Source organism: Sutcliffiella horikoshii, assembly GCF_002157855.1.
Lineage (GTDB): Bacteria > Bacillota > Bacilli > Bacillales > Bacillaceae_I > Sutcliffiella_A > Sutcliffiella_A horikoshii_C.
The window spans coordinates 744,947-802,617 of record NZ_CP020880.1; the positions used below are offsets into that span (position 1 = coordinate 744,947).

General features: G+C 42.3%; 51 protein-coding genes (2 of these 51 running past the window's edge). 29 read left to right on the top strand and 22 right to left on the bottom strand.

Features of this window, described 5'->3' with window-relative positions; translation table 11 throughout:
- The 6 genes from B4U37_RS04015 to B4U37_RS04040 form a co-directional block, all read left to right on the top strand.
- Positions 1-223, top strand: partial view of a sterol desaturase family protein gene (locus B4U37_RS04015; protein WP_088017189.1) — the 3' end only. 389 nt of this gene lie to the left of the window's left edge; only the last 223 of its 612 coding nucleotides appear in the window; its start codon lies beyond the left edge, outside the window; it ends in the stop codon at positions 221-223.
- A gap of 230 nt (positions 224-453) precedes the next feature.
- A complete protein-coding gene (locus B4U37_RS04020) occupies positions 454-1,959 on the top strand; it encodes a glycine betaine uptake BCCT transporter (RefSeq protein WP_088020123.1) in 1,506 nt (501 codons plus the stop codon).
- Positions 1,960-2,314: 355 nt separating this feature from the next.
- On the top strand, positions 2,315-5,191 hold the full coding sequence (locus tag B4U37_RS04025) for a 2-oxoglutarate dehydrogenase E1 component (RefSeq protein ID WP_088017190.1): 2,877 nt from the start codon (positions 2,315-2,317) through the stop codon (positions 5,189-5,191).
- A complete protein-coding gene (gene odhB / locus B4U37_RS04030) occupies positions 5,188-6,456 on the top strand; it encodes a 2-oxoglutarate dehydrogenase complex dihydrolipoyllysine-residue succinyltransferase (RefSeq protein WP_088017191.1) in 1,269 nt (422 codons plus the stop codon). The genes B4U37_RS04025 and odhB overlap by 4 nt, the downstream gene beginning before the upstream one ends.
- 174 nt (positions 6,457-6,630) lie before the next feature.
- Positions 6,631-7,257 (top strand): hypothetical protein, encoded by a 627-nt coding sequence (locus B4U37_RS04035; RefSeq protein WP_088017192.1) that lies wholly within the window; start codon positions 6,631-6,633, stop codon positions 7,255-7,257.
- Positions 7,258-7,344: 87 nt separating this feature from the next.
- On the top strand, positions 7,345-8,349 hold the full coding sequence (locus B4U37_RS04040) for a Gfo/Idh/MocA family protein (RefSeq protein WP_088017193.1): 1,005 nt from the start codon (positions 7,345-7,347) through the stop codon (positions 8,347-8,349).
- Positions 8,350-8,399: 50 nt separating this feature from the next.
- Here B4U37_RS04040 and B4U37_RS04045 read toward each other — a convergent pair whose 3' ends face one another.
- From B4U37_RS04045 to rpsN, 3 genes are all read right to left on the bottom strand, one after another.
- Positions 8,400-8,795, bottom strand: a complete 396-nt coding sequence (locus B4U37_RS04045; protein WP_088017194.1) for an SET domain-containing protein — start codon at positions 8,793-8,795, stop codon at positions 8,400-8,402.
- Positions 8,796-8,926: 131 nt separating this feature from the next.
- A complete protein-coding gene (locus tag B4U37_RS04050; RefSeq protein WP_088017195.1) occupies positions 8,927-9,274 on the bottom strand; it encodes a hypothetical protein in 348 nt (115 codons plus the stop codon).
- A 69-nt stretch (positions 9,275-9,343) separates the two neighbouring features.
- Complete coding sequence (gene rpsN / locus B4U37_RS04055; RefSeq protein WP_088017196.1) at positions 9,344-9,613, bottom strand: 30S ribosomal protein S14; 270 nt, start codon at positions 9,611-9,613, stop codon at positions 9,344-9,346.
- Between the two features lie 268 nt (positions 9,614-9,881).
- Here rpsN and pssA point away from each other — a divergent pair, with 268 nt between their 5' ends.
- The 3 genes from pssA to B4U37_RS04070 all read left to right on the top strand — a co-directional run bounded on the left by pssA (position 9,882) and on the right by B4U37_RS04070 (position 12,796).
- The gene (pssA, locus tag B4U37_RS04060) at positions 9,882-10,595 is read left to right on the top strand and encodes a CDP-diacylglycerol--serine O-phosphatidyltransferase (RefSeq protein WP_010199147.1); all 714 of its coding nucleotides are present in this window, start codon (positions 9,882-9,884) and stop codon (positions 10,593-10,595) included.
- 124 nt (positions 10,596-10,719) lie between these two features.
- Entirely contained in the window at positions 10,720-11,097 is a 378-nt protein-coding gene (locus B4U37_RS04065; protein ID WP_088017197.1) for a MerR family transcriptional regulator, read from the top strand.
- Positions 11,090-12,796, top strand: a complete 1,707-nt coding sequence (locus B4U37_RS04070) for an acyl-CoA dehydrogenase family protein (protein ID WP_088017198.1) — start codon at positions 11,090-11,092, stop codon at positions 12,794-12,796. Before B4U37_RS04065 ends, B4U37_RS04070 begins: the two co-directional genes overlap by 8 nt.
- 43 nt (positions 12,797-12,839) lie before the next feature.
- Here the strand turns inward: B4U37_RS04070 and B4U37_RS04075 are convergent, their stop codons facing one another.
- Positions 12,840-14,276, bottom strand: coding sequence for a carbon starvation CstA family protein (locus B4U37_RS04075; protein ID WP_088017199.1), 1,437 nt, complete (start codon positions 14,274-14,276; stop codon positions 12,840-12,842).
- 239 nt (positions 14,277-14,515) lie between these two features.
- On the opposite strand from B4U37_RS04075, the gene B4U37_RS04080 reads away from it, so the two are divergent.
- The 4 genes from B4U37_RS04080 (at position 14,516) to B4U37_RS04095 (ending at position 19,458) form a co-directional block, all read left to right on the top strand.
- Positions 14,516-16,240 (top strand): two-component system sensor histidine kinase NtrB, encoded by a 1,725-nt coding sequence (locus B4U37_RS04080; RefSeq protein WP_088017200.1) that lies wholly within the window; start codon positions 14,516-14,518, stop codon positions 16,238-16,240.
- A 15-nt stretch (positions 16,241-16,255) separates the two neighbouring features.
- Positions 16,256-16,486, top strand: coding sequence for an excisionase family DNA-binding protein (locus B4U37_RS04085; RefSeq protein WP_088017201.1), 231 nt, complete (start codon positions 16,256-16,258; stop codon positions 16,484-16,486).
- A 189-nt stretch (positions 16,487-16,675) separates the two neighbouring features.
- Positions 16,676-18,052 (top strand): aldehyde dehydrogenase, encoded by a 1,377-nt coding sequence (locus tag B4U37_RS04090; RefSeq protein ID WP_088020125.1) that lies wholly within the window; start codon positions 16,676-16,678, stop codon positions 18,050-18,052.
- A gap of 197 nt (positions 18,053-18,249) precedes the next feature.
- Positions 18,250-19,458 carry an MFS transporter gene (locus B4U37_RS04095; protein ID WP_088017202.1) on the top strand — a complete coding sequence of 403 codons (1,209 nt, stop codon included), beginning with the start codon at positions 18,250-18,252 and terminating at the stop codon, positions 19,456-19,458.
- Between the two features lie 113 nt (positions 19,459-19,571).
- On the opposite strand, the gene B4U37_RS04100 is transcribed toward B4U37_RS04095, so the two are convergent.
- From B4U37_RS04100 to hpaB, 3 genes are all read right to left on the bottom strand, one after another.
- A complete protein-coding gene (locus B4U37_RS04100; RefSeq protein WP_088017203.1) occupies positions 19,572-19,769 on the bottom strand; it encodes a YwbE family protein in 198 nt (65 codons plus the stop codon).
- 67 nt (positions 19,770-19,836) lie between these two features.
- Positions 19,837-20,787: a glycerophosphodiester phosphodiesterase family protein gene (locus B4U37_RS04105; RefSeq protein WP_088017204.1), complete on the bottom strand. Its 951-nt coding sequence runs from the start codon at positions 20,785-20,787 to the stop codon at positions 19,837-19,839.
- Between the two features lie 104 nt (positions 20,788-20,891).
- Positions 20,892-22,337: a 4-hydroxyphenylacetate 3-monooxygenase, oxygenase component gene (gene hpaB / locus B4U37_RS04110; RefSeq protein ID WP_088017205.1), complete on the bottom strand. Its 1,446-nt coding sequence runs from the start codon at positions 22,335-22,337 to the stop codon at positions 20,892-20,894.
- A 138-nt stretch (positions 22,338-22,475) separates the two neighbouring features.
- Between hpaB and B4U37_RS04115 the strand changes: the two genes are divergently transcribed.
- Positions 22,476-23,585 carry a D-TA family PLP-dependent enzyme gene (locus B4U37_RS04115; protein ID WP_245840055.1) on the top strand — a complete coding sequence of 370 codons (1,110 nt, stop codon included), beginning with the start codon at positions 22,476-22,478 and terminating at the stop codon, positions 23,583-23,585.
- A 341-nt stretch (positions 23,586-23,926) separates the two neighbouring features.
- Here B4U37_RS04115 and B4U37_RS04120 read toward each other — a convergent pair whose 3' ends face one another.
- The gene (locus B4U37_RS04120; protein WP_088017206.1) at positions 23,927-25,315 is read right to left on the bottom strand and encodes a dipeptidase; all 1,389 of its coding nucleotides are present in this window, start codon (positions 25,313-25,315) and stop codon (positions 23,927-23,929) included.
- On the bottom strand, positions 25,312-26,802 hold the full coding sequence (locus B4U37_RS04125; RefSeq protein ID WP_088017207.1) for an amidase family protein: 1,491 nt from the start codon (positions 26,800-26,802) through the stop codon (positions 25,312-25,314). Before B4U37_RS04125 ends, B4U37_RS04120 begins: the two co-directional genes overlap by 4 nt.
- 237 nt (positions 26,803-27,039) lie before the next feature.
- On the opposite strand from B4U37_RS04125, the gene B4U37_RS04130 reads away from it, so the two are divergent.
- The 3 genes from B4U37_RS04130 (at position 27,040) to B4U37_RS04140 (ending at position 32,297) form a co-directional block, all read left to right on the top strand.
- Entirely contained in the window at positions 27,040-28,782 is a 1,743-nt protein-coding gene (locus B4U37_RS04130) for an ABC transporter ATP-binding protein (RefSeq protein WP_088017208.1), read from the top strand.
- On the top strand, positions 28,763-30,571 hold the full coding sequence (locus B4U37_RS04135; protein ID WP_088017209.1) for an ABC transporter ATP-binding protein: 1,809 nt from the start codon (positions 28,763-28,765) through the stop codon (positions 30,569-30,571). The genes B4U37_RS04130 and B4U37_RS04135 overlap by 20 nt, the downstream gene beginning before the upstream one ends.
- 310 nt (positions 30,572-30,881) lie before the next feature.
- The gene (locus B4U37_RS04140; RefSeq protein WP_088020128.1) at positions 30,882-32,297 is read left to right on the top strand and encodes an alanine/glycine:cation symporter family protein; all 1,416 of its coding nucleotides are present in this window, start codon (positions 30,882-30,884) and stop codon (positions 32,295-32,297) included.
- Positions 32,298-32,355: 58 nt separating this feature from the next.
- Here the strand turns inward: B4U37_RS04140 and B4U37_RS04145 are convergent, their stop codons facing one another.
- Entirely contained in the window at positions 32,356-33,324 is a 969-nt protein-coding gene (locus B4U37_RS04145) for an EAL domain-containing protein (RefSeq protein WP_244951547.1), read from the bottom strand.
- A gap of 212 nt (positions 33,325-33,536) precedes the next feature.
- On the opposite strand from B4U37_RS04145, the gene B4U37_RS04150 reads away from it, so the two are divergent.
- Positions 33,537-34,823, top strand: a complete 1,287-nt coding sequence (locus B4U37_RS04150; protein WP_088017210.1) for an ATP-binding protein — start codon at positions 33,537-33,539, stop codon at positions 34,821-34,823.
- Positions 34,824-34,886: 63 nt separating this feature from the next.
- Here B4U37_RS04150 and B4U37_RS04155 read toward each other — a convergent pair whose 3' ends face one another.
- The gene (locus B4U37_RS04155; protein ID WP_088017211.1) at positions 34,887-36,413 is read right to left on the bottom strand and encodes an FAD-dependent oxidoreductase; all 1,527 of its coding nucleotides are present in this window, start codon (positions 36,411-36,413) and stop codon (positions 34,887-34,889) included.
- A 172-nt stretch (positions 36,414-36,585) separates the two neighbouring features.
- Here B4U37_RS04155 and B4U37_RS04160 point away from each other — a divergent pair, with 172 nt between their 5' ends.
- Positions 36,586-37,929, top strand: a complete 1,344-nt coding sequence (locus B4U37_RS04160; RefSeq protein WP_088020131.1) for a DEAD/DEAH box helicase — start codon at positions 36,586-36,588, stop codon at positions 37,927-37,929.
- Positions 37,930-38,035: 106 nt separating this feature from the next.
- On the opposite strand, the gene B4U37_RS04165 is transcribed toward B4U37_RS04160, so the two are convergent.
- Positions 38,036-39,247: a cytochrome P450 gene (locus tag B4U37_RS04165; protein WP_088017212.1), complete on the bottom strand. Its 1,212-nt coding sequence runs from the start codon at positions 39,245-39,247 to the stop codon at positions 38,036-38,038.
- Positions 39,248-39,454: 207 nt separating this feature from the next.
- Between B4U37_RS04165 and B4U37_RS04170 the strand changes: the two genes are divergently transcribed.
- Positions 39,455-40,636 carry an FxLYD domain-containing protein gene (locus B4U37_RS04170; protein WP_088017213.1) on the top strand — a complete coding sequence of 394 codons (1,182 nt, stop codon included), beginning with the start codon at positions 39,455-39,457 and terminating at the stop codon, positions 40,634-40,636.
- A 40-nt stretch (positions 40,637-40,676) separates the two neighbouring features.
- A complete protein-coding gene (locus B4U37_RS04175; RefSeq protein WP_088017214.1) occupies positions 40,677-41,807 on the top strand; it encodes a S1C family serine protease in 1,131 nt (376 codons plus the stop codon).
- A 192-nt stretch (positions 41,808-41,999) separates the two neighbouring features.
- Here B4U37_RS04175 and B4U37_RS04180 read toward each other — a convergent pair whose 3' ends face one another.
- Complete coding sequence (locus B4U37_RS04180; RefSeq protein WP_088017215.1) at positions 42,000-42,419, bottom strand: C40 family peptidase; 420 nt, start codon at positions 42,417-42,419, stop codon at positions 42,000-42,002.
- Positions 42,420-42,517: 98 nt separating this feature from the next.
- Here B4U37_RS04180 and B4U37_RS04185 point away from each other — a divergent pair, with 98 nt between their 5' ends.
- Positions 42,518-43,282 (top strand): arylamine N-acetyltransferase, encoded by a 765-nt coding sequence (locus B4U37_RS04185; protein ID WP_088017216.1) that lies wholly within the window; start codon positions 42,518-42,520, stop codon positions 43,280-43,282.
- Positions 43,283-43,596: 314 nt separating this feature from the next.
- Here the strand turns inward: B4U37_RS04185 and B4U37_RS04190 are convergent, their stop codons facing one another.
- Entirely contained in the window at positions 43,597-44,325 is a 729-nt protein-coding gene (locus B4U37_RS04190; protein WP_088017217.1) for a TspO/MBR family protein, read from the bottom strand.
- Positions 44,326-44,515: 190 nt separating this feature from the next.
- Here B4U37_RS04190 and B4U37_RS04195 point away from each other — a divergent pair, with 190 nt between their 5' ends.
- The 3 genes from B4U37_RS04195 (at position 44,516) to B4U37_RS04205 (ending at position 48,073) form a co-directional block, all read left to right on the top strand.
- Positions 44,516-45,844 carry a polysaccharide biosynthesis protein gene (locus B4U37_RS04195; protein WP_088017218.1) on the top strand — a complete coding sequence of 443 codons (1,329 nt, stop codon included), beginning with the start codon at positions 44,516-44,518 and terminating at the stop codon, positions 45,842-45,844.
- Between the two features lie 147 nt (positions 45,845-45,991).
- Complete coding sequence (locus tag B4U37_RS04200) at positions 45,992-46,846, top strand: YitT family protein (protein ID WP_088017219.1); 855 nt, start codon at positions 45,992-45,994, stop codon at positions 46,844-46,846.
- A 135-nt stretch (positions 46,847-46,981) separates the two neighbouring features.
- The gene (locus B4U37_RS04205; RefSeq protein WP_213084098.1) at positions 46,982-48,073 is read left to right on the top strand and encodes a nitric oxide synthase oxygenase; all 1,092 of its coding nucleotides are present in this window, start codon (positions 46,982-46,984) and stop codon (positions 48,071-48,073) included.
- A gap of 484 nt (positions 48,074-48,557) precedes the next feature.
- Here B4U37_RS04205 and mreBH read toward each other — a convergent pair whose 3' ends face one another.
- Positions 48,558-49,565 (bottom strand): rod-share determining protein MreBH, encoded by a 1,008-nt coding sequence (mreBH, locus tag B4U37_RS04210; protein ID WP_088017220.1) that lies wholly within the window; start codon positions 49,563-49,565, stop codon positions 48,558-48,560.
- Positions 49,566-49,779: 214 nt separating this feature from the next.
- Here mreBH and B4U37_RS04215 point away from each other — a divergent pair, with 214 nt between their 5' ends.
- A complete protein-coding gene (locus B4U37_RS04215; RefSeq protein WP_088017221.1) occupies positions 49,780-50,352 on the top strand; it encodes a hypothetical protein in 573 nt (190 codons plus the stop codon).
- A 33-nt stretch (positions 50,353-50,385) separates the two neighbouring features.
- Here the strand turns inward: B4U37_RS04215 and B4U37_RS04220 are convergent, their stop codons facing one another.
- Both B4U37_RS04220 and B4U37_RS04225 read right to left on the bottom strand, forming a co-directional pair.
- Positions 50,386-51,057, bottom strand: a complete 672-nt coding sequence (locus tag B4U37_RS04220; protein ID WP_088017222.1) for a class F sortase — start codon at positions 51,055-51,057, stop codon at positions 50,386-50,388.
- Positions 51,041-51,841, bottom strand: a complete 801-nt coding sequence (locus B4U37_RS04225) for a DUF4397 domain-containing protein (RefSeq protein WP_088017223.1) — start codon at positions 51,839-51,841, stop codon at positions 51,041-51,043. The genes B4U37_RS04220 and B4U37_RS04225 overlap by 17 nt, the downstream gene beginning before the upstream one ends.
- Before the next feature lie 329 nt (positions 51,842-52,170).
- On the opposite strand from B4U37_RS04225, the gene B4U37_RS04230 reads away from it, so the two are divergent.
- A complete protein-coding gene (locus B4U37_RS04230; RefSeq protein WP_088017224.1) occupies positions 52,171-52,488 on the top strand; it encodes a hypothetical protein in 318 nt (105 codons plus the stop codon).
- A 186-nt stretch (positions 52,489-52,674) separates the two neighbouring features.
- Positions 52,675-53,121 carry an NUDIX domain-containing protein gene (locus tag B4U37_RS04235; RefSeq protein ID WP_088017225.1) on the top strand — a complete coding sequence of 149 codons (447 nt, stop codon included), beginning with the start codon at positions 52,675-52,677 and terminating at the stop codon, positions 53,119-53,121.
- 137 nt (positions 53,122-53,258) lie between these two features.
- Here B4U37_RS04235 and B4U37_RS04240 read toward each other — a convergent pair whose 3' ends face one another.
- Positions 53,259-54,554, bottom strand: coding sequence for an NCS2 family permease (locus B4U37_RS04240; RefSeq protein ID WP_088017226.1), 1,296 nt, complete (start codon positions 54,552-54,554; stop codon positions 53,259-53,261).
- Between the two features lie 195 nt (positions 54,555-54,749).
- Here B4U37_RS04240 and B4U37_RS04245 point away from each other — a divergent pair, with 195 nt between their 5' ends.
- A complete protein-coding gene (locus tag B4U37_RS04245) occupies positions 54,750-55,118 on the top strand; it encodes a DnaJ family domain-containing protein (protein ID WP_088020135.1) in 369 nt (122 codons plus the stop codon).
- 101 nt (positions 55,119-55,219) lie between these two features.
- Here B4U37_RS04245 and chbG read toward each other — a convergent pair whose 3' ends face one another.
- The 4 genes in view from chbG to B4U37_RS04265 are tightly spaced (at most 21 nt apart) and all read right to left on the bottom strand, a layout consistent with a single transcriptional unit that may run on beyond the window.
- Positions 55,220-55,936, bottom strand: a complete 717-nt coding sequence (gene chbG, locus B4U37_RS04250) for a chitin disaccharide deacetylase (protein WP_088017227.1) — start codon at positions 55,934-55,936, stop codon at positions 55,220-55,222.
- A complete protein-coding gene (locus B4U37_RS04255) occupies positions 55,933-57,267 on the bottom strand; it encodes a 6-phospho-beta-glucosidase (protein WP_088017228.1) in 1,335 nt (444 codons plus the stop codon). The genes chbG and B4U37_RS04255 overlap by 4 nt, the downstream gene beginning before the upstream one ends.
- Before the next feature lie 15 nt (positions 57,268-57,282).
- Positions 57,283-57,597: a PTS sugar transporter subunit IIA gene (locus B4U37_RS04260; protein ID WP_088017229.1), complete on the bottom strand. Its 315-nt coding sequence runs from the start codon at positions 57,595-57,597 to the stop codon at positions 57,283-57,285.
- A gap of 21 nt (positions 57,598-57,618) precedes the next feature.
- A protein-coding gene (locus tag B4U37_RS04265; protein WP_088017230.1) for a PTS sugar transporter subunit IIC crosses the window boundary here: on the bottom strand, positions 57,619-57,671 show its 3' end. The gene runs 1,255 nt beyond the window's last position; 53 of the gene's 1,308 nt are visible here — the last part of the coding sequence; the start codon falls outside the window, past its right edge; its stop codon occupies positions 57,619-57,621.

The window sequence follows — 57,671 nt, forward strand, 5'->3', positions numbered from 1 at the left end:
CTTTCTCTATGAGTGGAAGCACTACGTTGCGCACCGACCAATCAAGCCTCGTACGAAATTTGGGAAATGGGTGAAAAAGACGCATATTCTTCATCACTTTAAAAACGAAAACTTTTGGTATGGGGTATCGACGCCATTTGTGGATGTACTGTTTGGCACGCTGAAAAATGAAAAAGACGTGGAAACAAGTAAGACTGCCAAGGACTTAGAGAAGCGAGTGTGAGGGGGATACCCATCTCTTTACTATAGTAAAGTCCGGAAATGGAAGCATCTTTAACTATTCTGTCGCAATCCTTCCTATGAGAAAGGTAATTGCGTCTTGGAAGAATATATTGCGAAATATACTGGAATATCATTCCTCCTCCCTTTTTCCAATCTGCTAGTATTATGGTTTAATTAATAGGCATTGTAGGGAATAGAATAAAAAAATGTGAAAAAGGGATGTTGATGCTTATGGACAGGTCAGTTTTTAAAATTTCAGTGGGAATCGCAGCGTTATTTGTATTAATAGGCGTATTAATTCCAGAGCAACTTGGAAATGCGATGGGAGTTGCGCAAGCTTTTGTTTTGGAAACGTTTGGTTGGTTCTATCAATTAGTTGCCACGTTCTTCCTCTTATTTGCCGCATTCATGATCTTCAGTAAATATGGAAAAATTAAACTCGGAAAAAAAGATGATAAGCCTGAATACAATCGCCCCACGTGGTTTGCGATGCTTTTTTCTGCCGGGATGGGGATAGGGCTGCTTTTCTATGGCGTATCAGAGCCGATTTCTCATTTCTCTGCACCGCCACTTGGTGAAGGAAGCACGGAACAGTCAGCCATTTTAGGGATGAGATACACGTGGTTGCATTGGGGGCTTCATGCATGGGCTATCTATGCAATAGTAGCGCTGGCACTTGCCTATCAAAAATTCAAAAATAATGCACCAGGTTTAATGAGTGCCACACTTCGCCCTGTACTTGGTGAAAAGGTGAAAGGCCCTATCGGAAAAACGGTTGATGTTGTTGCAGTATTTGCTACATTGTTCGGTGTAGCGGCATCATTGGGACTAGGTTCGCAACAAATCAATGCCGGACTGGAGTATTTAGTCGGCATTCCCAATAATTTTACAGTACAGTTCATTATCATGGCTGTGATCACCGTACTTTTCATCGTTTCAGCAACTACAGGAATTTCAAAGGGAATCAAATACTTAAGTAACATTAATATGTCACTTGCTGTTATTTTGTTCTTTGCGTTACTTATCCTTGGGCCTACGCTCTTCCTATTAAATATGTTTACTACTACTCTAGGAAGCTATGTGCAGAATGTTGCATTGATGGGATTGCGCCTGTCACCTTTTGATGCCACAGAAGCTGCATGGACACAGGGGTGGACCGTATTCTACTGGGCTTGGTGGATTTCTTGGACACCATTTGTCGGTATGTTCATTGCTCGTGTATCCAAGGGGAGAACAATTAGGGAATTTATTATCGCAGTACTACTTGTCCCAAGCCTGGTTTGTGCACTTTGGTTTACAGTCTTCGGGGGAACTGGGATACACTTAGAGTTTGTTCAAGGTCTAAATGTGTCAGAACAAAGTCTAGAGACCGCACTATTTTATGTATATGAGCAACTGCCGTTTGGAGCGTTTTTATCCGTACTGACGGTCGCTTTAATTACTACATTCTTCGTCACTTCTGCTGATTCGGCAACATTTGTCCTAGGAATGCAGACAACTGGTGGAAAATTAAACCCACCAAACAGGGTGAAGATCATCTGGGGAATCATTCTTGTCGCAGCAACGTTGGTGTTGATGGCGTCAGGTGGATTGGCTGGTTTACAAACCGCAATCATTGTCAGTGCCTTGCCTTTAACGTTTATCGTTTTAATTATGTGTTATGGATTGGTAAAAGAGCTAAATAAAGAGTGGAAGCTAGAACATGATAAAGAAAAAACAGTTAAAAAAGCAAGTTAATAGTTAGGTCTGCCTAGGATTTAGGCAGGCCTTTTGCTTATTTTAGTACGCGGTACAAACGTATAGCCTCCTCACTTACTATAATATTTTCAACTTCACACGAACCCCATACATAGTCCTATTTATTTATAATATTCTGAAAAAACCTTTATTTCCAATAGAAAAGAAAATTTGTCCAAAATATGAAAACGTTTTTATGGTAAATAGAAAGTTTTTTCTGTATAATTTAGGTGTGAAAGAAATAGGTGAGGGTATAGGATTTGTAAATGAGTCAATTAAGTACCGGAACCTTTATATAATAACTATTTCAGAGGCATTTTAAAAACGTCACAGCCTAAGATGGGGGCATGTAATAATGAGTAAGGTCGAAGTTGAACAAATTTGGGAGCGCTTTTATGGCCCGAATATGGGTTATGTGTATGACATGTATGAAAAGTACCAACAAGATCCGGAATCAGTAGACGGATCTATTCGTGCGCTTTTTGAGGAACTAGGTCCACCTCCTGGAATGGATTCCATTTCCATTTCTAATGCAAAAGAAGCAGAGGGTGGAAGCAATCCTCAAGCTGTACCGCAAATGGCGATTAAAAAAGTAATCTCCGCTAACAAGCTATTACGCAATATTCGTGAGCTTGGACATCTTGCGGCAAATATTAATCCCCTGCACAAGGAACCACAAGATGATGTTGGATTCCTTGACGTGGAGACATACGGATTAAGCAAACAAGACCTTGTACAAATTCCGGTTGACCTTGTATGGGAAGCTGCACCTGAGGCGATTTCTAATGCGTGGGAGGCGTACGAGCATCTTAAGCGCATTTATACAGCGACGATTGCGTACGAGTTCGGACATATTCATGATGAGGAAGAGCAAACGTGGCTAAACTCCTATATTGAAAATACAAGAATTGAGCGACCGTTCACTAAAGAACAGCGGATAGAATTACTGGAAAGATTGATTTCTGTTGATGGCTTCGAAAAGTTTTTACATAAAACATTCGTTGGCCAGAAGCGTTTCTCCATAGAAGGGTTGGATATGCTTGTTCCGATGTTTGACAAGCTGATTCAGTCTGGATGCGAGGATGGAACAAAGAATATTAGCATCGGGATGGCCCACCGCGGTCGTTTGAATGTACTTGCGCATGTTCTTGGCAAGCCATACGAGTTGATTTTCTCTGAATTCCACCACTCTCCGAACAAAGAACTGGTTCCTTCTGAAGGTTCTCGCGGCATTAACTTTGGTTGGTCAGGGGATGTAAAGTACCATATGGGTGCTGACCGTCAAGTAACGGGTGAAAAGGAACAAGTAGTGCGCATCAATCTTGCTCACAACCCGAGTCACTTGGAATTTGTGAACCCTGTCGTTCAAGGGGTGGCACGTGCTTCCCAGGAAGACCGTTCAGAAAAAGGGTATCCGAAACAGAACAAGCAGTCCTCCTTCAGTGTCCTTGTACATGGAGATGCAGCGTTCCCTGGTGAAGGGGTGGTTGCGGAAACGTTGAACCTGACAAAGCTAAAAGGTTACGCAACAGGTGGTACAATCCATATCATTGCAAACAACCTGCTTGGATTCACTACAAACTTCGGTGATTCCCGTTCAACTAAGTATGCAAGTGACCTTGCAAAAGGTTATGAGATCCCGGTTATCCATGTGAATGCGGACGATCCGGAAAGCTGTTTAGCTGTTATGGTGTTTGCTTATGAATACCGTAAGAAATTCAAAAAAGATATCGTGATTGATCTTATTGGGTACCGTCGTTTCGGTCACAACGAAATGGATGACGCCAATGTGACACAACCACTTTTATATGAAAAAATTAACAACCATCCCGTAATTGCCGAAAAGTATGGGAAAGAGCTTGTTAACAGAGGCATCCTTTCTGAAGAAGAATTTACTGGTAAGAAAACGGAATTTATGCAAAAGCTGCAAGGTATTTTCGATGAGCTACGTAAAGAGGACGAAGGCAATGTGAAAATTAAGCAGGTGCCAAAACCGATCAGTGATCAAGTTCCAGAGCTTGAAACGGCAGTCCAGGAGGACGTGTTGAAAACCATTAACAGCAACCTGGTGAAATTCCCGGAAACTTTCACTGTGTATCCTAAACTAGGCCGTATTTTGAAAAAGCGTGAAAGCCTACTTGCTAATGACAATAAAGTGGATTGGTCCATAGGGGAGACACTTGCCTTTGCATCGATTCTTGCTGATGGCACGCCGATTCGATTAACAGGTCAAGACAGTGAGCGTGGAACGTTCTCACATCGTCATCTTGTGTTACACGATAATAAAACGGGTGAGCGTTTCATTCCGTTGCATGAACTTCCGGAAGCAAAAGCTTCTCTTTCCCTTTATAACAGTCCTTTATCTGAGACGGCAGTTCTTGGTTTTGATTATGGATACAGCGTACAATCGCCAGAATCCCTTGTCATTTGGGAAGCTCAGTTTGGGGATTTCGTAAACGTTGCCCAAGTAATCATCGACCAGTTCATCGCATCCGGACGAGCGAAGTGGGGCCAGAAATCAAGTCTAGTCATGCTTCTGCCACACGGTTATGAAGGACAAGGACCGGAGCATTCCAGCGGTCGCGTAGAGCGATTCTTGAACTCTGCTGCGGAAAATAACTGGATTGTTGCGAACGTAACAAGTGCGGCGCAATACTTCCACCTTTTAAGAAGACAGGCAAAGCTGACGACAAAAGAGGATGCAAGACCGCTTATCGTTATGACACCGAAAAGCTTGCTGCGTAACTCGATGACTGTTTCTGATCTGTCGGAGTTGACAGAAGGCAGATTCAAACTGCTGGTTGAAGAAAAACGTACAGGTCAAAACAAGGATAAAGTAAAACGTCTTGCATTATGTACAGGTAAAGTTGCCATTGACCTTGCTTCCAAAGTGGATGAGATGAGTAGTGAGGAAGTGGATTCCTTACACATTGCCCGTGTCGAGCAACTATATCCTTTCCCGCATAAGGAAGTAGAAGAGCTTGCTGCACAATTCCCTAATCTAGAAGAAATCGTTTGGGTTCAGGAAGAGCCAAAGAACATGGGAGCATGGCCGGTTGTGAAAGCGAACCTTCATGAAATTGCAACAGACGGTATCTCTGTGGATTATATCGGGCGTCCGAAGCGCTCAAGTCCAGCAACAGGTGAGCCGCATATTCATAAACAAGAACAAGCATGGATCGTGGAAGATACAGTGAACGTACACAAAGGGCATGGAGGGGAAAACAAATGATCGAAATTAAAGTGCCAGAACTAGCAGAATCAATCACAGAAGGTACGATAGCAGAATGGACAGTAAAAACAGGTGACGCGATTGAAAAGGGAGAAACAATCGCAGAGCTTGAAACAGATAAGGTGAACGTAGAAATTAAAAGCGACTTCAGCGGGGTAATCCAGGAGCTTTTAGCAGAACCAGGTGACAATGTTGTCGTTGGACAAGTTATTGCAAAGCTTGGGGAAGAAGGAGCAAGCGCTGCTTCTGACGCTGCGCCAAAAGAAGAAGCACCGAAAGCGGAAGAGGCTCCTAAAGCTGAGCCTGCTAAAGAAGCAACACCAGCACCAGAAGAGAAGAAAGTAAGCAAATCAAGAACAGTAGCTTCTCCGGCAGCACGCAAAAAAGCAAGAGAGCTAGGCATCGATCTTGATGATGTTTCCTACCGTGATCCAATGGGACGCGTTCGTGTAGAAGATGTGGAAGCACACAACCAAGCTAAAAATGCACCAAAGGCTGAAGCTCCATCCAAACCGGCAGCTCCAACTAAACCAGCTGCAGCAGCACCTGCTCAAGATGATGCACGCGTAGAACGCATTAAAATGAGCAGAAGACGTCAAACAATCGCAAAACGCCTAGTGGAAGCCCAGCACACAGCGGCAATGCTTACAACGTTTAACGAAGTTGATATGACTGCTGTTATGGACGTCCGTAACCGTCGCAAAGATGCTTTCTTTAAAAAGAATGGCGTCAAACTAGGTTTCATGTCTTTCTTCACAAAAGCGGTAATCGGCGCGCTTAAATCTTTCCCATTATTAAATGCGGAAATCCAAGGCGACGAAATCCTATTGAAGAAGTTCTATGACATCGGAGTTGCTGTATCCACAGAAGAAGGTCTAGTTGTTCCAGTTGTTCGTGACGCTGACAAACTAAGCTTTGCCGGTATCGAAAAAGAAATCGGTGATCTTGGTAAAAAAGCTCGTGACAACTCCTTAGGACTAAAAGATCTTCAAGGTGGTACGTTCACCATAACAAACGGTGGAATTTTCGGTTCTCTTTACTCCACTCCAATCTTGAACACACCACAGGTTGGTATCCTTGGAATGCACACGATTCAACGCCGCCCTGTTGTTGTGGATGATAACGATACAGTGGAAGTAAGACCGATGATGTATATCGCATTATCTTATGACCACCGTATTGTTGACGGGAAAGATGCCGTACAGTTCTTGGTACGAGTAAAGCAATTGCTTGAAGATCCGGAAGACTTATTGTTGGAAGGTTGATAATTTGAGGAGGGCTTATCACAAGATAAGTCCTCTTTTTCAATGTATTCCTGAAAATGGAAGTCAGTTTTTGCAAAGAATATTGTCGGAATACTAGCAATTCTGCGAAAATATGCAGTATAATCATCCATATATACAAAAAAGAGATCCAGTTACACAAGGGGGAAACATAATATGAAGAAAGTTCTATCTTTATTTTTAATTGGGCTATTAGTTGTGGTGCTTGCGGCATGCACATCAGATGATAAGAAAGCAAATGAAGAAGGCTTTGCAGAAGAAACAGAAGAGAGAGAAGATGAAGATAGTTTGATTCCAGTTGGTGAAACGGCAGAGACAGAAGGTGGAAGCTTTACATACCATGCGAGAAATAACCGTCTCAAACCAATTGAAACAGACTCTTTTACCATTAATGTAGACAAAGTTTCCGTAATGAGTGGAAAGCTTGCTGGTGGATTTAAAGATTACATGGGCCAAGATGAAATTAAATATATCCAGTTTGATCTAGAAGTTGAAAATAAAACTTCAGACTCCTTAAACTTTGAAGCATACCAAGCTAGCATTGTCACAAATACAGGGGAAGAAATTGCTGCACCAGATTCTCGTTTGACAACGAAAAGTGAAGATACCGGGGAACTTAATGAAAAGTATACTGGTGGCGAAAAGAAGCAAGGCGCTATCTTCTTCCTATTAGAAGAAACAAAAGCAGAAGATGTGGAATGGGTGCAGATCAATATGAAGGCACCTATTGATGAGAATAACGAGAAAGTCGGAGAAGACGTTAAGATTAAAGTAAAGCTATAATTATGTCGTTAGTGTAAAAGGCAGGGGTGACTCTGTCTTTTTTGATTATACTTTATTAACTATTTTTAAAAAATGGAGGCATCACTCATGATTAGAACCGCACTACTTAGCAAATGGCATGTGCATGCACAAGAGTATGCAGAAGAAGCGATACAGAATGAACACATAGTCCTTACACATGTATGGGATGAACAAAAGGAAAGAGGACAAGAGTGGGCAGAGGAGCTCGGTCTCATTTTTGAAGAAGAATTAGACAACATAATTAGAAACCCAGAAATTGATGCGGTCATTGTCGCTTCTCCAACAAACATGCATACAGAAATCATCACCAAAGCTGCGAAGCACGGCAAGCATATTTTCACGGAAAAGGTACTTGCGGAAACGGAAGTAGATGCAGCGGCCATTCTCCAAGAGGTAGAGAGACACGGGGTTAAACTGATGGTTTCGCTACCTCGTTTAACAGCGGACTATTATTTATACACACAACAAGTTGTGGACAAAGGATTATTGGGGAGGCTTACTACCATCCGTTGCCGTGTTGCACACAATGGATCCGTTCCAACAGAGCAACACCCTAATGGTTGGCTGCCACAACACTTTTACGATAAGGAACTGTGTGGAGGCGGTGCATTCATCGACCTTGGAGCACATCCTATTTATCTGACAAATCGACTAGGCGGACAAGCAAAAGCGGTAACAGCAAGACTTAACCGAACGTTTGATTATGAGGTAGATGATAATGCTGTAGCCATTGTGGAATATGAGTCTGGGGCACTTGGGATTTTAGAGACAGGATTTGTTTCTTCTGGTAGTCCGTTCCAATTAGAGGTTTATGGAACAGAGGGGACCTTAATGATTGAAGACGGTACCATTCGACTCAAGAGCGTAAAGCTTGATGAAGGCTGGCATACACCGGCTGAAAATGAACTGCCTGAGACCGCTCCATCTGCTATGATGCAATGGGTCACTGACATTTTATTAGGCAAAGAACCTGACATCAGCCATCAAGATGCCTATTTGCTCACTTTAATAAATGATGCAGCACGTCGTTCCAATGCAGAAGGCTGTAGAATAGAGTTAAAACGATGCTAAGGATTAATAAATCAAAAAAATGGTGTCCTGAAATTCAGGGCACCATTTTTCTATTTTTCTTTCTCATCCTCTTCCATATTAAACCAAAGTGGATCCATTTCATCCACATCGCCGTTATAGTTGATGAGAATCTCTTCGCCGGCTTTAATATCCTTATAGGCAAAAAAGTCAAAAACATGTTCATCAAAGTTGATTTCATATCGTGCATTTGGTTCATATGAGTGGTTGAAAAGCATGCCATAGCCGAGCAAGATGGCAGAATGGTTAATGCCGTATTCAAATGCATAATCCGCTAATAACGTCTTTTCGATATGTTCATGCTGTTCATTTGGATAGGATATTACCGGTGCGGAATGAAATAGTGTTCCTGCTTTAATATCCTCTGTTGCAAATACGCCTCTATTGAATTCCCCGTCACTTACTGGAGAGCTTTTTACTTCAATCATGGTTATCACCTACACGTTTCCGAAAAATTTCCTGACCTATTAAGGTTGCCATTTTCTGCGAAGGATTGCAACTGGTTAGTTTAAACAATTGAAAAAAGCTTTCTCACATCGTCATTGTGAGAAAGCTTTTGTTAGATTCCAATAAAAAAGTATTGCTTATTTGAGTGTTCAATAGCAGAAACTTGTTGTGTGTAATCAAGCCAGTATACCTGTTGCATTCTGTTGTCTGCGGCATTTCTTATCTCCTGCTCAATCTCAATCATTAGGTTTCGGGCTGTTTCCACAGGTAATTGGAAATGCTCTGCTGCCTGCACATACGGGTGGCGTTTCACAAGTAAATCAAAATATTGATCAGGAGTATCGGCTTGCTCTTCATAAGCATATTCCACGTCTTGAACAAAATTGTAGAAGAGCTGCTTTTCAGGGGGGAGCTCTGCCACACTGCATTTTATAAGGTATCTATATAAGCTTTCCTTCATCTAAAGCACCTCATTCCCTGTAAAGAGTTTCTAGTAGTATATGCATAATAAGCACTGGAAAATGCTATTTTACCAACTAGCTTTCTTCACACCAGGAACCTGTCCTTTATGAGCAAACTCACGGAATGCTATACGTGACATTTTGAATTTGCGAATATAGCCTCGCGGTCTGCCAGTTACCTCACAACGATTCTTCAAGCGAGTAGGGGAAGAGTCACGTGGCAATTTACGAAGCCCTTCGATATCACCTTTTGCTTTCAGTTCTCTGCGGATCTCTGCATATTGCTCAACTAGCTGCTGACGCTTTCTTTCTTTTACTACTTTAGATTTCTTCGCCATAATAAATTTCTCTCCTTTTGTTGAAAATAGTAATCGTTACGATTTATTAAACCATATATTGTTCTGGAGTTCAAATGAAAAGTGTCATCCATCAGAAACAAGCGAACCCTTCCACAAAATAATTTTTACTCGTCCACATCCAGAATGGTATAATTAAAGAAAGGTGAGCCTAAGCATGTTCCTTTGTTTAGGTTTTTTTATTTTCTATAAGGGTATGACCCTTTACATATGACTAAGGACTTATCAACTGACGGAGTGATGATTATTTATGCAAATGCGGACGCGTCTTATTAAAAGTATCCCTAACATGTTCACACTGGGGAATTTATTCTGCGGTTTTTTATCGATTGGCTTTGCCGCAAGTGGACAATATAGTAACGCAGCAATTTTAATCCTGATCGGAATGATGCTCGACAGTATGGACGGTCGCCTGGCAAGAATGTTGAATGCAGATGGTGAGCTAGGAAAAGAACTTGATTCCTTGGCTGACGTCGTTACATTCGGAGTGGCACCTTCCTTTTTAATCTATTACACCTACTTTTTTCAGTTTGGCATACTGGGCATGGCCATTGCAGGATTATTTCCGCTGTTTGGTGCTTACAGATTGGCCCGTTTCAACATTAGTACAACCAAGTCTTCCGGAAAATATTTTACCGGAGTTCCTATCACAGCAGCAGGTGGAATCCTGGCATTGTTGACGCTATTTGGTGATTTAATCCCGCAAATTGTGACAACCGTCATTTTCACAGCGTTTTGTTTTCTGATGGTTAGCAAAATAAAGATACCAAGCTTCAAGGATGTCCCGCTACCGAAATACGGAACGATTGTCACCTTGTTTTTAGGAGCGTCTTTATTTATCGTATATAAAGGGACATATGCACAATATCCTTACCTGATTTATATAGCAATTCCATTGTATATCGCATTTCTTGCATACCGATTTGTACGCGTGCGCGGGAAGAATAGACGGGAAACGGATTGAGTTTGAGTGGACTTACCTCTTTAAGAGGTAGGTCTTTTTTTATGCAAAAAATCATTGAACTTTACGTTAACGTCAATGGTAAACTATAACTATCTATATTTTCAGAAAAAAGGGGGGGTTCTGCATCTACACGATTTCCCAACTAGCCAAAGAATTCGATATATCCACCAGAACTGTCCGCTATTACGAGGAGCTAGGCCTCCTGGAACCCTCCCGTTCTGATGGAAATCAGCGCGTTTTTTCTAAAAGGGAGTATGCCCGCTTGAAACTGATTACAAGGGGCAAGCGGTATGGCTTTCAGCTTGATGAAATTAAAGAGATGGTCACCTTGTTTGATAAAGACCGGACAGGAACCAAGCAGCTTCACAAAACCATTGAATACGGGAAGGAGAAAGTAACGGAAGTCGAAGAAAGGATACGGGAGCTTACCGGACTGAAGGATGAAATGAACGAACTTCTCACAGATTTTCAAAAACGGTTAGGAGGAGAAGCAAATGACTAGTAAACGTAATTTTTTCACTGAGGATCAGCATTTGCAACAGGTTCTAAAACAACACATGGAGCCCCAAATGTACGCATGGGCAGAGAAGGAGCTCACTGAGTTTGGAGAGAGTTGTGCAAATGAAATAGAGGAGCGTGCAGTCCATACAGATCGGGAAGGGCAGCCGCGGTTAATAAAATACAATAAGATGGGCGAGGACGTTTCAGAAGTTTGGGTAAATGAAGGCTATAAAAAAACGGTGGAGGAAACCTATAATAGAGGGATTGTCGGATATGTGCACAAGGAAATTCCACCGCTTGGCCGTCAAGGCAACTACCTGTATTCATATGCGCAAGGTTACTTGCTTTCCCAGACAGAGCCTGGGTTCTACTGTCCGGTTACGCTGACCATGGCTACTGCCTACCTTCTCGACCATTATGCGGATGAGCATGTTAAGAATAAATTCCTGCCGCATGTCATTTCGACTGGTGAGGTGGAACTTTTTGAAGGAGCGACATTTTTAACGGAAAGGCAAGGCGGGTCCGATGTCGGTGCGAATGAGACGCAGGCAGTGCCACATGCAAGTAAGCATACCTATCTTTTGACAGGAGAAAAGTATTTTGCGTCTAATGCCGGACAGTGCGGGGTGGCGATGGTGTTAGCTAGAATGCCGGGTGCACCTAAAGGAACGAAAGGACTCAGTCTTTTTGCTGTTCCTTGGAAAAATGAAGATGGAAGTGGCAAGTTGAATGGAATTGAAATTCGACGATTGAAGGATAAACTCGGTGTCAGGGCCGTCCCTTCAGCTGAGGTACTCTTCAACGATGCAGAAGGGTATCTTGTAGGGGAGCCGAGCAAGGGTATTCATTATATGATGGAGGCATTGAACTTGTCTCGAGTCTGTAATGCGATCGCATCCCTGGGGATCATGCAGAGGGCATACACCGAAGCGAGAAATTATGCGAAGAGCCGGGTGACTTTTGGAGATAGACTGATTAATTTTCCTATGATCCGCGAATCTTTGGTCGATATGGCTGTAAAACTAGAGGTGGAATTGAGTGCTAGTTTTGAGCTTGTAGCACTGTTTGATCGGGTTATGCGAAATGATGGGGCCAAAGTATCTGAAGAAGAGGTTGCATTGAATCGGTTGCTTATTGCGTTGTTGAAAAAAGAAACGGCAGAACAGGCTGTTCATTTTTCCCATGAAGCAATTGAAATGCATGGAGGAAATGGTTTCATTGAGGACTTTGTGACGCCAAGATTGCTCCGGGATGCCCAGGTATTAACCGTCTGGGAAGGGACCGCGAATATTCTTGGGATGGAAGTGCTCAGGCTGATGGGCCGTTTTAAAGTAGAACGTGTTTTTATAGAGTCCATGAGAGAGCGAGTGGCGTTACTTCAAATCCACAGTTCTATGAAGGAACCTGTAGAGGATGCGCTAGTGAAGCTTCAGGAGTTATGTCAGTTTACGAGCAGTTGTGCGCCAGAGATCCAGACCGTCTATTCCAAAAAGATTGCTAGCCTTATGGTAAAGATCTTTGAAAGTGTGGTTGCGTTGGACGGTGCTAATTCAGGTGACCCCCGTGAAAAGGCGAAAGCCGTACTGTACCTCCAAATGACTTGGAAAGACTCGGACACATGGTATGATTCAGAAAATAAGAAGCTTCAATACTTCGACTTGATCGTAAACCGGGAGAAAAGTTCGGTAGGAGTAGAATAGAAAATAAAAAACAGGCGGCCCACCAAGGCTGCCTGTTTCAGTATTAAGCTACACGTTTTTCTGCATTACCAGACTTAATGTTAAGATGTTTCCACACTTGACTGACAAACCATCCAAGTACCGCAAAGGTTAAGACGGAACCTATTAGTAACGAGGTGTTATAATCCAGTCCAAAGCCTTCTGGTGCGTAGAAGATATACGTGCAGACAACTCCTGACATGAATAATGCCGGAACGCTTGCAATCCAGTGGAATTTATTTTCTTTTAGAAGATACATAGCCGCTGTCCAAAGCATTACCGTGGCAACAACCTGATTTGTCCATCCAACATATCTCCAAAGGAATGTATAGTCGATGGTAGCAAGGTAAAGGGCTGGTGCAGCCAGCAACAAGGTTACTAGTAGCACTTTGACCTTTCCTTCCATATTGAAAAACTTCGAAAATACTTCCGTTAAAATCATCCTCGATGAACGCAATGCCGTATCACCTGTTGTGATTGGTAGGATGATAACACCAAGGATGGCAAGGATCCCACCTAGTGTACCCAATAAAGAAATAGAGATTTCATTCACAACATAAGATGGTCCGCCAAGGGCAAGTGCTTCTTGCAAGCCGCCTGTACCATTGAAGAATGTCATCCCGGCTGCAGCCCAAACAAGTGCGATCATTCCTTCTGTAATCATGGCACCGTAGAAAATTTTGCGACCATGTGATTCTTTTTTCATCGTACAAGCAACGATTGGACTTTGTGTACAATGAAATCCAGAGATCGCGCCGCAAGAGATGGTGACCATTAATAGCGGCCAGATTGGCAGTTCTTGAGGGTGTAAGTTTGCAAATGTCAGGTTCGGAATTTGTTTGTCCGTAAATAATAGTGCAACCGCAATGGCAACTGCCATGAAAAGCAGGATTGCACCAAGTAATGGATATATTTTACCGATTACTCGATTGACCGGTAATAGAGTAGCCAATAAAAAATACCCGAAAATTAATAGTAAGGCCATCATGAAACTAAGTGGCGTTAATTGAGCGATCAGTTGAGCAGGTCCTGCAGTAAAAGCCGCTGCCACAAGGACCATTAATACTAGCGATACCACATAAATGCATGACTTTACGACATTGCCAAGATATTTTCCAACAATGGTCGGATATTGTGCCCCGTTATGACGCAGGGATAACATGCCAGAAAAGTAATCATGGACTGCTCCGGCAAAAATACTTCCTACCACAATCCAAATGAAAGCCACAGGTCCATATAATGCCCCAAGGATAGCACCGTAGATAGGTCCCAATCCTGCGATATTTAATAGTTGAATTAAATTCCCCTTCCACCAAGGCATAGGTACAAAGTCGAAATCATCCCTTTTTGTATAGGCGGGAGTAGGCGTCTGATCATTAATAACGAAAACCCGTTCAACGAATTTAGAATAAAAAACATAACCTAGAACTAGAAAAATAAGTGCGCCAAAAAATGTGATCATGCTGCTCTCCTCCTGTTGTGTGAATATTACAATTTCAAACATTTTAACACGTTTAAGTAGAAAAACAACAGATTATTCTGAAAAAAATAAACTTTTTGTAAAATAAACCGTTTTCATGTCGGATGGAGCAAATGTGTGAAAGAATAGTGTTAATATTCGCCATATATTGCTTTGCCCATTAATATGGCATACAATGAAAGCTGATTACTAGACAGCTCAGAGATTCGAGAGTGATTTCGGTGAAAACTTATTATCATAAACATAAATTCATAATAAACTTACTTGTCGTATTCCTATTAGGGTCCGGCCTCTTTTTCGTTCATCTGCAATCTCCTTTTTCCTTTTTAGCAACGAAACCTACTTTATTTGCTTTACTGGTAGTTTCAATAGTGCTTTTAACAATCAATACCGTTCCTCTTCCTCCAAAAGGAAATTCTCTCAGTATGGACTCTGCCATTTTTCTGGCGACTTTGTTTGTATTCGGTTTGAACCTTGCCTTATGGGCTTTGCTTACTAGTGGAGTAGTATATAGTCTATTAAAGAGGGAAATAGCTTGGTGGAAGCACCTGGTTAATTTTGCCATGTATACTCTTATGATTACAGGAGCGCATTATATCTTTCTTTGGACAGGTGGGACGATAGGGTATTTACAAGCTTCAAACCTACTGTCTTATTTGACCACGTTGATCAGTTATTTCTTTATTAATATACTTATTATCGGCGTTTTCTTTTACTCTATGAATCATCTGCAGTTAATTCAGGAAATGAAAAGCACCTTGCAGAAATCTGTTTCGAATTATGCTATTTCACTAGCTTCGGCGCTTTTATTAACCTTGTTGTTTGAATCAAATGCCGTGCTTGGGCTGATTATTTTTACTGTGATTATTCTTTTGGTCTCCAAAGGCTTCAAGGAATACTTTCACCTCAATGAAGAAATAAACAAGGACCGTTCTTATAGGCAACAGATTCTCAACTCCTTGCCTGTTGGAATTATTACAGCGGATGATAAGCAGTCCAATTTTTCATTGAACACCGCTGCATCCTGCTTATTGAAACTGACCGGACAAGAAATAAGAGATGTCATCATGATGAAAGAGCCGCCAGCTTTCAACTCTTCCTTCTGGGAAATCATGCTGTCAAAAAGAATCTGTCAGAACGTCAAGGTGAGGTACTCAAGAGGTGGGGAAGAACTGCACTTGCTTGTATCGCAGTCCGTTTTGCATGACGAAGATCAAAACATTATCGGCAGAATTTTTTATTTTATTGATATAACAGTGACAGAAGAGCTGGAGAAAAGGATGCATCAATCGGAAAAACTAGCTGCTTTGGGAGAGCTTGCTGCAGGCGCTGCCCACGAAATACGGAATCCATTGGCGGTGTTGCATGGCTTTTTCTCTTTGATGAAACAATCCTTTACGAAAGACGAGCTTGAACGGTACCAGGTGCCTTTACTTATAAAAGAGTTTGACAGAATCAACGCCATTATTGAAGACATGTTGCTTATGGCGAGGCCAGGTGCGCCAAGATTACAGGAAACTACGTTCAAGACAATTTTGGAGCAGATTCCTACTTTTCCTGACATGACTGAAAATGAGCCAGAGATGAAGGTGATGCTTGACGACACGAAGGTAATGGTGGATCTTAAGCAGATGAAACAGGTCATCTACAACCTTTATCGAAATAGCAGAGAAGCTATTAAAGGTAAAGGAATTATAACCATTTCCTCTCAGAAATTAAACGGAAAGTATCTTTTATTCTTTAAAGATAATGGGGCAGGAATTAACGACGAAATGAAGAAGTCTCTCTTTCACCCATTTCATACATCCAAAGAAACTGGGACAGGGCTTGGGCTGACCATTGTTCAGCGCATTATCGAAAACCACCAAGGAAGTATTGAAGTATACGAAACTTCGTCAAAAGGGACGACTTTCCTCATCACATTACCATTGTCACCACAACAATAAAGAAGGAGTGTCAGCATGTACCTATCCGTTAAAGAGACCGCCGAATACTTATCCTGTTCAGAGTCTTATGTGAAAACCCTTATACAAGAAAAGAAAATTCGAGCATTGTATGATGGAACCGACTATATGATTAACAAAGAACAATTTACAACGCATATGAAACAGATGGAGAAGTATAAAGAGTTAATGGAAGAAGTAAGAAGTGAACCGATTCCTGAGGATATTGATATTAAGGATGAGGACTGAAGTGAAAAGCACCTGGTTAGGGTGCTTTTTCTATTTTACTTGACTGATTATTATTATATGTTTAAACTCTTAAACATAACAACAGGCAAAAACTTGTCTAATTCATTCTATTTGTAAGACAATAGAAATAACATAATCTGAATATGCGAAAAACAGGAGGAATCTTGTATGACGATTACAACCACTGACATAAACGAAAAGGTTGAAACATTGCTTGCGAATCATAAGAATTATTTTGATAAAGGGGAAACAAAGGATCTTGATTTCCGCTTGGAGCAGCTGTCGACCTTAAAGAAGGCTGTTCAGAAATATGAAGCTGAACTAATGGATGCGTTGAAAAAGGACCTTGGAAAATCCATATTCGAAGCATACGGTTCTGAAGTTGGCTATATCCTTGATAGCATCGGTTTCTTTATGAAAAATTTAAAAGGCTGGGCTAAGGTGAAAAAGGTGAAAACACCGCTCGTTCATACTGGTTCTAAAAGTCTGATTTATTCTCAACCTTATGGGACGGTATTGATTGTCGGGCCTTTCAATTACCCTGCTCAGTTAGTATTAGAGCCTCTGATTGGGGCGATTTCTGCCGGGAACTGCGCAGTGATCAAGCCTTCGGAATTCACGCCGACTGTATCTGCTGTGCTTACAAAAATGATACGAGAATTCTTCAATGAAGAGTACATCAGTGTCGTGGAGGGAGCAAAAGAGGAAACATCAGCCCTTATTCATGCGCCATTTGATTATATCTTTTTTACGGGAAGCGTAGAGGTAGGCAAGATCGTCATGCAGGCTGCGGCTAAACGGCTTGTACCGGTAACACTCGAGCTTGGAGGGAAAAGTCCGTGTATCGTCCATAAGGATGCCAATATAGAAGTGGCGGCGCAACGAATCGCTTGGGGAAAATTCATGAATGCAGGCCAAACGTGTGTGGCGCCGGATTATATTCTTGTGCATGAAGATGTTCGAGGGAAACTGGTTAAAGCATTGAAAAAAACGATACATGATTTTTACGGAGATAATCCACAAGAAAGCAAGGATTACGGACGTGTGGTGAATGAGCGTCAATTTGATCGTCTTGTATCATTATTGGATAAGGAAAAAGTGGTCGTTGGAGGACGAAACGATCGGGAGTCGCTTTATATGGAACCGACTGTGATGGATGGTGTAACATGGGAAGATAGCGTGATGCAGGAAGAAATATTTGGCCCAATTTTACCTGTACTTGCATATAACGACTTAAAGGATGCCGTAAAACAGGTTAATAATTATCCAAAGCCTCTGGCGTTATATGTGTTTACTGAAACTAATGAGGTAGAGGAAGAAGTTATCGGAAGCACCTCTTTCGGTGGAGGGTGTGTGAATGATACGGTCACACATTTGACCAATCCATACTTACCATTTGGTGGGGTAGGGACATCGGGCATCGGTTCGTATCATGGGAAAGACAGCTTTGATACTTTTTCCCATAAGAAAAGTGTGATGAAAAAGAGTACCAAGTTCAATTTGAGTTTTCTTTACCCGCCTTATTCTGATAAGAGCATAAAAGTGCTAAGGAAATTTATGAAGTAGACAGCTTCAAATTTTCAGGTGTCAGGAAGTTCTTTACATTTCTTTTATACGCTGTCTGTGTTAATATTTAGATAGACGAAATATATGTAGCAGACGCAGCTTTTTAGGGAAATGAATCTTCGGTCGTGGAGATTCATTTTCTTATTTATGTGGATTTATTTTGGAGGTGCGTCTTTTTATAGTAGGAGAGTGTAAGAATGGTACCGATTCAGAAAAAAGAAGTGTTATGGACGAAATCGTTCATCATGTTGATGGTAGGAAACTTGTTTGTGTTCATGTCGTTTCAAATGCTGATTCCCACATTGCCCCCATATATTAAGTCGTTGGGAGCAACGGGATTTGAGATTGGGTTGGTAACCGCCTTGTTTTCCATCGGTGCTGTGTTGAGTAGGCCGTTTATCGGTTTTATGCTGGAGTACCGGGCGCGTAAACCGCTTGTGTTGATCGGCGCGGTTGCGTTGCTTGCTGTGACAATCATCTATCCATTGTCCCAGATAGTGCTGGTATTCCTATTGTTCCGACTTGTACATGGTCTTGCATGGGGCTGGTCCACAACGGTAAATGGAACCGCAGCGGTAGATGTTATCCCCCGTTCCCGTCTAGGTGAAGGGATGGGGTATTACGGATTATCGATTACAATCGGAATGATTATCGCTCCAAGCTTAGGGATTTACTTATATCAGGTTACAACGTTTTCTAACTTGATCATGGTAAGTGCTGTTCTTGGAGTAATTGCGCTTGTGTTGTTGGGTGTGGTTCATTATCAGACGCCTGCTATTGTGGAAAAGACGAAAAAGGAGGACCTCAAGTTTTCCTATTTCGGTTCACTTGTAGAAAAGAGTAGCTGGTACCCAGCCTTCATCACATTGATGGCTACGTTTGGCTACGGCTCGATTGTCACGTTTATCGTGATATTTGGAGAAGAACGTGGGATTGACCAGATCTTTCTTTTCTATCTTGTAAATGCGATTATGGCATCATTATCTCGTCCAGTTGCAGGAAAATGGTTTGATAATCATGGTCCACGGGGCTTGGTATTAATGTGCATGTTCTTGTCCTTTGTCGGGATGTGGGTGCTTTCCTTTGCGCACTCCAATTTGTTTATTGTGATAGCTGGTGCGTTGTTCGGAGTAGGTTTCGGTTCTTTGATTCCTACCTTGCAATCATGGACCTTATCCATGACTCCTGAAAACCGCCGTGGAGTGGCAAACGGCATGTTCTTCTCATCTATCGACCTGGGAATTGGACTAAGCGGAATCATCTTTGGACTCCTTGCACAATTCGTCCCGACCGCAGCCCTCTTCCAAATCTCCAGCACCTTCATGCTCCTTGCCATGCTCTTCGCCTGGATCGAAGGCAAACGCAGAAAACGAGCAGTGCTTGAAGAGATGAGAGAAGGGGCATAAAGAAAAGGGGTCTGACCCGCTGTGCGTTAAAGTGGTAGAGAGATAAAGAGGGGTCTGACCCTCACTCCGTTAAAGCAATAAAGAAAAAGCGTAACCTCCCAGTCAAACGGAGGTTACGCTTTTTCGATTTCTTTGACCCTGCCGACTTGTCCGTCTTGGAGGCGGACTTTGATGCCGTGGGGGTGGTTGGGGGATTTGGTTAGGATGTCTTTGACAATCCCGCTTGTTAGTTTGCCTGTGCGTTGGTCTTGTTTGAGTACAATTTTTACTGATTGACCGACAGTGATGTCTGACCGTTTTTGTCCATTCATTTTCTAGAGCCTCACGTTTCTGTAATTACTAATAGTTTATTATATCATAACCAAACTCTCCGCATTCTTAATCGACCATTTCCTCTCTCACTTCAAGTAGAAGATCAGGCCGGTTGGTGAGAATCCCATCAGCCCCTTGTTCGAGCAGGTAACGCATCGTTTCCTTATCATCAATCGTCCAGTAGTGCATCTGTACGCCACTTCTCTGCGCATCCCGAATCAGTCTCAGATTTGTCAAATCAAAAATACTTTCTTGTAAAGGGATTTGAAAAGCGTCCACCTCAGGCTTGTAGAGGTTGCGGACAAATAGTTTATGAAAAAGGACAAACCTAGTGATTTCTTGTCTGCCGCCAACAAGTGCAACCTTTCCGTCTGTGAAACTATTGAATGTCTCAAGAATTTCCTGATCGAAAGATGCGACAAGCAAAGTATCTTCTCTGTTATACTCTTTGGTCAGATCCCACAACTTCCTTGCAATCTCCTCATACTTTTCAGGTGGATTGGTGTCTTTTATTTCAATTTCAATACGGGTGTTAGGGAAGGCTTGAAACATTTCCTCCACAGTAGGGATGGTGACGCCCTTTCCGCGGAAACTGTTATTGCCATCTAAATCAACGAAATGATAGCCTGCATCTAATTGTTTTACTTCCTCTAAGGACAACGCGGCTACTTCACCTTGCCCATTTGTAGTCCGGTCGACAGTAGAATCATGGATGGCAACAAGGTGCCCATCTTTTGTCATATGTATATCTGTTTCCAATACGTCGACACCCATTTCCACTGCTTGTTCAAAGGCTATCATGGTATTGGATGGAGCGAGGAGCTCACCGCCTTGATGTGCGATGACTAGCGGGAGTCCACCATTTTCAAAAAAGGGTTTGGTTGCTTGCTTGGAAACAGGTAAAAAAGTGAAGATAAGGCCCAGTGTGCCAAGCGTACCGGCAATAGTCCCCAGGGCTATCCAGGCTTTTCTTTTTTTGTGGGGTTTCTTTTGTGAAGGGATTGTAATCTCTGCCATAAGTGAACGTACCCTCTTTCTCTTTTCATCTTCTTATACTTAAATTATAGAATAGTTTGAAAATAAAAAAAGAGGGTAGCCGTAATTTTTCGGCTACCTTTTCATCAATCTAAAAATCCTAACCCCCTCGCAACCTCATCCACTAATTCTTTCCTGTCGTATTCATGATATAGTCCCATAGCCAAGCGCGTCGGGCAGCCAAAGAAGAAGCGTTCGTACAGCGTTTGGCGGGATCCGAATGCGCTCATGCTGACATCCCATGCTAAGCGGAACAGCTGGATGCGGGTTTTGGCATCAGTGGTTGCTGACTGTAGGTATCGGTCAATGTCTGCTCGTATTGGTGATTCCAGGTCAGCCTCTGTTGGGATAGAAACCAGGCCACTTGCACCGAGCAGCTGCAGAATCTCAATGAATCTTGGATACACTTTAGGAAACTGCACGATAGCAACAGAAAGAGGCGTGACATCTGGTACCATTGTCCCGTGCTTATCCGGTTTCGCATTCATTTCTGATGCCAGAAGCAAGGCTTTATGATTTTCTACTGCTACGATGATCTCGCTGATTTTTTCTTTTACATGCCCGTACTCACCTATCGCGATGGTGTTGACCAAAAGTTGTGCAATACCTAAAATGAATTCGGCTTTCATTACCTGTCTTGACACCACCTGGTGGGTGACAAGCGGTTTGAAGTTACTAATGGAATACAGTTTGTTGGCGACATCAATATTTTCCGCAACAAAAACCCTCTCCCATGGCACTAAAACGTTATCAAGCACTACAATAGCGTCCATTTCTTCAAACCTTGATCCAAGAGGATGATTGAAAGTGGAAGAGTCATAAGAAAAGGATTCCCGGCAGATAAATTTCAATCCTTCGGTGTTACTTGGGATACTGAAGGCATAGGCGAAAGGCTCTTCAAACATTTTAAGTCCAGAAGAGGAGATGATGATCTCATCGGTGATACCACCCTGTGTCGCCAATAACCGCGCGCCTTTAATGACAATCCCTTCTGAGGTCTTATCAACCATCCTTGCTGCCACAATATTCTCATCGTCCTCGTAATGTAAAGAAGAGCGATTTATTTGTGGAGCAATGAATGTATGAGTAAAAGAGAGATCATTTTCCCTAGCATACTCGTAAAAATTTTTAAGATTCTGCGGGAATTGCGGACCTTGTTCTTCTAATAGATCTGCAGAGGAGGCAAGTGCCATCAAGGTAGAGTTTTTATAATCAGGGGAACGCCCCATCATTCCAAATGTTGACTTTGCCCAAACCTGAAACATCTTTCTTCTTTTCTCCAAATCTTCTTTAGTTGTCGGTCGTAGATAGGAGGTTCCGACTAGATTCCCAGTTGTGTCGGATGTGAAAGTCATAATATCTTTGTACTTTTTGTCGTGTTGCATATCAAATAGTGAGGCTTGACTTCTCATCACTCCTGAAAAAGCCGGGTGCTCCGAGATATTCCCTTTGACCTGCTGTCCGTTATACCAAACATTTGCATGAAGCGAGTCGATTCGGGTTAGATATTGTTTTCCGTTGATTATTCCCATGCTGCTCACCCTTTGCCCAGATTACTTCTTTCAATGTATGCATATGGGATTGTCTGATTTACTACCGGGCTTCATCAAATTTTGAACGGCTAGGTTGGCGTGGTATAGTGAGGAAAAGATGGACTGGAGGGAGAAAAAATGAAACAGGAATGGATGGAACTTGATACACCCACATTAATTTTGGATGGACAAATCTTACTGAAGAATATACGTAAGATGAGCGATTTTGCGAAAGAAAATAAGGTGAATTTGCGTCCGCATATCAAAACACATAAATCTGTCGAGATTGCCAAACTTCAGTTAGAGCATGGAGCAATTGGCATTACCACCGCAAAGCTGGAAGAGGCAGAAGTGATGGCAGCCTCAGGAATAAAGGATATTTTAGTGGCATATCCGGTTTCAAGCCCAGCAAAAATAGAACGAATCATTGCACTTTTGAATCAAGAGGTGGATTTAAAAATAACCGTGGATAGTCTGGAACAAGTGAAGCTGCTTCAAAAAGCTTTGGAAAAAACAAGCCACTCTATAGAAGTTTGGATTAAAGTAAACTCTGGCCTGAACAGGTGTGGAGTGGAGCCTGGCGAGAGAGCTGTTGAACTTGCAAAAGCCATCATACTATTATCCCGGTTACGAATTGGCGGAATCTTTACCCATGCAGGTCACTCCTATGGTGCAAATGGGAAAGAGGAGCTTGAACGCATTGCTTTAGCTGAAGCACACGCGGTGGTTAAAAGTGCGGAGGCATGTGAAAAGGCGGGTATCCCGATTTTGGTAAGAAGCGTTGGCTCTACCCCGACTTATCGGATTTCAGGACTACTGGATGGAATTACAGAAGTACGTCCCGGAAACGCGGTTTTCTTTGACAGTATTCAAGTAGGGCTTGGTGTTGCAGACAGGGCAGACTGTGCGTTAACGGTTTTGGCATCTGTCGTGGGTGTGTATGAGGGGAGAATTGTTCTCGATACAGGAAGTAAAACATTGTGTTTGGATAAAGGTGCACATGGGCTGGACTCGGTGAAAGGGTATGGATTTGTGGTGGATCATCCTGAATTGACCATAGAGAGGCTGTCCGAGGAGCATGGGGTGGCGGTCTTTGAAGGTAGCTGCGACTTGCGCTTGAATGATAAAGTGCGCATCATTCCCAATCATGCGTGTACAGTGGCCAATATGTTTGAAGAGTATGTGGTGGTGGAAGGCGAGCATGTGGTAGATAGGTGGAAGGTGGATGCGAGGGGGATGCGGAAGTAGCAGCGGTCTTTATGAGAGTAGGGTGTCAGGTGAAAAACGCTTTCCGCTCTTATATATGCTAGTTTTTAAGGAAAATAGATGGTTTATGATGCGGTTTAAAATGGTTCGGACACTTTAGCTTGTGCTTCGGACATTTAAGCTGCTTGTTTTTAATAGGTTCGGTCAAGAAAGCTCTCCCTTCGGACAAGAAAGGAGAGCTGTTCGAACATTTGAAAATTTCTTTCGGTCAACTTTACAAAAACTTCGGACAATTAGCAAAACACGCTTTAGAAATTTAATTTTCAACAACTAAAAACCAAGGTGGTAGACGACATCATTCGAAGGGATTCACCATCTTACCGTCACTCCACATCCAACGCTGCTGCCAACTCCTCCCAATACGCACATAGTGTCAGCAGACCTTTATCAAAATTCTTCAGCTTGAAATTTTCATTTGGTGCATGCACATTGTCAGAAGGCAATCCAAAGCCCATCAATACGATCGGTGCTTGCAGGACTTCATCCAATGTTGAAACGATCGGCAAGGAGCCGCCTCCACGTGTAAAGGTGGTCGGAACTTCCCATACCTTTTCAAAAGCCCGACTTGCTGCTTGGATGGCAGGGTGATTGAATGGAGTCACAAACGGTGCTCCTTTGTCAAAAAGGGAAACAGTAACTTCTACGCCAGCAGGCTTATGCATCGTAACATGCTCCTGTAATAGGGCCAGTATTTCATCTGGATCCTGATCTGGTACAAGGCGGCAAGTGATTTTGGCATGTGCTTCAGAAGGAAGAACCGTTTTGATTCCATCTCCCTGGAATCCGCCGTACACACCGTTTATTTCAAGTGTCGGGCGGACCCATGTGCGCTCATAAAAGCTGTATCCTTTTTCTCCATAAAACTCTTGAACTCCAACTTCCTCTTTGACCACAGCTTCATCAAAGCCTATTGCTTCAAAAGCTGCTTTCTCTTCCGAAGTCAAAGGGACCACCTTGTCATAAAACCCATCCACAGTCACCACACCATCACCATCGTGGAAGGAAGCGAGCAATTCCACCACTGCATGAATCGGGTTTGCCACAGCGCCGCCGTATAGTCCGGAGTGAAGGTCACGTTTTGGACCTTTGACATCGAGCTGGAATCCACACATTCCACGCAAACCATAGCATATGGTCGGCTTGTCTTCTTCAATCATGGATGTGTCGGATACAACCACCACATCAGCAGCCAGCATTTCTTTATTTTGCTCAATAAATGCCGGCAAATTGGGACTGCCGACTTCTTCCTCGCCCTCAATACAGAACTTAAAGTTAAAAGGCAATGTCCCAGTCGTCGCGAGAACCGCCTCCAACGCTTTTATATGCATAAACGTCTGGCCTTTGTCATCACTGGCGCCGCGAGCATAAATGCGCTCTTCACGGATTGCCGGTTCAAAAGGCGGGGTATCCCATAAATGAAGGGGGTCAACGGGCTGAACGTCATAATGCCCATAAATCAAAACGGTCGGCTTGTCCTCACCCGCGTGGAGCCAATCACCATATACAATGGGGTGACCTTTTGTCGGGTGTAAGGCCACATTTTCCATGCCAAGCTTTCGCAAAGACTCTGACATCCATTCCGCGGCCCGTAACGTGTCTGCATTATGTGCCGGTAGGGCGCTCACACTTGGAACAGACAATAAGTCTATTAATTCTTCTAAATGCCTTTCCCGATGCTCTGATAGATAGGAAGTGATGGTTGCGGTTGTCATGATTTTACCTCCGTCTTTTGAAGTGTAGGTGCTTTACGAAGCTTTGTCGCTTGTTCATATCCATAGGCGATCTGGATGAGGGTGCTTTCTTCAAAGGCTCTGGCGGTAAATGTCACCCCAACTGGTTTCCCTTTTTCCGTATAGCCAGCAGGAACGGTGATAGAAGGATAACCTGCCTTTGCAGGAATGCCAGCGCCAAAGTTGTTTGGTGTCAGGATCGCATCAAGGGTGTGTTCTTCCATAACAGCATCCAAGCCGCCTTCCCTGGAACGATAAAGATCTTTTTCACGACTTGATAAGTATTCATCCTCTGTTAATGTTCCGCTGTGTTTGTCACTTTCCTCAAGGACTGTCTGGTTATGCTTCAGCATAGTGGAAGAGTCCTTTTTATTATAAGCAATTAAGTCTTGCAAGCTTTTAATCGGTACAGAAGAACCGGTATTTCGTAAGTAGGCGTTCAGACTTGGTTTAAATTCATAAAACAGCGTATGGTAATCCCATTCTTCTTTTGCAAAAGGAATGTCGATGGATCCGATGACTTCAGCGCCTTGTTCTCTGAGACTCGCAATTGCTTCTTCCATGAGGAGGGATTCCTCGTCTGAAAAATAAGTGAAATAAGGGTCACGGGCCACTCCAATCCGCATTCCGTTAAGTCCTTCTTTTAATAGGAAGGAAGTGTAGGATATGCCTGGGGTTGGATTTGTTTTGGTGGCAATGTCTTTTTCATCTGTCTCGGTCAATGCGCTCAGAAGGACAGCGGCATCTGTGACTGATTTTGTCATAGGTCCTGCTGTATCTTGACTGAAGGAGATTGGGATGATGCCCCTGCGACTAATCAGTCCTACAGTTGGCTTAATCCCGACAATGGAATTGGAACTTGCAGGACTTAAAATGGAACCGGAAGTCTCTGTACCGATGGCCGCAACTGCGAGGCCTGCTGCAACCGCAGCACCGGAACCACTGCTTGAGCCACCAACATCAAATTGGCTGGGACCATAAGGATTAAGGACTTGTCCACCTCTGGAGCTGTAACCATTCGGCATCTTTTCTGTCATGAAATTAGCCCATTCGGTCATATTGGTTTTGCCAAGTATGACCGCACCAGCTCTTCTCAGTTGACTTGCCACGGCGGAATCTTCCGCTGCCACGTGATGTTCCAAGGCAAGCGAACCTGCGCTTGTATGCATCATATCGCCTGTATCGATATTGTCTTTCAAAAGGATAGGAATGCCATGGAGAGGTCCACGTGCACCGGACTGGTCTCTTTCCAGATCGAGAGCTTCCGCAATAAACACCGCATCAGGATTCACCTCAAGAACTGAGTTCAACTTTGGCCCGTTTTTATCATATTTACTAATGCGGTGAAGATACATGAGAACTAATTCTTTTGAAGTAACTTCGCCATTTTCCATCGCCGCTTGCAGCTCCTCAATCGTCGCATTCGGCAACCATTCATCCACAAGCCCAGAGAGTTTCGGGTGGTTCATCCAAAAAACCTCCTATATAATTTTAGAATAGGGTAGAACAACAAACTTTTTTCAACATCCTACCAATAATAATAATTCAAACTATTTAAAAAACATAGTAATAAAGGTATGATAATAAGATAATATATAAATTTCAAGATATTCGTTTCGCAAAACGAAATATCATATGCGTTCAAAATAGATTTACTCATTTCAACGCAGACTAAACATAGTGAAAGGTTTGGAGGATCACGTATTATGGGGAGAATATTTTCATACTTAAAACCGTATAAGCTGGCTGTAGCAATTGCCTTGCTCCTTATGCTGACAGAACTTGTCGTGGAGCTCTTGCATCCGTTGCTCATGGCCAAAATAATTGACGAGGGAATTCTGACAGGCGATTTGGATGCGGTCCTGAAATGGGGAGGCATCATGGTGCTGTTCTCCTTTATCGCATTCGCAGCAGGGGTTACCAACTCCTTTTTTGCCGCCCATGTCAGCCAAAGTTTTGGATTTGACATTAGAAAAGGGTTATTCGGAAAAATACAATCGTTTTCTTTTGCGAATTTCAGCCTGTTTCCGACTTCTTCTCTCATCACAAGAATGACCAATGATGTTACACAAATTCAAAATACTGTTTTTATGAGCTTACGTATCATGCTCCGTGCACCGCTCCTTGTGGTGGGTGGCGTGATCATGGCGTTGATTGTCAATTGGCAGCTAGCTCTGTTTCTTGTCATCGGAGTACCTGTTCTCTTTCTTTTTCTCGTATGGGTGATGAAAAAGGGTGGGGCGCTGTTCAAAGCTGTTCAGGAAAAACTGGATGGTGTGAATAATGTCATGCGGGAAAACCTTGGGGGTATTCGCTTAATCAAAGCCTTTCTCCGTAAAAAGCATGAAATCAAACGGTTCGGTCATGCAAGCGAGGAGTTGAAGAATCAGACGGTAAATGCACTTCGACTTATGGAGATTACCATGCCAATCCTCCTTCTAATCATGAACGGAAGTATTCTTGCTGTCCTTTGGTTTGGTACGATCGGTGTCTCAAACGGAGGAGCACAGGTTGGGGAAGTGGTCGCTATCGTCAACTATGCGACCAGAATTACCGGGGCACTATCAATCTTTTCTTTTATTATCATGGCATTTGCGCGTGCGAAAGCCTCTGCTCACCGGATTACAGATGTGCTGGACGAGGAAATTGATTTAGTGGATAAGGTAGATGTGGATAAAGAAGCGACGTTCCTTCAAGGAGGAATCGAATTTGACTCTGTATCTTTTCGTTACCCGAATACAGACATACCGGTTCTTGAGGATATCAGCTTCCGCGCCGAAGCTGGATCGACCGTTGCCATAATGGGAGCCACAGGAGCTGGTAAATCGTCATTATTCCAACTGATTCCTAGGCTTTACGATGTAGATAAGGGCATCATCCGGGTAGACGGTAAAGACCTTACCGATTTGTCTCTGAAAAAGCTAAGGAGGCAAATAGGATATGTGCCACAGGAAGCGCTTCTCTTTTCGGGAACGGTAAAAGAGAATATCGCCTGGGGGAAAGAGGATGCAAGCTTGGAAGAAATCATTCAGGTAGCGAAGGATGCGCAAATTCATGAAACCATCGATCGTTTGCCGAAAAAATATGAGACCGTTCTTGGGCAAAAAGGGGTCAATCTTTCCGGAGGACAAAAACAACGCTTATCCATTGCCCGCGCTCTTGTAAGAAAGCCGAAGATTCTCATGCTGGATGACAGTACAAGCGCACTTGATTTAAATACAGAAGCCAAACTGCTCGCTGCTATTAAAAAATACCAATGCACGATGTTCATAGTGACGCAGAAGGTAAGTACGGCAATGGAAGCAGATAAAATCTTACTGATAGAAGACGGAAGGCTGCTAGAAGAGGGAAGCCATGAGAAGCTATTGGCCACCTCGGAACTTTACCAGAAAATCTATCAGTCGCAATTTGGAACGGAGGTGGCAGAGCATGTCCAAGCGTATAAGTAGCAGTGCCGCCGTCGCAAGTAAAGCGAGCCCAAAGCCGAAAGCCAAGGACTGGAAAGGGACGATTAAACGAGTTTGGAGATACTTAGGTGAAAACAAAGGTTTGTTGATGCTCGTTATGTTAATGGTTGTCGTCAGCTCCGCCTTAGGACTTTTGGGACCTTTTATTGTTGGAATGGCTATTGATAATTATGTAGTGGAACAAAATACATCTGGACTTTTAAATGTTTTAATTGGGCTTGTATTTATCTATATTTTCTACTCGCTTTCCATGTGGCTCCAGAACTACTGGATGGTGGGAATAGCGCAAAATACGGTATTGAAAATGAGGACGCAGCTGTTTGAGCATTTACACAAGTTGCCGATCCCATATTTTGATAAAAGGCAGCATGGTGAACTTATGAGCCGTGTAACCAATGATATGGAGAATGTCAGTTCAACGTTAAACAGTTCTGTCATTCAGATTTTTTCGAGTATCTTGACCTTAGTCGGAACGGTATCTGTCATGCTTTATCTTAGTCCTTTGCTGACAGGCATTACGCTAATCATCGTACCTGTTATGTTCTTTGGTTTAAGATGGATCACCAACCGGACAGGTCCATTGTTCAAGCAAACCCAAAAGAACTTGGGTGAACTGAATGGCTATATTGAAGAAACCATTTCCGGTCAAAGGATTGTGAAAACATTCTCCCGAGAAGATAAGGTGATGGAGGAGTTTACGGAAAAGAGTTTAAAACTGAAGAAGTCCGCATATTGGGCTCAGACCTATTCAGGGTTTATCCCAAAGCTTATGAATATGTTGAATAACTTGAGTTTTGCCATTATCGCAGGTGTTGGTGGGATATTGGCATTAAACACGGAATCAGGCATTACGATTGGAGTTATCGTCATTTTTGCGGAGTACTCGAGACAATTCACGCGTCCGTTAAATGACCTTGCCAACCAGTTTAATACTTTGTTGTCTGCTGTAGCAGGAGCTGAGCGTGTGTTTGATGTGTTGGATGAAGAAGAGGAAGAAAGCGATGAAACCGAAGCAATAGAACTGGAAACGGTAAGAGGAGAAGTGGAGTTTAGGGATGCTTCCTTCTCTTATGAAGGTGATGATACGACCATTCGCAACATCAACTTCCATGTGGACGCAGGAGAAACCGTTGCATTTGTCGGTCCAACAGGTGCAGGTAAGACAACGGTCATCAACCTGATTTCCCGTTTCTATGATTTGGACAGCGGAAGCATCCTTTTAGATGGCCATCCAATCAACAGGATAAAACGTTCGAATTTGCGTAAGCACATGGCCTTTGTATTACAGGATTCCTTTCTTTTTGAGGGAACGGTTAGAGAGAATATCCGTTACGGAAGACTGGATGCTACAGACACGGAAGTGGAGGAAGCGGCAAAGATGGCCAATGCTCATTCCTTTATCAGAAAATTACCGGGAGGCTATGATTTTAAACTGAAGCAGGACGGAAGCGGAATCAGTCAAGGGCAAAAACAGTTACTGTCCATTGCGCGGGCAGTCTTGGCAAACCCTACCATCCTGGTTCTTGATGAAGCAACAAGTAGTATTGATACCATCACAGAGATGAAAATTCAAGAAGCGCTTCAACGATTGATGGAGGGAAGAACTAGCTTTGTTATTGCCCACCGATTAAATACCATTCAAAATGCCGATCAAATTCTTGTATTGAAAGAAGGAGAAATCATAGAAAAAGGATCTCATAATGAATTGCTCACAGAACAAGGTTTTTACTATGACTTGTTTACGAGTCAGTTAAAAAAAGAAGTAGGGTAATAAGAGTAATTAGGCACCTGTACGTTCATGGAAAGCTATCATGTACGTACAGGTGTTTTTTGCATAAATTCTACATCTTATAAAAAAACATTTAATTTTTCCCGGGAAATTCGTCGCTATATAAAGGTTCGTGTCATATTAGCGCACATGATGAAGGAGTCATGTATTGTCTATTTTCCGAATATGATTTATAATGCTGTACAGAATGAAAATTCTAAATATTACAAATAAGTTAAAGGGGGATTACAATTTGGATGCATTTACGCAAGATCCGATTGGTTTTATAGTCAGTCTTCTTTGGAGCACACCGATGATTGTTTTCTGTTTGGGAGTCGGACTATTATTTACCATTTTGACAAGGTTTGTACAAGTAAGGTTATTTGGGGATATGGTGAAGCAAATATTCTCAGGTAAAGCGTCAAAAGCAGGGGTATCTTCCTTTCAGGCATTATCCATTTCATTATCAGGACGTGTAGGAACCGGTAATATCGCTGGTACTGCAACTGCAATTGCGATGGGAGGACCCGGAGCAGTTTTTTGGATGTGGACGATCGCATTTATTGGAGCGGCGAGTGCATTTGTTGAATCAGCGCTGGCCCAAGTGTACAAATCAAAGCAAGATGGGGAATATCGCGGGGGTCCGGCTTATTACATAGAAAAAGGTATTGGCTGGAAATGGTATGGGATTGTATTCGCATCGGCTGCATTGTTAGCGATGAGCTTATTAATGCCAGGATTGCAAGCTAATGCAATTGGGACAGGATTAAATAATGCTTTTGGAATTAATAAGCAAGTAATTGCAATTACATTAGTTATTGTCATTGGATTAATCATTTTTGGGGGAGTTAAACGTATAGCTACTGTTGCTCAATACGTAGTTCCTTTCATGGCGGTAGCGTATATATTAGTAGCTCTAGGAATTATTGCTATGAATATTACAGAGTTACCGGCAGTATTCGGTTTGATTTTCTCAAGTGCCTTTGGCTTTGACTCCGCGTTTGGTGGGATCATTGGGGCAGCTATTGCATGGGGCGTTAAACGTGGTATCTTTTCCAATGAAGCAGGTCAAGGTACTGGGCCACACGCAGCAGCGGCTGCTGAAGTATCACACCCAGCTAAACAAGGATTAGTGCAAGCATTTTCTATTTATATTGATACGCTACTTGTTTGTTCTGCCACTGCGTTCATGATTCTATTCACAGGATCGTTTAATGTAGTAGATCCAGCAAACGAGGGACAATTCCTGGTAAATAACCTTGGTGCAGGGGTAGAGGCAGGAGCGGAATATACACAAGCTGCTGTTGAGTCAGTATTACCTGGGTTTGGTGCAGGATTTGTAGGTATTGCTTTATTATTCTTCGCTTTTACAACCATTATGGCGTATTACTATATTGCGGAAACGAATGTTGCATATTTGGTTCGTGGAAGAAGCAATAAGATTCCAATGTTCATCTTGAAGGTCGTTCTTTTAGGTGCAACTTACTTTGGGGTTGTCAGAACAACACAAGTAGCATGGAATCTAGGAGATATTGGACTTGGATTAATGGTGTGGCTCAATTTGATTGCACTGTTATTGTTGGCGAAACCTGCACTTGCAGTGTTAAAAGATTATGATGAACAAAGAAAGCAGGGTCTAGATCCTACATTTAATCCTGAGAAATTGGGTATTAAAAATGCGGAGTTCTGGACAGAGGAGTATAAAAAGGATGATGAAAAAGCATCCTGATCAATGAATTCAAAAGCCCTCACCACTAATTTTTTGTGGTGAGGGCTTTTTGAATTGTCTAGACTGACATGATTGGTGCCATAATTTCCGGACTAGGTTTTCCTATATAATAGCCTTGTCCATAATGTATTCCGATGTCTCGGCAAAATTGAAACTCTTCTTTTCTTTCTATTCCTTCTGCAAGCACCTTAATGTTTAATTTGGTGGCGACATTTATGACACTTTTTAGGAAAAGTTGTTTTTCTAATGAGGTGTCACAATGTGAAATATAGTCACGGTCTATTTTTACAAAATCGGGTTGCAGCTTTTCGAGGACTGCCAAGGTGGAATAACCTGCACCGACATCATCGAGTGCCACTTGCATTCCCGATTTCTTGTAAGTTTTGAATATAGATTCAAGGTGGTCGATATCGTGAATTTTTTCTGATTCCACCACTTCAAAAACGAGCTGATCTGGTAAGATGTCATTTTCACGAACAATCTTAAATGTATGCTGCAAACAATACTCCGGGTTGTAAATGGATGATGGTAAAAAGTTAATAAATAGCTTTACATTAGAAGGGACCTGCTGCTTGCTCCCGGAAACAATAGAGCTTTCACGAGCCTTTTGATCTAAATAGTTATGTAGATTCGTTTCACGGGCGAATTCAAATAGTTTAAAAGGTGGAACAGATTGCCCCTTCCATTGAGGGCGTAACAAACACTCATAGGCGAAAATTTCATCGTTTTTCTGCAAATCTATGATTGGTTGAAAATGGGTTGTGAAGGAATTGGATGCTATTAATTCTAATAGATCTTGATTTTTCACCAGATTCCATAACTGCTCTGGTGGGTAAAAGCCTCGTTGTGATGATGTTTTCGCCAAAACTTTTGAGCTATCAGCTCGATTAAGTATTTTCTTTTGAAGGAGCTGCTCTAATTCTTCAAGTGATTGATAGTGAAGTTCCTCTTGCAATTGCTCTCTTTTTATAAAAAGTACCCCTGAGCGGCTTATATTGTCAGGTACCCCGCAATCCGTACAGTGCAAATAGATCACCCCTTTTAATAGATAGGATAATTTTACTATTAAATCATTGTTGGAAGAAGTTTTTAGCATGAAATGTTGAAAAAAAGGTCCGAATAGATGAAAAGTAGTAGAATGGATACATTTTTTGACGGAATGCACAAGGGTTTTCTCAAATGTTGTCGAAACATAACTATACGATAGAATTTAGAAGGTACGGTTAGGGGCGGGCTTGTATGTTGGCGGAAAAGCTACTTTTACATGTATTGATCATCTTAGCACCGGTGCTGATTTATTATGTTGTTTCCGAAAATAAGAGGTTTGGTCAATCACCATATTTTATCGGAATTCTGCAGGGGCTTTCTGCGAGCCTGTGTTTACTGTTTGCATTCTATGATTATGGTCTATATTGGGACTTGCGATACATACCTTTAGTGCTTGCCATCCTTTATGGTGGACCAAAGGCTGGGGTAATTGTACTCGCTGCCATTCTTGGGACAAGAACCTACCTTGGTGGCGATGCTCTGGCATTTGGCTATGTCAGTGGACTTGTTGCAGCAGCCATTCCGTTCTTGATGCTAAAACGGTTTAACAAAATTCAAATAAAGAAAAAGAGGATTGGCTTTGCTGTGCTTGTAGGCTTATGGCCAAACTTTGTCATGCTAGCAATCTTAATAGCTTATCTCTTCAGTTCAGCAGCTGCAAATGAAGGACCGAATCTACTTTTATACATCCTGCTATTTGGATTGATTCAAGTAGTAGGTGTCGGTTTCGCATCCACCTTACATGAAGCGGTCCTTGAGCGAGAATTGATGAAGCAGGAAATTAGACGCGCGGAAAAGCTGAATACATTAGGTGAACTTGCAGCGTCCATTGCTCATGAAGTCAGAAACCCATTAACTGTTGTTAAAGGATTTCTCCAACTCATGCATAGAGAGGATAAGGGGAAGAACTATCAATATATTGGACTCATTTTAAGTGAACTGGCAAGGGCAGAATCCATTATCAATGATTATCTCAATTTTGCAAAACCTGAGTTCAAAAAAATTGAAAAAGTGGACCTGGGTGAACTATTGAGTGATGTGAAAATGTTGTTAAATCCGTTAGCAGTAAAAGAAGGTATTCATCTTGAAAGTTACTTGGAGAAGAATGTTGTGATGGAAACTGATAAAAATCAATTCAAACAAGCCCTTGTTAACATTTTAAAAAATGCCATTGAAGCCACTCCTCAAGATGGCAGAGTCTATATTAAATTGTTTTCCAACACATCTGGCATTCAGATTCTCATTAAAGATACAGGAAAAGGAATGACCAAGGAGCAGGTGTCTCGCATTGGTACCTTATTCTATACCACTAAGGATAAGGGGACAGGTCTTGGTACGACTGTTTCGATGAGGATTATCGATACAATGAATGGAAAGGTCGTTTACTCAAGTGAACTTGGGAAAGGGACGGAGGTGAAGATTTCATTTCCGCCTGTGAGGCAGGAGGAACAGGTGAGAGAGGAATCGATTGTTGGATAATAAATAAAGAGACTGTCCATTAAATTTGGCAGTCTCTTTATGTTTGTTTATTCTGGTTGAGTCTTACAATTTCTCCAGCGGTTTATCAGCTGGCCCTTCCAGTACGTCGCCGTGGATGGAGAAGCGTGAGCCGTGGCAAGGGCAATCCCAGCTTCGATCGCCATGGTTCCACTCGACTTCACAACCAAGATGCGTACAGGTCGTGTCCACGCAGTATACTTCTCCTTTGTCGTTTTTGTAAGCTCCTGCACGTCGACCGTTAATCATAACGACTCCGCCTTCATCCAAACCTAGATCTTCTGGTTTTTTCGAAGGACGATCAAGTTTGCCTTCGATGAGGTGACCCGCTACATTCATGTTAGAGCTGATAAATTTTTTCAGACTAGGATCAGCAACAAAGCGGGACGGTGAAAACAGGTCTTCATATGCGTTTTTCCTGCCAAGGATTAAATCCTGTAAGAGCAGTGCGGCTGCTGTACCGTTGGTCATTCCCCATTTTCGATAGCCTGTCGCAATGAAAATATTCGGATGCCCCGATGTAATGCGGCCAATATACGGTACCTTGTCTAACGTATATAAATCTTGTGCTGACCATCGATACAGAATTTCCTTGATTCCAAGGACTTCTTCACCGAAACTTTTCAACGCTTCGTAGTGTTTTAACGTATCTTTGCCTTGACCTGTCCGGTGGCCGTCTCCTCCAATCAAGGCAACTTTCTCCCCGTCAATCGTCACATAACGCAAAGATCTTGAAGGCTGACCTGCGCTATAATACATGCCCTCTGGTGGTTCTTTTTCTATTTTTGCTGCAAGTACATACGAACGCTCCGCATACATTCTTGTGAAAAAGAAACCTTTGCCATCGTAAAATGGAAAATGGGAGCCTGCAACAATATATTCGCAATCAATCTTTGCTCCGTTCTTCGTCACTACAGATAGACCGCGGGACTCCTCCACATCTGTCGCAACGGTGTGCTCATAAATTTCGCCGCCCTTTTCAACTATGCCGTCTACTAGCACCTTTAAATATTGAAGCGGATGGAATTGTGCCTGATTTTTCATGACGATTACAGATTTAGTCTCAATCGGAAACGGTATGTCATAAGTTAAATCGCCATCGATTCCTAGTTTCTGATACGCTTCGAATTCTTTTATTACTTTTTGATCATCCTGCTCTGTTTGAGAATAAATATAGGCATTCTGTTCACTAAAGTCACATTGAATTCGTTTAAGATCCACAAGATCTCTGATGAAATGAAGGCCTTCCTGGTTGGCTTGGTAATAGAGTTTTGCTTTTTCTTGTCCTAAATGCTGAAGAAACTCATCGTAAATCAGACCGTGCTGAGATGTCACTTTGGCTGTTGTGTGCCCTGTTGTTCCATTTAGAATTTGATCCGCATCAATGAGGATTACCTTAAGTCCTTCTTGAGCAAGTTGATACGCCGTCGTAATTCCAGTAATACCGCCACCGACTACACATACATCTGTTTTTTTATTTTCATTTAATGTTGGAAAAGAGGGCAGGGGTGCAGAGTCCCGCCAATAGGCTTCCGGTCCTTTTGGAAGGTCGGTAAAATTTATTTGATCCATTACGTATTTCCTCCTCTGTTATGTAACGATATACATAATTTTTCCAAAAAGGAGGAAAACATGTATCTTTTTAGCGGAAATGACAACGATATTTCTATTGGAACCTCTAGGGAAAAAGGGTAGAATGGAGAATAGCGTAAAACCCCGTGTGAGGGTCATAAAGGAGAAAACGATGTCTACAACTTTTATAAATACATTACAACCTTTTATACAACAGATTTGGGAAAAAAGTGAATTTGCCGCTGCAACCCCGGTTCAGGAACAGGCAATTCCGGAAATTTTAGAAGGGAAGGATGTTCTTGTCGAATCTCCGACAGGGACAGGGAAAACCTTGGCTTATTTGTTACCGATCATTGAACGTATAGATCTATCAAAACAGCATCCACAAGCGTTGATTGTGGCGCCGTCCAAGGAACTTGCAATGCAGATCTTTGAACAAGTGCAGAAATGGACAGAAGGCAGCGAAATTTCCGGTGCATCTTTCATTGGTGGAGCGAATGTGAAACGCCAACTAGAAAAGCTGAAAAAGAAACCGCATATTTTGGTGGGCACACCTGGCCGACTTCAAGAATTAATTCAAATGAAAAAAATTAAAATGCATGAAGTAAAGAGCATTGTCATGGATGAAGCGGATCAGCTCTTTGTCCCAGAACATAAAAAAACCATTGAAAACATCATTAAATCTTCCATGCAGCAGGAAAGACAACTTCTATTGTTCTCCGCAACTTTAAAGGAGGAGACGGAGAAGCAGGCAATTGACTTGCTAAAGGAGCCGTTAGTTATTAAGGTTACAAAAGAAGACTTGCCGCCAGCCCGTGTGGAGCATTTATACGCAGTGGTCGATCAGCGAGATAAAGCGAATGTCCTTGCTAATTTGCTTCGCGAGCCTGGAATAAAAGCGTTGGCATTTGTGCGTGATATCGGAAACCTTGCCGTATTAACGGAAAAACTTTTATATAAACAGTTAAATGTCGGATTTCTGCATTCCGAATCCTCCAAACAGGAACGCGAGAATGCCATGAAAAACTTCAGAAAAGACGAGTATCCGGTTCTTCTTGCTACAGATGTGGCAGCGCGGGGACTTGATATTAAAGAACTCAGTCATGTAATCCATTATGACTTACCTGAAGAAGTGGAAAGTTATGTGCATCGTTCCGGAAGAACAGCCCGCCAAGGAGCAGAAGGTACTGTTATTTCGATTGTAAGTGAACGTGAAGAGCGCAGGCTGAAGCAGTTTGCCCGTGAACTTGGCTTGAAGCTCGAAAAGCGAGTTGTGTTTGGTGGAAAGCTTGTTGGTGAAGACGAGTTGAAAACTGGAAAACCTGGTTCTGGTGGCGGACGAGGCAAAGCTGGAGGAGCTAAGGGATCTGTTGGGAAGAAGACAGGTAGTTCGAAGGGATCTTTTGGGCAACAGAAGACAGGTGCCAAGGCTGGAGTTGCGAGCGGTTCTTCCAAAGGTGGGGGAAAGGCTAAAACGAAGAAGCCTGGTTTAAAGAAACAAGGTAAGAAGAAATAAATGTAGGATTTAATGTGGACCATTCCAATTTTGGGATGGTTTTTGTTGTGTTTAGGAAAAGTCGGCAGCCCCACCAAGCAACAGCCGACATCCTCACGCCAAATCCCTATTCCACTACCCCGCTAAACTTCAACGTCTCAAACCCGCGAAACACAATATTATTTCTTCTAACCGGTTCTTCTAGTAATTTTACATCATGTACCCGTTTAAGAAGTACTTCCAATGCGATGACGGTTTCAAGTCTGGCAAGCGGGGCACCTAAGCAAAAATGAGGTCCGGATGCGAAAGATAGGTGTTTCACATTACCTCTGGATACATTAAAAACATCTGGTGACTCATGAATGTTAGGGTCACGGTTGGCTGCAGCAAGAGCGATAATTGCTGTTTGGGCCTTTTTAAGTTGTTGACCACCAAGTTCCATATCTTCTCCTACCCATCTTGAGGTAAGCAGAACGGGTGGGTCAAAACGTAAGATTTCTTCCACCGCATTTCCAATCAGGGAAGGATCATCTATAAGCTTTTTCATTTCATCCCGATGCTTAAGCAACAGATGATAGCCGTTGGTAATCAAATTTACCGTTGTCTCATGGCCCGCGATTAATAACAATAAACAAGTCGCCACCAGCTCGTCTTCGTTCAACTTGTCTCCAGAGTCAGATACTGAAATGAGACCGCTCAATAAATCCTCTCCAGGGTTCACACGTTTTACCGCTATCAAATTGCGCATATAATGGTCTGCTTCCTCAAGGGAAGGAGCAACCGCTTCTAAATCAGCTTGGGTTGTGTTAAAATCAATGAATTTAACAAAGGAATCCGACCAGACGCGGAATCGTTCTCTGTCCTCTTTTGGCACTCCGATTAGCTCTGTGATGACCATGACGGGTAGGGAGTAAGCGAAGTCGCGAATCAGTTCATGCTCCGTTTTCCCTTTTCTTGCATCCAAAAGGTAGTTCGCCATCTCGACAATAGTCGGACGGAGGCGCTCGGTCATCCTTGGCGTAAACGCTTTAGTAACAAGCCCGCGAAGTCTGGTATGATTCGGTGCATCGCGGAAAAGCATCATGTTTCGATTTAGCATAACCACCGGCACTAATGTCTGTGGAATAGGAGGCATATTCTCCTCTTGAACTAGGTTTCTTATTTCTTTTATAAATCTAGTATCTTTTAAGACAGCCTCTACTTCCTTGTAACCTGTTATCAGCCATCCATTGACATTGAAAAATGAAACCCACTGAATGGGATTGATCTCATTTGCTTGTTTGAACATTTCATATGGATTTTCTATAAATGTCTTTACCGGATCTGTTTTTACGCTCATTCAAAAACCTCCCTATATAACTACTCAACATTAAGCATTCGCTAAAAAACGAGAAAATCCTTGATGAAAATACATAAAAGGAAAATGTTTCTACCTTTTTTCTCCAGAAATACCGACCTCATTTGACACTTATCTAGCAATCTATTGTAAAATGGTGTAATAACAATAATGAGGTTAATTACATAGAGTGATGGAGGCTTATATAGAATGTTTTGTCACAAATGTGGTAGGAAAGTGACATCTGATGCAAATTTTTGCTTTAATTGTGGAGCGAATTTGAAGGATGATGTGGAGCATAATGAAGACGAATGGTTAGAAGGTAGAGGGAAAAATAAGAAAAAGCGTTTTACATATATGCCATTTTTACCTCCCATTATTAGCTTAGTGTTGATAGCTGGAACTATCGGGTGGTATTACAATCATGAGCAGAGTGTCAATGCAGAAGTGCTGACCATAAAAAAGGAAGCAGAAGACTTGGCCCTGCAGGGAGAGTATGACATGGCAAAGGAAGAATTGGCCGGTGCCATGGAATTAAGACCATCATATCATGTGTTGCGAAACAATCTCGAAGTAGTGAAAATTGCGGAAGAGGTTAACGGGGAGTTAGAGGAAGTAAAAGAGCAGATCAAAACGAAGAAGTTTGAAGATGCCGAAAAAAATCTAACAAGGCTCCGTGAGAAAATTACCAGATTAGATGGACCTTTGATTCAACCATTAAAAGAAGATGTGTCCGAAAAAGATGTCATGATTAAAGTAGGAAAAATAAACAATGAGCTAGATCAGCTCAAAACGGTGGATGAACTTTCAAGAAAGCTTGCAGTCATTTCTTCCATTCCTTCAGAAGAGGGGAAAGCGGTAAAAGAGCAAATATTAAATCGCATCGTGCAGCTTACGGTGGAGGATGCAGAAGAGAAAATCGAGCAGATGCAGTTTACCAATGCGATGACTCTAGCAGACAGAGGGCTTCAATATGCCGTGAATGATAAACGACTCCTTTCTTTAAAAGAAAAAATCGAGCAAGCTCGTAAAGAATTTGAGCAGGCGGAGTTTGAAAGAATAGAAAAGGCCATGGAAGCAGCGGCGAAAGAAGATTTGAAAAATAAAAACGCCGCCCTGGAAATCGTTAACTTTAAGGCGGAAGAGGATGAGGTCGGAGGGATGACTGTCACTGGAGAAGTGAAAAATATTGTGTCAGCAACCGTATCCTCCATTACTGTCTACTATAATATTTTAAGCAAAGATAAGAATGTATTAGATACCGGTTTTACCACCGTCTACCCTTTCAAATTGGAGCCAGGTAAAAAAGGAAAGTTCGAAGACTATTATTATGGTGTATTTGAAGATGTGACAGTGGAGATAGAAAACATTACATGGGTTGTGGAAGAGTAGAAAAGCTTTCGAAACGGCCAAACATTAAGAAGGTGTAGCAATGAATGTAAAATGGTTCATAAGTATCATCATGACGATCATTTTGATTAGTGGGGGAATACTTGGTTATTTTCATATAAAAAATACAATCCCAGCCCAACTGACGGCTCCATCGAAGCTGTATTTAGAGTCGGAAGTAGTAGAAAAAGAAAATGTACCTCAAGCTTTGAAAGAAATTATTTTTGAATCTCAAAAGCTGGTGGTGAAAATTGAATTACCGGACGGGTCGTTTGGATCTGGTTTTCTTTACAATGACAAAGGTGATGTCATTACAAATGCTCATGTAGTAGCAAATGCAAGAGACGTAAAAGTAACTTCTGCAGATTCAAAGGAACTGACAGGAGAAGTGATCGGCATCAGCATTGATACGGATATTGCTGTAGTGCGGGTACCTGAACTTGAAGGGTCACAACCTTTCAAACTAGCGAAAACTAGAAAAGCAGAGCTCGGTGATGATGTGATTGCCTTGGGGAGCCCTTTAGGACTTCAAAATACAGTCACAACAGGGATCATTAGTGGTGTCGGCCGTGAGTTTGAAATCGATTCATTCAAATATGAAGACGTGTTCCAAATTTCCGCACCGATTGCACCTGGTAATAGTGGCGGTCCGTTAATTGATACAAAAACAGGGGAAGTAGTGGGAATCAATTCCGCAACTATGGATCAAGGCGTGATTGGCTTCAGTATTCCTTTAGTGAACGTCATCCCGATGATTGAAAGCTGGTCGGCTTCTCCAATGGAGTCACTGCCAAGGATTGGAGCTAACACAACTGGAAACAGTGCAGGCGAAACATCAACGAATGCTGATATTGCAGAATACCTCGTCAATTATTTTTATGAAAGCATCAATTATCGCGATTATGTGACCGCCTATTCGTTGCTCGGAAGCAGCTGGCAATCTAAAACGGCTTATGAGGATTTTCGTGCAGGCTATTTAGATTACTTAACAATAGAAGTAGATGATTTACTGACAAAGCAGAATGGCAATAAAGTCGAAGTCATCACGGTCATAACTGCGCAGGAGCGCTCGGAAAAAGGAGTTTCTTATAAGAAATTTAAGGTTACCTTTGAGCTGGGGCTTGAGAATGATCAAATGAAGATACTTTCTGAGAAGCGGGAGAGTATGGAATAGGATAAATAGAAAAGGCCAAGCGTTGATGATGCTTTGGCCTTTTTGCTAGAGTTCGAAAGTATATAACTCGGTTGATTTCAGTTCTAGGCGCTTCGCTTGCCTGCGGGCGGTCCGTGAGCTTCCTCAGGCTTTGCCTTCCGGGCTCTCACCTGTCCCTTTCTCCCGCGGGCGTCTGCGCGCCTTCCACTCCAATCAACTGTGTAGTCTCATCCCCATTACACGCCTTGCTCCTATCACTTTTTTGCGCCAGTAAGAATCTAGGGGGGCGATTGCTACTTTCTTTTCTAGGCGGGATGTGTGTAAGATGGAATTATTCCCAATGAAGATTGCGACATGACCAATCCTGTGAATTCCTTTATATTTTGCACGCTTGGGTGTGGTGAAGAACAGAAGATCTCCGCGTCTAACAGAGGACAGTGGGATAGATTTACCGAAAAGATATTGTTGCCGGGAAGTTCTTGGCAAAATAATGCCATGCGCACCATATACATATTGAACAAAGGAACTGCAATCAAACCTGTCTGTCCGTCCGGACTCCGCACCAAAAACGTATGGTGTACCAAGGAATTCCTTACCAGTTTTAATAATTCGTTTTGCCTTTTGGAGGGACATACATGTCACCTTCTTTCATCTATTGCTATATTAGTAGATGAAAGATGATAGAGAATTGCTTGGACAATCTAGTAGTTTTTTACATAGGAGGTAGGAATATGAGTGTAAAAGATAGATTTTTGCATTACCTGGGAGTAGTGGAAAAAGAGACGAATCTTGAATTTTTAAATGAACTTATTGCTGCTCACCAATCAAAGGTAAGATGGGAAACTTGGACCAAGTTCCTTGATTTTGAAGAGAGGAAGCAGGAGAATCTTTATTTGCCAAGTATCGAGGAATATGTGGATAGAGTGATAAAGACCGGAACAGGCGGAACTTGCTGGACATTGGCGATTGGCTTTCATTTTCTTTTAAAAGAGCTGGGTTTTAAAGTTGATTATTTGTATATGACACCTGGTCATCTTTGTTTGCAGGTGGAATTAGATCAGCCCTATTATGTGGATGTCGGGTATTGTGCGCCGTTTTTTAAGGCGTTTCCTTTGCATAGCTCTTTTGAAGTAAGTACGGATATGGAGATATTCCGTTATCAGGTAAACGGGGATGAAGCTTTGGTGGAGCGTTCCCCAGGGCCGACGAAGTCATTGGGTTTGAAGCCTGTTACTTTTGAGGAAGTGAAGGGGCCTTTACTTGATTCCCATAATTGGGAGGAGGGATTTTCATTTCATAGCTTGAGGATGTTTGGCTATATAGACGGAGTCCCTTATCAATTGCGGGAAAATGCAATCAGACGATTCAAGGATCATACGCATGTGGAAGAAGAGTTGACCGATGAGCAGATGCGTTATTGGATTGAGGAAAAGTTTGGTGCAGATTATGGTGTATACTTGCGGGCGAAGGAGATTTACCGGAAGCGGAAGGGATAGTATGCAATAGTTTCTGTTGAAATCTAAAAGGGGAATTTAATCCCCTTTTAGATTCTGTGAATGACGCCCTCCACGGATGAAAAGTGGTGAACATTGTCCTCGTAGGAGTGGAATGACGCCGTCCGGCGGTGAAAAGCGGTGAACATTGTCCTCGTAGGAGTGGAATGACGCCGTCCACGGGTGAAAAGTGTTGAACATTGTCCTCGTAGGAGTGGAATGACGCCGTCCGGCGGTGAAAAGCGGTGAACATTGTCCTCGTAGGAGTGGAATGACGCCGTCCACGGGTGAAAAGCGGTGAACATTGTCCTCGTTACCTAACTTTTCTTCCTCACCAAGCCCCCAAGCAACGTTATCACCAAAATCACGGCAGCCAAGGCATACGCAACATATGCGACATTGCTGTAATCCTCCATATTTTTCACACCGATTCCAATAAAGGCCCAAACGAAGACAAGCGGATATATCCAGTCAGCTTGAGAAATCCGGAACCCTATAGCCAAAAGGGTTGCCACAACGAGCATGATGATCGTCCACGTCACATCTGATAAACCAAAGCCATTCCATCCTTTTTCTACTAAAACATAACTAATGTTAGCAATGGTGGCGACACTGATCCATCCTAGATAAATGGAGAACGTGGCAAAATCCAGTTTCCCAGGGTTAGATTCACGCATTTTCGTATATAGCGCGATAAGTGTCAGCAACAAGCTAATCATCACTACTACTGTGGTCACCCAGAATCCGTAATGCCAAAGTACCACACATGCACTGTTCAATAAGCAGCTTAAGACAAAAAGGCCGCTGGTGTTCACATATATCGGGAGATCCCTGCGTGATTTCGGGAACTGGCGAATAATCCAAATCCCAAGCAAAAGATAAATCAAACTCCAGATGGAAAATACATAGCCTGCAGGCTGAAAAAGTACGGTGATCCGATTGGCGATATCGCCCGTAGTAAGCCCGTTAAGCGGTAGGGCGTTAGCGAGATAATTTACAACTATGACCAGTATAAATGCAGCAATATTCAATAAAAGCCTCCACATTAGAAACACTCCTCTCTTCTCTCTACTATTACTATTCCTTTTGCCGAACATACATAACCATCCCAATATGCAAGTAAAGCAGAATAAGTAGAAGGACTCACAACATTCCAGCCATATTTTCACAACTTGTCTCATAAAATAGGAAATGGATTTTCCTGAGTTGAGAGTTAGAGAGGGGACAATTTTGGCTATGAATAAATTTTTTAAAGGGACACTCCTTCTGGCAATCGCCGCCTTTTTGGGAGAGAGCATAGAATTTATCGTAAATATGGTATTGGCAAAGAATCTTGGGGAAGAAGGTATGGGGCTGTATATGTCTGTATTGCCAGTCATTTTTCTGGTAGTCGTTATTTCTAGTTTGGAGCTGCCGATATCCATTTCGAAATTTGTCGCTGCCAAAGAAGAGAAGTATCATCAAAGCATGCTTCATCATGCCATGCGGCTGACAATTGTTTTTACCATTATGGTGCTTTTTGTCGCAGCAATCATCCTGCCGTTTGTTCCTGTTTTCGAGCATTACCATCCACTTGTAAAATGGTTAATACTTATTCTGATCCCGGTTATCTCATTTTCCTCCATCGCCAGAGGGTACTTTATGGGGCTTCAGCATATGAGCAAAATTGCAATCTCAAATTTTTTAAGAAAGATTGTGCAACTGAGCCTGCTCGTCCTGGTATATCATTTCTTTCATTTTTCATTGGAAGTTTCCATTTTGATTGCTCTTTGCACCTTGGTGGCGACAGAGTTGATAGTCTGTTTGTATCTTCTTTATATGTACAGGCTTCAGTATATTGAATTAAAAACGAAGGCTGCCGCCAGGATCGATGGCAGGACAGTGAGGAAGAGTTTACTTGAAGTGTCCATTCCTACAACAGGAATGCGTCTGTTTCATGCTGTCACAAATGCGATTCAACCTTTTCTTATTAAAATAGCGCTCGTAAAAGCAGGGCTCAGCCATACGATTGCACTCGAGGAGTTTGGTCTCCTTGCAGGGGTGGCGCTGACCATTGGCTTTTTCCCTGGATTCATCGCGCACTCATTGTTAATCGTCCTTATTCCGACTGTTTCGGAGGCCCATGCGAATCATGATTATAAAAAAATGCAGAAGTTGTTAAAGCAAGTAATGATTATTACGTTTATTTACGGCATTCCCATTGTGATGGTGTTTTACCACTTTGCAATTCCGCTTACGAATGTCTTTTTTGAAAATTCCCATGCTGCATCCTATGTCCAGCTTTTGTGGCCTTTCTTTCTTTTCCATTTGTTTGTCTCTCCATTGCAGGCGTATTTGATTGGATTGGGGTTGATTAAGGATGCTTTTTTACATTCTATATGGTCAACCTGTATTTCCTTTTTGCTAATGTTTCTTCTCGGTTCGCTTCCAAGCTTTCAAATGAACGGGGTGATTCTTGGCATGAATACAGGAATGGTATTGTTAACATTGATGCATTATTTTACTGTCTGTAACAAAATACATGTCACTCTATGGTTGAAGAGATTGGAAGCTCCATCCATATAGGTATGAAATTTAAACAAACGTTTATTTCACGTGAAAAGAATTAAACCGTTTTCAATTGTGCAACTTCTTGCTTATGTGTTTACATGCCTGTCCTAGGTCTTTATAATCCCAACTAGACTGTAAAAATCACGAGGGAGGCTGACCGGTATGAACAAACACTTGAAAACACTATTATTCTTGCACGTAGGTCCTCTTTTTGTTGCAATACATGTACATTTTTTCCTTTCGCCAAATAGCTTGGCAACAGGGGGAGTAAGTGGACTTTCCATCATTTTGAACGACGTATTCCCGATGTTATCGATCGGTGTGTTAATGTTGATCGTCAATTTAATTTTATTTGTTGTGGGCTTTTTGCTGCTTGGATTTGGATTTGGGACGAAAACCATTTATACCAGCGTAATGTTGTCTGTGATGGTATGGCTGCTAGAAGCATTCTTCCCAATCAGCGGTCCAATCAGCGAGGACATCCTGATTCAGTTAATCATTGGGCAATGTATTGCGGCACTGGGGATGGCGCTTGTATTTAATCAGCGTGCATCCACAGGAGGAACCGATATTATTGCATTGATTTTAAATAAATATTTTTCTGTGGACATGGGCCGTGGAGTATTGTTGGCAGATATCTTTATCGCTTTATCCTCCATTCTGGTATTCGGACCGGAAGTTGGGATGTATGCGGTATTCGGCGTTATTTTAAATGGATTAGTTATTGACTACGTGCTTCAACAGGTGAACGAAATGCGTGAAGTTGTGATCATCAGCAGCGAAAGTGATCAGATTCGCTCGTATATTGTTGGGCAATTAGGCCGTGGAGCGACCATTCACTATGCAAAAGGCGCATTTACTTCTGACGAAAAAGAAGTAATCACCACCATCTTAAATAAAAAAGACTTCTCTAAATTAAAGAAATTCATCGGTGCAACGGACCAACAAGCGTTTATCACCGTTCATAATATGAAAGAAATATTAGGACAGAACTTTAAACAATTGGTGACGAAATGATTAAAAGGGACAGGTCCCTCGACCCAAATGCGGGTGAGGGACCTGTCCCTATTTATTACCAGCACTCAAAAAGTTTCTTTTCCCGTGCCAAAAAGATTACAATAAGAAGAGGGAAATGTATTTGAGGTGGACATATTGTTAGAAAAAAAAGAAATTCTTTTAAAAAAAGCAGAGGAATTTATCCTGCAGTGTTATCAGGAATTGGCAAAGTCCGAGGACGAAATGACTGCCAGGCTGCAGATGATTAAAGATGAAATAGACCTATATGGTTATTATGAGCATACATACGAAGAATTGGCACATGGTGCGAAAATGGCATGGCGCAACAGCAACCGTTGCATAGGCAGGCTTTTTTGGAATTCGTTACATGTGATAGATCGTCGTCACTTAGAAGACGAAGAGGACATGGCGGAAGCATTACTGCATCACATTGAATTTGCAACGAATCACGGCAAAATAAAGCCTACGATCACTGTTTTCCGTCAACAAAAAGAAGAAGGAAAGCAGTTGCGAATCTGGAACCATCAACTTTTGCGGTACGCAGGTTATGAGACCGATTATGGGGTTATCGGAGACCCGGCATCCATTGCCTTTACGAAAAAGTGCCAGGAACTAGGGTGGGAGGGTGCTAAGACCCACTTTGATATCTTGCCTTTAGTAGTGCAAGTAGATGGAGCGGAGCCAAAACTGTATGTCATCCCAGAGAACTTGGTGCTTGAGGTGCCAATTGTTCACCCTACCATGCCTACGTTCGTTGATTTAGGGTTGAAATGGTACGGGACGCCGTTAATTTCCGATATGCGATTAGAGATAGGCGGCATTCATTACACTGCTGCCCCTTTCAACGGCTGGTATATGGAAACAGAGATTGGCGCGAGAAATTTTGCTGATACTGATCGGTATAATATGCTCCCGAAAGTTGCATCCCTTATGGAGCTTGATACGAGTACTAATGCGACGATGTGGAAAGATAAAGCGCTGATAGAGTTGAACTTAGCGGTGGTCCACTCTTTCAAGGAAAAGGGCGTGAGCATTGTCGATCATCATACAGCTGCGATGCAGTTTAAGCATTTTGAGGAACGGGAAGCGGAGAGTTGCCGGCACGTAACAGGTGAATGGGCATGGTTGATTCCGCCAGTGTCGCCAGCTGCCACGCATATTTTTCATAAATCTTATGAGAACAAGATTGTGTTGCCCAATTATTTTTATCAGGATAAGTTGTATTGAAATGAGGTCTCTTCCCGTTGGTGGGAGGGGGCTTTTTAAATGGGGAGTTTATAAGACTGTTGCTTTCCGTTCCAGGTGCTTAGCTTGCCTGCGGGCGCTCCGTGAGCCTCCTCGGCTTGCAGCCTGTGGGGTCTCACTTGTCCCTTCCTCCTGCGGGCGTCTACGCGTCTTCCACTCCAATCAACAAGGTGACTTCATTTACTTAAGAACTTGTGAGAATTCATCAAACTGAGTTATCTGTAAAAGCACTAACATTTCGTTCCTCTAATTTCTAGCTGTGGATTGGAGCAAATGGCATAGACTCCAGCGGGGGAGTAACGGTAGGTTGAGACCCTTCAATGAAGAGAGGAGGCTCAAGCACCGTCCCGCGGAAAACGAAGCTATTTGCGGAAAGGAACAGCGGCGGATAACCAATCAACTAAATTCCTTAACAAACAAAAACCGAGCCCTGAGATAGGAGCTCGGTTTTGTTGTATTTTTAAAATTAAGTCGCAGCCTTTTGCAGCTTATGAATGACACTCAACGATTTTCCAGTACCGATTGCAACAGACTCCAATGGGTTTGGTGCAATATACACAGGAACTACAATCTCATTGCTTAACCATTCTTGCATGCCGTTCAACAGAGCGCCACCACCAGTGATGATAACCCCTCTGTCTACGATGTCCCCACTTAGTTCAGGAGGGCAATCTTCTAGCGTTGCACGAATTGCTTCAAGGATGTGCAATAAGGATTCTTTGATTGCTTTTTGAATTTCAGTAGAGTGCAATTCGATCGTTTTTGGTAGACCTGTTACAAGGTCACGACCGCGGATCTCCATCGTGATTTCTTCGTGGTCCACTAATGCATAACCAATCGTCATTTTGATTTGCTCAGCTGTACGCTCACCAATCAACAGATTGTAGTTTTTGCGTACGTGGTGCACGATATCGTCATCAAACTGGTCTCCACCTACACGGATAGAGTTACAAGATACTACACCGCCGTAAGAGATGATGGCAACTTCCGTTGTACCGCCACCGATGTCGACTACCACGTTAGCAACAGGCTCGTCCACCGGTAGATCTGCACCGATTGCAGCTGCTACTGGCTCTTCAATCAAATGAACGTGCTTTGCGCCACAGTTTTTTACAGCGTCTTGAATCGCGCGACGCTCAACAGACGTGGAGCCAGATGGTGTACACACAACGACACTTGGCTTACGGATAGAGAAGCCCATCGTTTTGCTCGCTTTTTTCATGATTTGCTTTAACATGCTTGTCGTGATGTCGAAATCTGCGATAACGCCATCTTTCAATGGTCGAACTGCCACGATTCTTCCTGGCGTCTTACCAATCATGTTCTTTGCTTCTGTACCAACAGCAAGCACGGCTTTTGTTTCTAAATCAATAGCTACAACGGACGGTTCATTGAACACAATCCCTTTACTTTTACTATAAACCAGCGTATTCGCTGTACCTAAGTCAATCCCAATTTCAGTTGTTGAAAACATAATCCATTCACCCAATCTTTTTAGTTAGTTAGTTTAGGTCTCTTATATACTTTCTACGAAGAATGTCGTTTTGTGGGGGTAAATGTACTAGAATAATATGGTAATATAATCAGGTGTAGAAAAAGAAATCTATAGGATATAAAACTATTAGAAACTCATGGATTTTACTGGATAGTTATGTTATATTCTAGAAAAAAACGGGGATATACAGCCTATGAATTTTCGTAATGAGCATAAGGATATAGAAGAAATAGAAGAAGAGAGGTTTTGGGAATTTGATCCTAGAACGGTTACTTTTTTCTTAGCGGCGTTGGCCATAATTGTTGGGATCATCACTTTTCTAAGCTTTTATGATGGATTGAAAGTGAAAAGTCAGGAAGAAATAGCGACATATGTAAATGATATGAATGAACTTTTGATACAAAGTAAGGAATATTCCGATTCTGTGGAAGACTCCATAAAAAATGGGACAGCTTCTGAATTTACTAAAAAAGATGAACAGGAATTTCGTATTCTTATGGATACAGCGAGCAAGTTGTCTATCCCCTCAAAGTGGAAAGAGCATCACGAAGCAGCAACGGGGCTAATATCTGGCAGATATATGTTTTTCTATCACTATCAGCAAAATTTTAGGTTGGGTGAAGAGGACATTCAAGAAAAGTTGTCAGAGCTTGAAAAACTTGAAAATGTAGAAAAGGAAATGCTTCTTTCTTCCTTTGATGCTTCAGGAATTTCTTATCGTGAATCAGAGGAAGGGAAGATTACCTTCTCCATTAAAACCTATTAAAAAACCTGAAGTTCTCTGTTTTATGGAGAGGCTTCAGGTTTCTTTTAATTCTGTATAGATTACTAGCCGTTCTTGATGATTGTTTGTTTTACGATCATAAAGGCCGGTGCAGGTAATCAAATTCAGTTGCTGATTGTTTGACGGTCCAAAAATGGTCCGTATCGGGGCTTCATTGTATGGATAAGCTTCCTTCCCTGTGACAACAAATGTCAAGGTTTGGTTACCATCCTCCACCATTACTTCATCACCAATCTCCAAGTCTTTTAAATAAAAAAAGATGGCGGGGCCAGTATAGTCGTCAACATGTGCTGCCAACACTGCATTACCCTTTGCTCCAGGTTTTGTTCCCGGTTCAAACCAAGCGACCGTTTCTCCATCTTCAGGAACAGCCATGGCACCTGATTCGTCCAGTCCATAGGGTTTCACCTTTGCATCAACGTTAATTGCAGGAATGTTAATCCGGGTAGGAATAATGCCTTTAAGAGGAGGGGCCATTTCTGATTTGTTAGTATCAGCTTGATTTTCCTCTTCAGGTTTATTTTCATTCTCATTTACCTGTGAAGCTATTTCTTCCACCGGAGCTTTGACAGACTCCGGTGGAAGATTTGTATCAGCTTCATTTTGTGTAATAGGTGTACATGCCGTGGAGAAGATTAGAAGGCTTCCCAACAGACCTATTAGTATTCTATTATTTTTGTGCCGCAAAGCGACGCACTCCAACAGCCGCTGCTCCAACCACTAGAAGGCCAGCAATCAATGCCCAAGAGTTCATTCCGTTAGATTGTGAAGCACCACCCATACCTGTTTGAGGCATTTCGCTAGGCATCATTGTGTTATCTTCTAGTAATAGTATTTCAATGCTGTCTACTGTGTTGATCGCATATACAGAGTAAACTTTATTTTCCTCAAGCATTGTACCAGACAAGTCTAATACTTGCTCTCCACCATCAGCTGTACGTACTTCTAAATCATATGTTCCAGCATCAAGTGTCATGTAATCTGTTACTGCTTTAAATTCTGCTCCGGAGAATGCATCATCTCCATCAATTAAACCAACATTTACTGCAGGTGCGTCAGGTGAGAAGTGACCTACACGGATTTTAGATTGACCTTCAGCTATCATGTTGTCATCAGTAGTAACAGACAGTTCAAGGTTTTCCACTGTATTGATTGCTGCAACCGTATAAGACATTCCAGCTTCGATCGTTAAGTCAGTAGCGATGACAGGATCTGCTTCGCCCATTGTTCCAGCTGCATAGATTTCCACTTCGTGCGTTCCAGCTGGTAAGTTCATGTAATCAGTAGCTGCTTTAAATTCTGCATTTTCAACTGTTGCTTCGCCATTTACATAAACATCAACTGCTGGAGCATCTGGTGAAGCGTGGATGATACGAACCATTGCGTGGTCATCTGCACTTGCGAAGCTTCCTAATACCGAGAATGCCAAGATACTTGCAATACCTGCAATCAATAAACGTAACTTTTTCAAACAAATCTCTCCCTTTTGTATAGTTTATGTACAGGTGATGTTCATCTCCTGTATAACAAATATATACCACATTACTTTGAATTAAAACTAATAATATGCTCTTGAATGTGCTCTCTTAAAAAATGAATTTGTTTTATGAATGGGGAGTGCGGGTATTACAAGACTATAAAACAAGGAGGCGATAAAATGAGTAAACTATTTAAAAGAGTGTTTATTGCGGTGTTGCCGATTTTGGTGAAAGAAGGATTTCGTTATTATAAAGAAAGAAAAAGCACGTCCACCAGCACTAAGAGTGCATAAGGATTTGCTGTTTAGAAGGAGGGAATCTCATGGAGAAATATACTTATTATGTAACGATGGAAACTGGTCAAATTCACCGGGAACCTTTCGACGAACAGGTTAAATATTATGAAGTACTTGCAACACAGGAAGAAATTCATGAAATTGAAAGACTTTTTGAGGAGTTGCATACGACAGAATATAGTCCAGATGCATTCAAAAGCCCGCTAAATGAAAAAAGTACCCAAGAGCATCGGGACAAACAACAATTAATACTTGATAAAATTCTTGTAGCTATCTATGAACTTGGTACGGAAGTGACCAAAGAAGAGATTCGCACAATGAATGGTATGAACCAGCGTGTTTAATTGGACGCTGGTTTTTTTATGGGGGTAGAATGTAATATTGGTAGCTTCTGACCACAAATAAGAACATTATGGAATAAATTATCTGGAGGAAAGACCTATTTTTGGCTTTGGCTCGGGCTTTCCGTTGAAAGTGGCGTGCGACCGAGTTAGACTAGGTAAAAAAGTAGTGTTAGGAGTATTCCTATTATGAATAAACAAAAACAGATTAGTATGTATCCTGCAGTAGCAGTGATCATCTTTGATGAACAGAAAAGAATATTATTACAAAAACGAGCAGATGTGGGCTTATGGACTATCCCAGCTGGTCATGTTGAGCCGGGTGAGACGGTGGAGGAAGCGGCTGTGCGAGAGGTTTATCAAGATACAGGACTGGTTGTCGATCCGTACCGCCTGATTGGCGTCTATTCCGACCCAGAATCTCAAACGTTTGAATATCCGGACGGACGCTTAGTTCAGTTTGTGACATCCTATTTTGAAGCGGAAATTACGGGTGGGACTACGACCAAGAAAGATCCTGCCCTGATTGAGCTCGAGTTTTTTGCGCCAAACAAACTGCCCCATGACCTACTGCCCATGCACCCAAGATGGCTCGTCGACGCATTCTCTGACAGACCCGAAGCATTTGTAAGGTAAAGGGTAAAGTGGTGGGGGAATTAGAGTAACCATTTAGTATTCGACGCGAATTGAAAAAATCCTTGAGGGGTCTGACCCCCTCAAGGATTTTTTTTCAACATATATATATCAATTAATGTCAAAATCATTCAAAACCGTCAATGCACATTTGTTAGAAACGTCAGGAAGAAGAGTGCCGCGATCACGTAAAGTGGAGCGGAGACTTCTTTTGCTTTGCCTAGTACCAGCTTCATGAGCGGGTAGGCGATAAATCCGAATGCAATTCCGTCTGCGATCGAGTAAGAGAATGGAATCATTACAATTACTAGGAACGCAGGGAACCCTTCAGATAGGTCTTGGAAGTCGATTTGCTTCACAGATTGAAGCATAAGTACACCAATGATAATCAAGATTGGCGCAATCGCACTGCCAGGAATTATTTTAATGAAGGGAATCGCAAACAAGGAAAGCAAAAATAGGCTTCCTGTCGTTATTGCTGTCACACCGGTTCTTCCGCCAGCGGCAATACCTGCTGCCGTTTCCACTGTTGAAACAGTAGGGCTGGTACCAAAAAATCCACTTGTTAAAATGGAGATTCCGTTTGCCTGGAAAGAACGTTTGAACTTTTCAGGGCGGTTGATCATTCCCAGGTGTCCGTTAATAAGCCCGATGTTCTCAAACAGGAGAACCATCGTTAAAGAGAAGACAGCCACTAAAAACGTGAACTCTCCAATCTTTGCAAATGAAACGGCACCAAATAAGGAAAGATAGCTATCCAACGGTAAAGCACTTCCTCCAACATCAGAGAAGTTTACCACTCCCAAAGCAGCTGCGATAACCGTACCAGCAACAATACTAATTAGAAAGTTCGCTGGAACATTTCGCATAAACAATGTTACGGCTAAAATCACTGTCAGAATCGTGGCAACCACATAAGGACTTGAAACATCACCAAGTGATAATAGTGAGTTCTCACCTTTTACGATAAGTCCGCCTTTTTCCAATCCGATCAGGGTCAAAAATAACCCTAACCCAACCGTAATCGCATGCTTTAAAGAGTTTGGAATCGCCTCGAGCAGCACTTGTGCGAGCTTTGTAAACGAAATGATCGTCACAATCACACCAGAAACCACTACGACGCCCAATGCTTCTTGCCAGGTTAATCCCATAGAATGAACCAACGTATAGGTGAACATCGCGTTGATTCCCATACCAGGAACAAGGATGATCGGCGCATTCGCCCAAAATCCCATCAGCCAACAACCTACAACACATGTAAGGATGGTAGCGATAATTCCGGCTTCAATCGGAATACCTGCTTCTGCAAGAATCGTTGCATTAACAGCAATAATGTACACAATGGTAAAGAATGAAATCATTCCGGCCATCATTTCACGCTTTAAAGTCGTTTCATGACCAGCCAGATCAAATGAATTCTTCATCCATTGAAGCATAATAAAACACCTTATTCAGTTTCCCTCTCCCACCCGGCCGCACAGGACCCACAAACAAATATTATAACGCGCATTGGGGCATTCGACAATAGAAATTTCTCAAGGTTATTTGCAAGAATGTTCAGAAAAAATACACACTCTTTTTTAAAAAAATGGGGTAAACTGGTAGTAACGAATAGGAAAAGGGTGAGTGCGGTGGACTTTTTTCGACTAACAGATGAAAAAATCAGAAAAGCTTATGAAGATGGTGAGTTCGAAAACCTGCCGGGATACGGGAAACGACTGGAACTCGAAGATCTATCAAATGTTCCGCCTGAGATGAGAATGGCCTATAAGATGATGAAGAACGCAGGAATGATGGAAGAACAGCAGGTGCGGACAGAAATTGAATATTTGGAGGACCTTATCGAAGGAGCGCATAGTGATGTGGAGGAAGTGAGGTTAACTGCAAGGTTGAATGAAAAGCAGGTAAGGCTTCAGCAAATAATCCAAAAGAAAAAGAAAGAGGCCAATTCAGCTGTTTTTAAAGACTATCAATCACAGATGATGAAAAAATTCGAATGATGTATTACACAATAGACCGGCTAGCCCCTGATTCAAATGAGCTAGCCGGCTTTTTCTGTACAGAATTTTCTATGGGGAGCTGAAAATTGTATTACAAGTTCCTAAATCAATACAACCCCATTAGGTATCTCACTATTGATTAAAATTTCCAATTCCTTAACCCGTTGGACATGGTAGCTGGAATTTTGTAATAAAATTGAATCTACATACGCCGGATGGCACATCACTTCGACTGTTGTTTCGTCTGCCACATATTGCGGGAGTCTTTCAAAATAATTGGGCTGGATTGAATCTCCATAAAAATCCAGCAGACATATATCGGTAAAAGGTTTTATTTTAGGTAGTGTAAATAAACCATTTGTCCGAACTGGAAGATCATAATAGCTGGAAAGTCTTTGTATAACTGGAAGCAGTTGTGGCCAGGTGTGAACATGATGATGACTGTCTAAATGGGTGGGATAGAGGCCGCTAGCAAGAAACTTGTTGATTTGGGCATGCCATTCACGTTCCACTTCTTCTAGTTTCCAGGGTAACTCCCCTTTACTATTAGTAACTGCAGACAGCCGCAGAAAGGCACCTTTTTCATCAACAAGTGAAGGAACATTCTGACTAACAGGGTAGCCTCCAGTTAGGACCAGATGAATACCGACCCTTAATGTCGGATGAGTCTTTGCCAATCCGATGGCATGCTCAGTGCCAGGCATGTTCATCATCAAGGTGGTGGAGGTGACAATCCCATATAGATGGCTGTCTAAAATCCCATAGTTCACACCACGGCATAAACCAAAATCATCAGCGTTAACAGTCAATCTGATCATAAGTTGCTCCTATCTATGAAAAAGTTAGGCAGATAAGCTTTATGGACCTCCAGCATCTCATCTAAAATTTGCTTAGCTAACCGATCGGATCCAATGAGAGGGTTGATGGTCAACGCAAGGTGTGCTTGGTTATAGTCTCCGTTGATTGCAGCATCTATGGTTATCCGTTCAAATGATTTGATAGTTTGCACAAGTCCTTGTACCGCAATAGGGAGTTCGCCGAATGCGATTGGCTTCGGGCCTTCTCTGGTAATGACACAGCTCACCTCCACGGCAGAGTCTGCAGGTATCCCCATAATAGCTCCATTGTTTCTTGTGTTTACCGGTTGTATGTCGCGTTTATCTGTGTAGATGGAATGGATTAGGCGGCAGGCTGCGTCGCTATAATAGGCACCGCCTCTTTGCTCCAGTTGAGGGGGCTTATCACATAATTCAGGGTCTTTGTATAGTTCAAACAAGGATTTTTCCAAGGATTTGACGACTTCCGCACGGGTACCGACATTTTTGCTTGCTTCCCAATCCTTTTCCAGCATGTCTTTTGTTTTATAATAATACGTATGGTATGGGCAAGGGAAGAGGTCAAGTGCTTTGAGAAACGCAGGTTCCCAGCCCATTGCATGGATATTTTTCATCGCTACAGTGTCTTTCCTCTCAGTCAGCAGGGACAACAGTCTTTCTTTTACACTGATGCCATCTACAAAAACATCTAAGCCATAAACAAGATGATTTAGGCCGGCAAAATCGATACGGAGACGGCTGGCATCCACACCTAGAATTTGGGCAGCACCCATCTCCATCCCGATAGGAACATTGCACAAACCTACTACTTTTTGAATGCGAGAGTGACGCAGAACAGCTTCTGTTATCATTCCCGCCGGATTGGTAAAATTAATAAGCCAGGCATCGGGGCAAAGGGATTCCATCTCCTCGCAGATTTCGAGTATGACGGGAATGGTGCGAAGAGCTTTGAAAAAGCCTCCTGCACCATTTGTTTCTTGACCAAGAACGCCATATTTCATTGGAATACGTTCATCCTTTGCTCTGGCCTCAAGCAATCCTACTCGAATTTGGGTGGTTACAAAGTCAGCATCTTTTAAGGCTTCCTTACGATCTAATGTTAGATGAACTTTTATTGGTAACCTCGCTTTTTCCACCATTCGTCTTGCCAAACTGCCGACTATCTCAAGCTTTTCTTTTCCTTCCTCTATATCTACAAGCCAGATTTCTTCTACAGGTAATTCGTGGTATCGTTTGATGAACCCTTCCATTAATTCAGGGGTATAGCTGGAACCGCCCCCAATCGTAACGATCTTCAATCCTTTATCTTTCATCGACTCCAACCTTTCTTAGCTGAGCTTTTGATACAATGCAATAAATTCTCTTGTTAAGTCTTTTACGGTGAGTGCATTCATTAGATGGTCTTGTGCGTGGACAAGCAAGATAGGTATATCATACTTATCGCCCCTTGCCTCCTCTTGTATCAATTCTGTTTGGTAACGATGAGCTTTCAGAAATTCCTCATCTGCATCTTCCATCAGCTCTGATGCTTTCTGGAATTCTCCTTTTTTTGCTTCCAAAAGTGCTTCCATCGCAAGACTACGAGCATTGCCACTGTGTAAGATCAGTTGAAAAGATAGATCATATAATTGTTCTTTTTTCATAGAGATGCCCCTAACATTTGATTAGTTTTTATCTTCTGATTTTTTATCTTCCGCTTTACCATTGAAATAAACGA

Coding starts and splice junctions, on each gene's coding strand:
- B4U37_RS04020 (WP_088020123.1), top strand. CDS start 454: ATGGACAGGTCAGTTTTTAAAATTTCAGTGGGAATCGCAGCGTTATTT.
- B4U37_RS04025 (WP_088017190.1), top strand. CDS start 2,315: ATGAGTAAGGTCGAAGTTGAACAAATTTGGGAGCGCTTTTATGGCCCG.
- odhB (WP_088017191.1), top strand. CDS start 5,188: ATGATCGAAATTAAAGTGCCAGAACTAGCAGAATCAATCACAGAAGGT.
- B4U37_RS04035 (WP_088017192.1), top strand. CDS start 6,631: ATGAAGAAAGTTCTATCTTTATTTTTAATTGGGCTATTAGTTGTGGTG.
- B4U37_RS04040 (WP_088017193.1), top strand. CDS start 7,345: ATGATTAGAACCGCACTACTTAGCAAATGGCATGTGCATGCACAAGAG.
- B4U37_RS04045 (WP_088017194.1), bottom strand. CDS start 8,795: ATGATTGAAGTAAAAAGCTCTCCAGTAAGTGACGGGGAATTCAATAGA.
- B4U37_RS04050 (WP_088017195.1), bottom strand. CDS start 9,274: ATGAAGGAAAGCTTATATAGATACCTTATAAAATGCAGTGTGGCAGAG.
- rpsN (WP_088017196.1), bottom strand. CDS start 9,613: ATGGCGAAGAAATCTAAAGTAGTAAAAGAAAGAAAGCGTCAGCAGCTA.
- pssA (WP_010199147.1), top strand. CDS start 9,882: ATGCAAATGCGGACGCGTCTTATTAAAAGTATCCCTAACATGTTCACA.
- B4U37_RS04070 (WP_088017198.1), top strand. CDS start 11,090: ATGACTAGTAAACGTAATTTTTTCACTGAGGATCAGCATTTGCAACAG.
- B4U37_RS04075 (WP_088017199.1), bottom strand. CDS start 14,276: ATGATCACATTTTTTGGCGCACTTATTTTTCTAGTTCTAGGTTATGTT.
- B4U37_RS04085 (WP_088017201.1), top strand. CDS start 16,256: ATGTACCTATCCGTTAAAGAGACCGCCGAATACTTATCCTGTTCAGAG.
- B4U37_RS04095 (WP_088017202.1), top strand. CDS start 18,250: ATGGTACCGATTCAGAAAAAAGAAGTGTTATGGACGAAATCGTTCATC.
- B4U37_RS04100 (WP_088017203.1), bottom strand. CDS start 19,769: ATGAATGGACAAAAACGGTCAGACATCACTGTCGGTCAATCAGTAAAA.
- B4U37_RS04105 (WP_088017204.1), bottom strand. CDS start 20,787: ATGGCAGAGATTACAATCCCTTCACAAAAGAAACCCCACAAAAAAAGA.
- hpaB (WP_088017205.1), bottom strand. CDS start 22,337: ATGGGAATAATCAACGGAAAACAATATCTAACCCGAATCGACTCGCTT.
- B4U37_RS04115 (WP_245840055.1), top strand. CDS start 22,476: ATGAAACAGGAATGGATGGAACTTGATACACCCACATTAATTTTGGAT.
- B4U37_RS04120 (WP_088017206.1), bottom strand. CDS start 25,315: ATGACAACCGCAACCATCACTTCCTATCTATCAGAGCATCGGGAAAGG.
- B4U37_RS04125 (WP_088017207.1), bottom strand. CDS start 26,802: ATGAACCACCCGAAACTCTCTGGGCTTGTGGATGAATGGTTGCCGAAT.
- B4U37_RS04130 (WP_088017208.1), top strand. CDS start 27,040: ATGGGGAGAATATTTTCATACTTAAAACCGTATAAGCTGGCTGTAGCA.
- B4U37_RS04135 (WP_088017209.1), top strand. CDS start 28,763: ATGTCCAAGCGTATAAGTAGCAGTGCCGCCGTCGCAAGTAAAGCGAGC.
- B4U37_RS04140 (WP_088020128.1), top strand. CDS start 30,882: ATGATTGTTTTCTGTTTGGGAGTCGGACTATTATTTACCATTTTGACA.
- B4U37_RS04150 (WP_088017210.1), top strand. CDS start 33,537: ATGTTGGCGGAAAAGCTACTTTTACATGTATTGATCATCTTAGCACCG.
- B4U37_RS04155 (WP_088017211.1), bottom strand. CDS start 36,413: ATGGATCAAATAAATTTTACCGACCTTCCAAAAGGACCGGAAGCCTAT.
- B4U37_RS04160 (WP_088020131.1), top strand. CDS start 36,586: ATGTCTACAACTTTTATAAATACATTACAACCTTTTATACAACAGATT.
- B4U37_RS04165 (WP_088017212.1), bottom strand. CDS start 39,247: ATGAGCGTAAAAACAGATCCGGTAAAGACATTTATAGAAAATCCATAT.
- B4U37_RS04170 (WP_088017213.1), top strand. CDS start 39,455: ATGTTTTGTCACAAATGTGGTAGGAAAGTGACATCTGATGCAAATTTT.
- B4U37_RS04175 (WP_088017214.1), top strand. CDS start 40,677: ATGAATGTAAAATGGTTCATAAGTATCATCATGACGATCATTTTGATT.
- B4U37_RS04180 (WP_088017215.1), bottom strand. CDS start 42,419: ATGTCCCTCCAAAAGGCAAAACGAATTATTAAAACTGGTAAGGAATTC.
- B4U37_RS04185 (WP_088017216.1), top strand. CDS start 42,518: ATGAGTGTAAAAGATAGATTTTTGCATTACCTGGGAGTAGTGGAAAAA.
- B4U37_RS04190 (WP_088017217.1), bottom strand. CDS start 44,325: ATGTGGAGGCTTTTATTGAATATTGCTGCATTTATACTGGTCATAGTT.
- B4U37_RS04195 (WP_088017218.1), top strand. CDS start 44,516: ATGAATAAATTTTTTAAAGGGACACTCCTTCTGGCAATCGCCGCCTTT.
- B4U37_RS04200 (WP_088017219.1), top strand. CDS start 45,992: ATGAACAAACACTTGAAAACACTATTATTCTTGCACGTAGGTCCTCTT.
- mreBH (WP_088017220.1), bottom strand. CDS start 49,565: ATGTTTTCAACAACTGAAATTGGGATTGACTTAGGTACAGCGAATACG.
- B4U37_RS04215 (WP_088017221.1), top strand. CDS start 49,780: ATGAATTTTCGTAATGAGCATAAGGATATAGAAGAAATAGAAGAAGAG.
- B4U37_RS04230 (WP_088017224.1), top strand. CDS start 52,171: ATGGAGAAATATACTTATTATGTAACGATGGAAACTGGTCAAATTCAC.
- B4U37_RS04235 (WP_088017225.1), top strand. CDS start 52,675: ATGAATAAACAAAAACAGATTAGTATGTATCCTGCAGTAGCAGTGATC.
- B4U37_RS04240 (WP_088017226.1), bottom strand. CDS start 54,554: ATGCTTCAATGGATGAAGAATTCATTTGATCTGGCTGGTCATGAAACG.
- chbG (WP_088017227.1), bottom strand. CDS start 55,936: ATGATCAGATTGACTGTTAACGCTGATGATTTTGGTTTATGCCGTGGT.
- B4U37_RS04255 (WP_088017228.1), bottom strand. CDS start 57,267: ATGAAAGATAAAGGATTGAAGATCGTTACGATTGGGGGCGGTTCCAGC.
- B4U37_RS04260 (WP_088017229.1), bottom strand. CDS start 57,597: ATGAAAAAAGAACAATTATATGATCTATCTTTTCAACTGATCTTACAC.